We start from the raw sequence: 57,671 nt of genomic DNA, 5'->3' as shown, positions 1-57,671 counted from the left end.
TGAAGTCAGTAACAGACCGCCCACTTACGTTTCTATCAGTAGCTACCCCGTTCACCAAAATGGTAAAAAGGCGCTTGTCCTCGATGATGTAATAAACAACGACCTCAACACAGTGTGGCGTGAGTTTACAGAAGGGAAAGGGGTATTCATCAATCAGCAATTAGCGTTTGCCCTTAACGCAAAGTTAGGACACACGCTAGATATAGAAAATATTCGCCTTCGTAAAACTGCAAATTCAAGTTCTTCGGCGGTTAATCCATCTAGCGAGGCTTATAGCTCGCCGCAAGAGAAAACTACTGACCCAACACAAGGCTCACAAAGTAGTTCGTCGAACTCAAACGTATTTGCAGCGACGCCACAATGGAAAGTTCTGGGGATTTATCCTGACTACGGTAACCTGAACGGGCAAATATTAGTGCCTCTTCCCTCTTTTAATCGGAACAACCCCCTAATCAGAGACCAACTTTTTTCCGGTGTAATGGCTATTTACCCAGAGCCGTCTATTGAGGCTAACGTGATAGGCGACAACAAACAAAACGCCTATAGAAAGAACATCCTCGAACAGCAGCTAAAATCACAGTTAGGGGAACACCGCGATATTGCCCTTTATACCCGACAAGCGCTGTTAAATACCTCTATGCAGACCTTTGATCGTACCTTTATATTAACCGACGGCCTTAACATTACCACCCTATTGGTGGCGGGCGTTGCCTTCGCTGTTTCGCTGACGGTACTAACAATTGGCAGCGCTGCACAGTTATCTGTATTACGTGCCCTTGGCGTTAGTCAGCTTAAAGTAAAAGCTTCTCTGTTTGCGCAATATCTGCTGCTTTGTTTTATTTCAGCCTTGCTCGCCATTCCTTTTGGCGTGTACTTGGCCTATGTTTTTATTCAACAAGTAAACCGGCATGCGTTTAACTGGGTGTATCCACTTTCTCTTAATGCTCAGGTTATTCTTTCAAGCGTGGGGTTATCGCTGCTTATTGTTTCACTGGTGCTGTTGTTACCCCTAGGAAAACTTAAGCCGAAAATTGATTTAAGGCAGGAAGTTCAGCTATGACAGACCAATTACGGCGCGTCAACACCACATTTTCGAGATTTAATGCCAACCTATTTTTAGTACTTGTAGCTATCTGTTTCACGTTGAGTGCATGTACTGAAAACCCAAAAGATGAAAACGAAGCTTTGGGAACCTCCACGCCAAACGGCTTTTTTGGAAACATGCAGTCGAGTGATTCCTTCACGCCAGTACAGCGGGACTATATTGTGGAGTTACCGCACGACCACAAGAGTCATCCCGATTTTCAATTAGAGTGGTGGTATCTTACGTTTGTGTTAAGTACTGAAGACGGGCAAGAGTTCGGCCTTCAATATACACTTTTTCGTTTCAATACTGAGCTAAATGCCCCTGTAAGCGCTAAGGCTAATGCTAATGCTGAAAATAGTGCTGAAGTTAACGCCAAAAGTAAATCCGAAAGTAGCGCTAAAAGTAGTGCTAGTCATAGCTCTGAAAATAACCTCCATACTAACGCCAACAACCATATCGCAAGAAACTGGAGCAATGGCCAGCAATGGATGGGACATGCTTCGCTGCACACCGCTGAACAGCATTATTTCGAAGAACGATTTGCAAGCGGCGGCGTAGGTAATGCCTACGTGAATCAACAACCCTTTGCGATAGTTATTGACGATTGGGTTTGGAAAGCGGCACAGGCGAAGGTCCAATCAGGTGCAGAAAGCAAAGCCATGTTCCCGTCCATGTTAAAAGTCGCTTTCGGGCAAAGCAGCACGCATCATCCGGTCAAAATAAATGGAAAAATCCCCGCTACCGCTGCAGACAGCTTATCAGAATTAAATGATGCACCGGGCGTTATCGCCGTCAAAGTCTCGCTTAACCTAGATACCTATGGGCCTTTCATCAAACAGGGTGATAACGGCTACAGCAAAAAAACACAAGACGAACGCCTTCGCTCTTACTATTACAGCCAACCGTTTATTAACGCGAAAGGTACGTTAAACATAGAGGGCAATAGCGTAAAAGTTACGGGTAAAGGCTGGTTTGATCACGAATGGACGAGCCACTTAGCCAACAGTGAAGCCATGGGATGGGATTGGTTCTCGCTGCATTTAGGCGATGGAAGTAAATTGATGGCGTTTCGCATGCACGCCATGAATAAAAGCATGAAAAATAGCAAAAGCAAACACAGCGAAATATTCACAACGGCTAGCTATATAGCGGAAAATGGCACGAAAGAAACCATCGAGCAAGTCAACGTATCAATTACGCCAATGTCCTATGAAACAATCAACGAGGGAGAGTCACCTCGCTCTGTTCCCACCGCTTGGCGTATTCAAATACCAGAAAAAGATATTGACCTATCCATTCGCCCATTCAAGGAAAACCAATGGAATAACAGCTTATTTCCCTATTATGAAGGGCGAGTAGAAATAAAAGGCTCCCACTCAGGGAGCGGCTTTATGGAATTGACAGGCTACTAAGTTTTTTGACCTCTGATCTAACAGCAGTACCGTTAACGCTAATAGATAGACCAATTGATGCGTTCACTTAGTGATGTCAAAGCCGCCACGCCTAGCTGAGAATTACCCACGCTATTAAGCGCTGGCGAAAACACGCATATTGAAAAGCGGCCCGGTACAACAGCCACTATGCCTCCGCCCACGCCACTTTTACCCGGCAAGCCTACTTTAAAAGCAAAGCTCCCAGCTTCGTCATACATACCGCTGGTCGCAAGAAGTGCGTTGACTTGTTTGGTCTGGTAGGGAGTAAGCACTTGTTCATTTGCGCAAGTAGAAAAGCCTGCGTTAGCAAGAAAGCTGGTTGAACGGGCTAAGTCCTCACAACTCATTTCTAACGCACAATTGTGAAAGTAATTGCGAAGCACATCTTCTACTTCATTTTCAAAATTTCCGTAAGCCTTCATCAAATATGCCATCGCTGCATTGCGAGAACGATGCTCATATTCAGACTCTGCCACTACTTTGTTAACCATAATGTCGCCATTACAGCTTAAACGTCTTACGAAGTCTCGCATAGCGATATAAGGGGAAGCGAACCGAGATTGCACCATGTCACTAACGACCAGTGCGCCGGCATTAATAAAAGGGTTACGTGGAATGCCATTTTCATACTCCAGCTGTACAAGAGAGTTAAATGGCAATCCAGAAGGCTCGCACCCTACTCGCTCCCACATGGTTTCACCGTAATGATTGATGGCTAACACAAGATTAAAGACTTTTGAGATACTTTGGATAGAAAAAGGAACGCTCGCATCGCCTATTGACGTTATTTGACCGTTTGTGTCGCAAATTGAAATGCCAAATTGCCGTGGGTTCACCGTAGACAATGCGGGAATATAGTCAGCAACTTTTCCCATGCCCAACATAGGTTCAACTTCATCATAGATATCTTGAAGTAATGCCAGCATTTCGTTTTTCATGGTTTCCATTTCCTATTTACTGCAAATAAAAATAAAGCGCCTATGTTAAAAACACTGGCGCTTCAATTTCTGTACTTACAATGTAGCGATTAGTTACAGCGCCAATCTTCTTTAAAGTCACATAGGCCATCATCATCTTCGTCTGACGTAAGCTCGATGTTGGTCGATACCTTTTTTGAAACTTTATTCGAATTTGAGTCGATGGCTAGTGACTGCTTTTTATCAATAAAACCGAAAATTGTCTTTGCAATATCTGTGTTATCAATTTGCCCCATCAACGATTTATAACCAGTTCCAAACGCAAATACTTCGACGTCTACCCCGGTGTGACCGCCTGTTGTCCACCCCGTATTTGTTTTGGTATCTAAGAAGGTTTTTACTGCCATATAGCGGGTTTCATCATCTTGGTTCGATACGCTGTCTAGAGTAGCGAGTTCTTCTTCGCTCAACGACAAGCCTAGCTTCTGAGCCACAAACTCGCCTGGGTTTTCTTGGTTTGCCATATCTAAAGCAATTGTCATTACCGAGGCTGACATTGACTTAAGATGCTCTGGGCTCCAGCGGTAATCACCGTTTGCGCCAATAGTTAAACCGCCTGTACTGTGATCAGCGGTCAATATCACAAGAGTATCAGGGTGTGTGTTTACATACTCGCGCAGATATTCCATGGTTAGCGCCAAGTCATGCATCTCGGCCATGGCGGAAGCAATGTCATTTGCGTGACCAGCCCAGTCTACTTGGCTAGCTTCCACTAAAAGAAAGAAACCATTGTCGTTTTCTAGGTGTTTAATCGCATGTTGAGTTAGGTATTCAAGACGATTTTTGCGCTTATCATCGAGTACTGCAGGCAGCGCTACTGGCGCAAACAGGCCGAGAACGTTACTTCCCACTGGCACCGAAGCCAGACGGTTATATGAATCAGCATATTCATAGCCAGCATCAATAAACTGCGCCAAAATATCTCTATCATCGCGCTCAAAGTAAGAAGTTCCGCCGCCTAACATCACGTCAGCAACAAACTTACCATCTACCCGAACATCAAAGAAATCTTCAGCAATTTCATTGTAGTTTTTACGACTTTCGTTATGTGCAATATATGAAGCGGGAGTCGCATGAACAATTTGAGACGTTACTGCCAAACCAGTACGCATGCCTTTACTTTTAGCATGGTACATAACAGAGTTTACCGGTTGTTTATTTACATCGACACCTATTGCACCGTTGTATGACTTAACACCGGTAGCTAGAGCCGTTGCGGCGGCTGCTGAATCGGTAACGTAACCAGAGACTTGAGCAGGATAAGTAGATGCATTGCCCACTAAAATATCATCAAACACCACCGATTCTACGTATGGTGTTGATGGGTCATCTACGTAATTGCGATAGGCCGTGGTAAAGGCAGGCCCCATACCGTCGGCTACAACCATTATAATATTTTTCGGTACACCTTTGGTTTGAGTACCAGTTGCACTTGCTGATTCGGTCATAGATTCAGTGATACCACAACCCGCAAGAACAGCAACAGACGCACAACTTAATAATGATGTGCGAACAAATTGTTTAATCATTTAAACTTCCCTGAGTAAGTAAAGGTGTCTACGAGTCTGGTTACCCGTAGATACAACAATATGGACACTATCGCGAAATTCATTGATGTTAGTGAAGCGATAAGACGTAATAGTGTAAAGCAGGCTGACAAGATGCTCAAAGCTTTTGGATAAAATAACGCAAGCGCGAGATGACCAGATGGTCATCTCATCCAATTAGCAACTTTTAAGAAGGTAGCGATTACCTATTTTGTGATGAGAGATATTCGCGCATGCGCTGTTGCGCCACGTCTACGAGCATATCGGGCTGGAATTTAGAGATAAACCTGTCGCATCCCACTTTTTCGACCATGGCGTCGTTGAAACTTCCACTTAATGATGTGTTGAGTGCTATGAATAAATTGCTCATACGCGGATCGTTACGCACTTCTGAGGTGAGACGATAACCATCCATTTCTGGCATTTCTGCATCAGTAAACATGAGCAGAATCTCGTCGGTAGGATTTTTACCTTGGTCGGCCCACTGTTTAAGCAGCGCTAATGCTTCAGCACCATTTTTGCGTTCAATGATGCTTATGCCTAACTGCTCTAACGTGTCTTTAATTTGTTTTCTTGCTGTGCTTGAGTCGTCCACTATCAAGACTTTTTTACCTAAAAAGTGATTCACTATCTCTTTATCTAGTACTTCTTCAGAGATAGACGTGTCGTAATCGATGATTTCCGCGAGCACTTTTTCGACGTCGATAATTTCTACTAGCTCTTGCTTACCCTCGACATTCACCTGAGTTATGGCGGTTAAATAATTAGATTTACCAATGCCGCTAGGCGGCGGTTGGATAGTTCCCCACGATGTATTAACTATGTTTTTAACTTCACCGATAATAAAACCCTGAACACTTCTATTATATTCAGTGATAATGACATTCTTCGCTGTTGCCTGTGTGGCTGCGCCCCGCATTTTGATTGCCTGACGCAAGTCGATAATCGGAATGGAGCTTCCGCGATAATTCATTACGCCTTTCAAGTTGTGATGCGAACCAGGCATTATATTGAGCTTGGGTACGTTTATAACTTCTTTAATTTTAAAGACGTTCATGGCAAAAATGTGTCGCGTTCCTAATTGAAACATCAAAAGCTCAAGCCTGTTTTCACCAACAAGCTTGGTTCTTTGGTCGACCGACGACAATACACTGCTACTCATAACACCCACTTTTACATTTTATAATCAACAACCTACCGCAAATCTAGTATATACAACCTTTGAAACTGCGCAGTTGTGACACTCTAAGGCTAAAGTTACCCTGCCCACCTATACAAAGCTATTACCCATTTAGCTAATAGACAGTTGAAAAAACCAGCACTATTAGGGGGTTATCAGCACAAAACCACGTAGCCATCAGATAAAAAACCGTTTAACACCCTAACCGAAATCTTAGTCAATACTTGGCATTTCAACATTAAGCTAAATCTTACACAGCAATGCTTCTACGCGAGTACTTCCTAAATATAGGCGAACATTTTAGAACTCGCCTAGAACAGTAAGCTGCCCCAAGCTCAACTAACTCACCCACCAAAACATTCACAAAATAAATATCCGCAATGAAAAATATATATTTCTATTATCCCAAAACCAGCACTAGGATGAAATGGAATCAACGGGAACGCCCCACAGCGTAAACATAAACAACGTTAAGTATTTTAATTATAGTCGGGAGAGACGCTCATGTCGCAATATCAACAAGACATTGATAACTTCGCCACATTAAAGGCAGCACAGAATGGAACTTGGGAAGGTATCAACCCTGAATTCGCTGCACGTATGAAGGTTCAAAACCGTTTTAAAACAGGTTTAGACATTGCTCGCTACACCGCTAGCATCATGCGCAAAGACATGGCTGAATACGACGCAGATTCGTCTCAGTACACACAGTCTCTAGGCTGTTGGCATGGCTTCGTAGGCCAACAAAAGATGCTTTCAGTTAAAAAGCACCAAGGGACAACAAATAAAAGCTATCTATACCTTTCTGGTTGGATGGTAGCGGCACTTCGCTCTGAATTCGGTCCTCTTCCAGACCAATCAATGCACGAGAAAACATCAGTATCTGCACTTATCGAAGAGCTTTACACTTTCCTTCGCCAAGCTGACGCACGTGAACTGGGTGACCTTTTCCATAAACTAGACGACGCGAAGAAAAATGGTGGTGACGTCGCTGCAATTCAAGCAGAAATTGACAACTACGAGACTCACGTAGTTCCAATTATCGCTGACATCGACGCTGGCTTCGGTAACGAAGAAGCAACGTACCTACTTGCGAAGCAAATGATTGAAGCGGGTGCATGCTGTATACAAATCGAAAACCAAGTATCAGATGCGAAGCAATGTGGTCACCAAGACGGTAAAGTAACCGTGCCACACGAAGACTTCCTAGCGAAGATCAATGCAGTACGCTATGCATTCCTTGAGCTAGGTGTAGATGAAGGTGTAATCGTTGCACGTACTGACTCACTAGGTGCTGGTCTGACTCAGAAGATCCCGGTATCTACATCAGAAGGCGATTTAGCTGCTCAATACAATGCTTTCCTTAAAACCACCGAAGTTGCGGGTGTTGAAGACCTAACTGAAGGTGACCTAGTGCTTAAACAAGGTGGCAAGCTGGTTAAGCCTGAGCGCCTACCAAACGGCTTATTCCGCTTTAAAGACAACACAGGTTTTGACCGTGTAGTACTTGACTGTGTAACGTCGCTTAAGCACGGTGCTGACTTGCTATGGATTGAGACTGAAAAGCCTCACGTAGGTCAAATTGCTGAAATGGTTAACGCGATTCGCGAACAAGTACCAAATGCCAAGCTGGTTTACAACAACTCTCCATCGTTCAACTGGACGCTTAATTTCCGTCAGCAAGTGTTTGATGCTTGGACAGAAGAAGGGAAGGACGTTTCTGGTTATGACCGTGCGAAACTTATGTCTGCTGATTATGACGACAGCGAACTTGCAGCAGCTGCGGACGAGAAGATTAAGAGCTTCCAGGCTGATGCAGCACGTGAAGCAGGTATCTTCCATCACCTTATCACGCTACCGACTTACCACACTGCGGCACTGTCTACTGACAACCTTGCAAAAGGTTACTTCGGTGAAGAAGGCATGCTTGCTTATGTACGCGGCGTTCAGCGTCAAGAAATTCGCCAAGGTCTAGCGTGCGTTAAACACCAAGCGATGGCTGGTTCTGACCTAGGTGACACGCACAAAGAATACTTCTCTGGTGAAGGCGCACTAAAAGCGTCAGGTGAAGATAACACCATGAACCAGTTCGACGTATAACGCGAACAAAAAATGAGTTAAATGGAAAGCATCCCAACCTTTCCTACAGGGCACCTCCGGGTGCCCTTTTTTGTAAACGCCATTCACTAAATTTATGCTTCATACATAAAATAAAAAAAAACATATTTTCTTACATTTTATAAAAAAACTGTATAACACTTATTATTCAGCAATTTACAAGAATAATTGCGGCCAACTTTAGACTAAACGCTTATCTGACAATCAAATAAAAAAGCTTTATAATAGCTACGTTTAATTAGGTTTAAGAAGAGCATTAGAATAATGAATATAGCGAAGGTCGACCTGAATTTATTGGTTTATTTAGATGTGCTGTTGCGCGAAGGAAGTGTAACCAAAGCTGCAAACCAGCTAAGCATTACTCAGCCAGCAATGAGTAACGGATTAAAACGACTTCGCGATCTGTTTAAAGATCCACTTTTAGTGCGTACCAGCGATGGCATGACTCCCACAAAGCGTGCACTTGAACTGCAGCCGATTATTCGCGATGTGCTAAGTCGATTGGAAAGCTCGATTCAGCCTGAAACTGATTTCGATCCGTTAACCAGCGACAGAACTTTTCGCATTATGACCAGTGACTATGCAGAAAGTACCTTGTTACTTGAACTCGTTGGAAGACTGGCCGAATTAGCGCCTAATATTACCCTTGACCTTATTACACCGAGTGACGTGACGTTTCACGATGTAGAGCAAGGTAAAGTGGATATGGCAATTAACCGATTCGACGAACTGCCGTTGTCGTTTCACCAAAAAGTTATTTGGTACGACACTTTTAGCTGCGTAATGAGCGCAGACCACCCGCTAGTGGAAAAATGCAACCTTGAAGGCTACTTAAATGCTCAGCATATATGGGTAAGTAAAACAGGCTTTGGTGTTGGCGTTGGTATTGACCCTAATGAAGTTCAAAAGCTGGGATGGGTGGATGCTGAACTAACCAAGATAGGAAAACAGCGTGCTATCCGTGTTTTTACTCGCCATTACCACGCGGCCTTGCAAATTGCGAAAAAGCAGAAGCTTATCGCCACCTTGCCGAGCAAAGCTGCCCGCTTATTTAAACACGACCCTGATGTGGTGATTAAAGAACCGCCTTTCGATATACCGCCTATTGCATTAAAAATGGCGTGGAGTGCCCTACTTCACCATGACGCAGGTCATATTTGGTTGCGCCGCTTGATCAGTGATGTCGCTAGCGAAATGAACGCGGGCTAAACATTCACAAAATATATGGCAGAAATACAAACCATAAATTAAAAAACTATCTCTATACGCACTACACTGGGTTAACAGACAAATGTATAGAGGTAGTTATGCAAGGATATATTACTAGAGGCCGACTACAGGTTGCCGAACAACTCGATAACTTTATTAATGAACAGGCACTTCCTGGCACAGGCGTAGATAAAGACACCTTTTGGCAAGGTGCAGAAACCCTCTTCGAAAAATTCATCCCTCAAAATCGCGCGTTACTAGAAAAGCGCGAACAGCTTCAGCGCGCTATCGACGACTACCACAAAGCTGGTAATCCGGTAAATGGAAATGAATATACCGACTTTCTAAAAAGCATTGGTTACCTTGTGGAGCAACCATCGCAAGTAAGCGCACAAACACAAAATGTAGACGCTGAAATTGCAACTATGGCTGGCCCACAGTTAGTAGTGCCAATCAATAACGCTCGCTATGCGCTTAACGCGGTAAATGCGCGTTGGGGAAGCCTGTACGACGCACTATACGGTACCGACGTAATTAATAATGACGGAGGCGCGGAGCCAGGAAAAAGTTATAACCCCGTGCGCGGAGCCAAAGTGGTTGCAAAAGCGAAAGACTACTTAGATAGCATGATTCCGCTCGCGAAAGGCAGCCACGCAGAAGCCACTAAATACAAAATCGAATCGGGCAAACTAGCAATTACCCTTGCCGACGGCGATGAGACTACACTTGCGAATACCGAACAGTGGCAAGGATACCAAGGTGACATAAGCGCTCCGTCAAGCTTGCTTTTTGCCCACAACGGCCTGCATTTTGAAATTCAACTAGACCCGACTCACCCTATTGGCGAGAGCGATGCTGCAAACGTTAAAGACGTATTGGTTGAAGCTGCTCTGACTACTATTATGGATTGCGAAGATTCCGTTGCCGCCGTTGATGCAGAAGACAAAACTTTAGTGTACAGCAACTGGCTAGGCTTGATGAAAGGCACCCTAAGTATTGAAATGACAAAGGGCGGCAAGCAGCTTGTTCGCGCTATGCATGACGATAGATACTATCAGCCGTCTAAACACGCATCACAAGACGGGCTAAAAGACGGCGAACTAGTGCTTTCTGGTAGAAGTCTTATGTTTGTTAGAAACGTGGGCCACCTTATGACCAACAATGCGATGCTCTTTGATGGCGAAGAAGTGCCAGAGGGCATCATGGATGGGTTAGTAACTTCACTCATCGCAAAGCATGACCTTTTAGGAAACAGTAAATTTAAAAACAGCCGTGAAGGCAGTATCTATATTGTTAAACCTAAAATGCATGGGCCTGAGGAGGTCGCATTCTCTAACGCATTATTTGGTGCTATTGAAACAATTATCGATGTTCCAGCCAATACCCTTAAGATGGGTATAATGGATGAAGAGCGCCGCACGAGTATTAACCTTCAGGCTTGTATTGCTGAAGCCACTTCACGTGTTGTATTTATCAACACAGGTTTCTTAGACAGAACTGGTGATGAAATTCATACCTCAATGCTTGCAGGGCCTTTTGCAGAAAAAGCTGCCCTTAAGTCGATGGCATGGATCAAGGCTTATGAAACTGCGAATGTGGCTGTAGGTCTTCGTTGCGGCCTTTCTGGCAAAGCGCAAATCGGTAAAGGCATGTGGCCGATACCTGATGAAATGCAAAATATGATGACTGCTAAAATTGGCCATCCTAAAGCAGGTGCTAATACCGCTTGGGTACCCTCACCCACTGCAGCAACACTGCACGCACTTCATTACCACGATGTAAATGTGTTTGACGTTCAGAAGTCACTAGATGAAAACTTTGATGGCCTTGCTGACATACTTACCATTCCATTACTAGAAGATGCCTCTGTGCTGACTCGCGAGAGCATTAAGCGTGAAATCGACAACAACGTTCAGGGTATCTTGGGCTACGTAGTGCGCTGGGTTCATCAAGGTGTAGGCTGTTCGAAAGTTCCTGACATCAATAACGTAGGCTTGATGGAAGACCGCGCGACCTTGCGTATTTCATCGCAGCACATCGCGAACTGGCTAGAGCACGGCATTGTGAGTGTTGACCAGGTTAAAGAATCGCTTGCACGAATGGCAGTGCTAGTAGATGAGCAAAATGCGGGCGACCCTGAATATATTCCAATGGCACCTGATTTAGATAGCTCAATTGGCTTCTTAGCGGCAAGTGACCTTATCTTCAAAGGTAAAGAGCAGCCTAGCGGTTACACTGAACCTTTATTGCACGCTCGTCGACGGGAGATGAAGGCCAAGCTTGCGGCGAACTAATTTCTAACAGAACTCTAGTGTTTAGAAACTAAGGCTAATACCTAATATAGTAAAGTACTTAAGAAACTTAATCGCATATCCAAAAGGCTCACTCTGTTAATTCAGAAGTGAGCCTTTTTTATGTGTTGTGCGCATGTTGCCCAATTATTTGCACACTGTGAACTGCCGGTAGGCGTTACCGCTCAAAGTACCGGATATCAAATTGTGTAGCAAAATTACCACACCTTATACTAAAGATATCGCTTATCTTCGCTCGTATTTTTTGCTGATGAAGCGTGAGTAAACTACGCTGTTACTATGAGGTAACGCGTTATGTTGTTCCACTGAAACTAAAAACCATGCGCAAAGCCTCCTTAGTTTGGAGTAAGCACATGCATATAACTTCGGCAGGAATACCGAATAACCTTTTACAGACAAACACGACACAGATTGTGCCCATCTTTTCAGGTGGAGGAACAAGGTTAAGCGCACATATCGGCATCCTAAAAGCGCTGCAGGATATGAATGTAGGCTTCGACACCTTAGTAGGTGTGTCAGGCGGTTCAATTATCGCTTCACTTTATGCTAAAGGTTACACTGTCGAGCAAATGCGAGAACTCGCACTCGTTACTGATTTTAAACAGTTTACTGAGTTTTCTCTTGTGAGATTGCTTCGGGAAGGCGGGCTCTCATCTGGCGATGTGTTTCAACGGTGGATTGACGAGCAACTAGAAGGCGCATTGTTTGCCGATCTCCCTCTTGACCTCCATATACTGGCCACCGATGTAAACGGCGGCGGGCCAGTTCTGTTCAATAAACAGACTTCTCCAGATATGAAGGTATCAGAAGCGGTACGCTACTCTATGTCGATCCCGCTCATTTTTTCATTTAAACCTTTTAAAGAGCACTTGCTGGTAGACGGCGCTATATTGTCTGAAGATGCACTGTTTGAAGATTGGCGAGGCGATGGCACGCCATCAGTGTGCTTCAGACTGCAAAGCACCGAGCAAAAACGAAAAGCCATTAAAAAGAACTTACTTCAACTGCCTCAGTACGTCAGTATGCTCATCCGTACGTTTATGACGGCAATATCCAGGGAATACGTTAATGCAAAGTATTGGCACAATACGGTAGTGGTGAATACCGGAGAGATTTCCGCGGTAGATTTTTCGCTTACGCCTGAAATTAAAAACACACTTTTTGAGATTGGTTATTCAACCACAAAAGAGTTTTTGCCCAAAAAGTGTGCAGGGTTTATGAGAAGAGGTGCACTTTAACTGCCTTGTAAATCACGCTTAACGCGCTAGGCCTTACACCTTGTAAAACTCTCGATACCAATCAACAAACGCTTTTACGCCCGTTTCAACATCAGTAGAAGGTTGGTAGCCAGTATCTGCTACTAGCGATGAAACATCAGCATAGGTGTCTGGCACATCGCCTGGCTGCATAGGAAGCAACTCTTTTTTCGCTTCAATACCCAAAGCACTTTCCAACGTTTCAATGAACTTCAGAAGGTGAACTGGTGTTTGCGCACCAATGTTGTATACCTTATACGGTGCCCTACTGGTACTAGGATCTGGATTGCCGCCGTCCCAACTTTCGTTAGGTTTCGCCACATTATCTAGTGAGCGAATTACGCCTTCAACGATATCATCAATATAAGTAAAATCTCGACGGTGATTACCGTAGTTGTATACCTGTATTGTTTTTCCTTCCAAAATAGCTTTTGTAAACTTAAACAGCGCCATGTCTGGGCGCCCCCAAGGGCCATAAACAGTAAAGAAGCGCAGCCCTGTTGTGGGCAAGTTATACAGGTGGCTATAAGTATGAGCCATTAGCTCATTCGCTTTTTTAGAAGCGGCATACAAACTGACTTGGTGATCAACATTATGCTGCTCTGAAAACGGCATAGTTTCGTTCGCACCGTAAACTGAGCTAGATGACGCATACACTAAGTGCTCAACGTTATTATGGCGACACCCTTCTAGAATATTCACAAACCCTACAATATTAGAATCGACATAGGCGTTAGGATTTTCAAGGGAATAACGTACACCAGCTTGGGCAGCTAAATGCACCACCCTATCAAACTTATGTTCTTCAAAAAGCGCTGCCATTCTATCGCGCTCTTCAACGCCCATTTCCGTGAATGAGAATAAATCAGCAGCAGATGATGACTTAATCTCGTCTAATCGAGCGTGCTTTAAGTTTACATCGTAATAATCGTTAATGTTGTCAATCCCGACAACTTGGTCACCACGATTGATAAGATATTGCGACACAGCTGCGCCAATAAAGCCGGCTGCTCCGGTGACTAAGATTTTCATGAGCCCTTCTCTTGTTTTTTAAACAAACCAATAATCCTTTTATACGATTTCATTCCCGCATGTTTGATAAGCAGCTTAACAGGCATTTTAATCAAGTGACTTTTGACGAATAAATAAAGCGATGCAACATGGTGCTTGACTCTCCATTCTGACTTCACTGGTTGATGGAGCATAATGATGTAACACTTTTTCTCCAAGGCCCATAATCGCTTTCGTCTTAACGACTGCTTCACAAAATCAGACTCTTCGTCAGTAAGAGGAAGATTCAGCACTTCGCTCATCAGCGAAAAAGATTTAGCAAGATCAGTGCCTAACGCCAGTTTTATAGCTCTGTCGATTAATTGCTCACTCGTTATATTCTGTTCAATATAGTCAGTTAGCAACCAGTATTGGTCACACAAGTCGCGTAGTGAACGGTCAAAAACGCTGTCCTGTATCAAGTGCACAGCAGAATGAATAATTAAATCTTCATCACTTGGCACTATAAAGTTATCCTCTAACTCTATACCACTGTCTACTATCAGAGAGGCATTTATATGACGTTTAGAGCTTATTGGTAGTAAATTATGATGCAAGTCTACGATTAAACCACTTTTTGAATTAACAAAGGGTGGCAACTCATGCATCCATTGCCGATAGTAATAATCGTCATATTCGTCAGAAACTGAAACAGCAAAACCATTTATAAATAGCCAAAACTCAGCGTCATTAAGGAACTTCCTTTCCACAAGCAAATCAATGTCTGATAACAGTCTGTAAGCGGCGTTTCTTTTGCCAGCAGCAATATAAGCGGCGCCTTTTAGCAGGGTAATTTTTAAACTTGAAGGGTTATTTTTGCGTAATTGTGCCAGATGCCAATTAATCGAGTCATGCTGTTTAAGTAACTCGTAATATGCACTTTTGAGCTGACTAGCTACACTCTTAGGCATTAAAGAAAAGGTATTTTCTTCACGTGAAATATGGTAAAGAAACGGAAGGAAACCTAGCTGTCTAGATAACGCAACGACATCACACCACTCACTTCTGTCCAACTGAAGCGTGCTCTTTTTTTTTGTAACGAGAGCAATGAGGAGATTGCTAGTTGTCACTTTCATATAGCTCATTCACAAAATCAATTGCTTGCTGCGTGTCGGAATAAGTAATTTCGTATGCTGGTGTCCGCTCACATATTTGCTGAAGCATGTGGATTGCTTTTGAACCCAAGATATGGATATTAAAAGCTTGCTCAAGTAACTTCGTGAACGAATCTAAGCTCGAAATTCTAGAGACTTCAATGTCAGTAGTTGACGCACTGTATTTAGGAAAGACAATACCACGGATTTCGGCCGGTTCCATCATTGTTGACCAACTCAGGTCAGAGGGACGGCAGTGACTTACTGTACCTTTATGAGTGTTATGAGCGACAAGCCCCATCTCGGCGAAAGGGTATCTTCTTTGAATTACATCTATCGCTTTGTCTTTAAGGCTAATTGGCCTTACAAAGGGCGTTACGGATGAGTCTTCTAGGTTTACAAGAGTTAGTTCATCGGTTAATAGTCTATAGGATTCATTCATTAATGCACAAGATAATGTGCTTTTGCCACTTCCTGAATCACCAGATAACAAAATGGCTTTGTGTTTCTTCGCAACGCAAGCGGCATGAATAATTAGTCTATCTGCACCATACTTAGATACACACCAATTCATCCCCCACTCGAGCAATGCATGACTATGATTACTAGGGCCTCGAGTAAAGGGAGCAAAACCGTCCAGAGTAAATAGTGCACGTCTAAAAAGCGGGATAGTCGAGACGTAGGGCATATCGATTGAAACATTGAAATCTGCAGTACCACAAGACGACAACAGCGAATCTGGATATAGTGTGGACAGATTTTTGATTACAGAAGGGAAACGTGAAGAAACTTTAAAAGAAAATGGGGAAGTTCTGACTACACAACTATTACTACTCACCAATAAACTCCATTTTTCTGATTAGTTGTCTAGCATATCAAATTTTCTCAATGTGTTTATCGTTTCTTGATATCCGGCAACTTGGGGATCGTCTGGTGGAAAAGACGACCCCAAACATGCTATGAGAGGTTTTATGTCGTGCCCAAAAACTAATGTCTGCCCAGTACCACTATGATAGAAAACAACAATAGAATCTGTTTCAGTTATTTGAATAAAATCGTTAAACAAAATCGTTAGCTTATTGAAGGGTAATCTGAAGAGTCACCTATAATTTTAGACGTATTTATCGTATCTTCGGAACTACTCTGATCTGTGTAACTACTATATGAAGAACTGCTACGTTTCTTTCGTCCACTTAAGGGACTATAACACTCTTCAAGATCCGAAGTAGAAAACGTTTGAATCTCTGGAGCATCAATATTTCCACGTTCATTCAAAGACACTAGAGAATCTATGAATCGATGAAGCGTTTGTTTACTGTTCGATTCCTCTGCTTTTTTACAAAAAGTGAGCAGCTGAACCATATCATAACCATAATCTATTCCATCATGCGCTGCGTTTAACAAAGCAGCTGCCATATGGTACTCCGCCTCTTTTTCCCCACCCTCGAAACCTTCATTCAAAGATTGCCACAGTGTTTCTTTGGTTATGAAGCTTGGACACATGGTTTCCAATAGCCCAACCCATGTTTGAGAATAGCTACCATGATTGTCCATATTTGCATATTTTTGTAGTGAGTCACTGCTCCAGCCATAATACTTTTCATCATTGCTTAAATGAGCATGCGAGCCCATCGTCCAATCCCACGCAACTTTAAACTTATCGCTTGAAAATAGAAATATTCCTGGAAACAAGAATTTCGGCCATGCTTGAACATGGTTTTTCCAAAAACCTGGAGTACACCCAGCCGAGCCGTTACATTCGTATGTAACTTTGTTTGAGAAATTGTTTGACAGAGAACCCGACATAGACATACAGCCAGACGCCCAAACCGACTTACTACTTGCCAAAGCAAGTAAAGGGGCGGATTTTGCTGTCCCTTTTAACAATTTACGTCTTGATAACTTTTGCATATATCTAATCCGAACCCATCAATTGAATACGTTTGTCCAATAACACTAATGTGAAAGCCTAATGCAAAAAGCCAGCCAAAATATTTTATGCACGCTAAACAAAAGGTTAACTATTACATTGATATAAAGTGTAAAGGAATTTGACGCTTTCTTTTACTCATAGTTTTATATTATTCCTACTCGCCAAATTTCGCAAATGCTTTACAGGTATTGCGTAGGTAATCCCGCTTGGCGATGAAAGCGCGTATTCTTTCCCCCCCTGAACCATTACTTTGTTTATAATACCAATAACTTCACCTGAATTAGCCACATATAAAGCGCTTCCGCTATTCCCAGGGAAAGCCGTAGCATCTAATTGATAAACATCGAATTTTCGCTGCAGCCTGGCAATAAGTTGGGAATTAAGTTGAGATGATGAGTTTGCTTGATTGGAATCAGGTGTTACTGCAGCAATAATTCCTTTGTGAGTAGCCGGATACAATCCAAGAACACTACCAATCGGAAACCCCGTGAAAGCTATTTCTACCCCAGGTTCAATCAGACCTTCAGTCTCGCGAAACGTGAACTTAGAGGGAAGTACAACTTTATCTTTCACAATTTCGAGAATCGCCAAGTCGAATACTGGGTCAAAGTCTACTATTTCGACTTCATGCAGTTCAAATTTACGTCCAGTACCGACGAAAACAACACGCTTTTGAATTTTTTCTTGGGAAAGTGTTTCTGATACAACGTGATAGTTTGTTGCAATATAGCGCCCTCCCCCAATAACAAATCCTGTCCCTTTTAATTGTGCTAAATTTCCTTCTATAGGAGTAAGCGTCCCAACACCTACAACTGATGGTTGTACTTTTTTTATAATAAGAGGGAGTGAAAGAGAATCACTAGCATAAACAGTATTAAGAATATGAAATATAGACAAAACAATTAAAAAAAACGTTGATTTCATAATATTATCTCTGGCGTTGCTACACAAATAGGTGGTAAAACAATAGCAAAGGTTAATTTAATCAAAAATAGAATGTTGAGCTCTTTTGCAAATATATTGACCAGTCCTTTAATACATTTTTCTATTCTAGTAATAATATCAGGACTGTTGTTACTAGTTAAAAAGAAAAATTACTCTTTTTATACTATCTTATTTGCTCTTATTTTACTGTTCTCTTGTAGTCAATCTTTTCTTTCTTCAGCTTTATTGCATCCATTGGAGCACCACTCAGTTAACAGTAAACACGCTAAAAATAAGAAAAACACTAACGACGGGCAGCAAGTTATTTTAGTAATGGCATGTAACTATTACGATGATATGAGTGTTCCATACGCAAACAGGTGGCCGCCATGCTCTTATCTACGATTATCACACGCTGCTGATATCTATCAAACTCGTGAAGCCAAAATAATTGTTGCCGGCGGAAAATTTGGAAATTGGCCAAGCGCTTATAGCCGCTACGCCCGCGAATTTCTCGAACGCCACAACGTTAAAAGTGAAGATATTATCGAAGTTCCAATAGGTTATGACACTGAATCCGAAATTCAAGGTATTGTTAAAAATATAACCCTCTCATCTTTAACTTTGGTCACTTCGGCAAGCCATATGCTGAGAGCTAGTAGCTACCTCAAATATTGTGGAGTAAGTATTAACGCTGCTCCCACCGATTTTTTAGTAAAACCCAAAATTGTACTTAAGCTTAATTTACCAGACCCCAAGAACTTAACTATAATAAAAAGGGCTTTACATGAATATTTTGGCCTAGTCGAATTCAAACTCAAAAGAAGGTTTGGTTTACTTAGTAAGTATTGCTGAGTGCGTATTAAAATATATAACGAAAAATGTAGAGAATATCAAAATGAGAAACAGACAAGACGCCGAATCGATTGCTTCGCATTTCGCCACCTATTTTGAGCCCGATGTTTCTAACAGAACGGAAAGTATCAAAGCTTCATTTGGTATACGCCATAACGTGTATGCAGAAGAACTTAAACTTGAACCGATAAGAGCAAATAAACTAGAAACCGACGACTTCGACTCACATTCGATCCACTGTCTCATTAAACATAGGTTATCTTCTACATTTGCAGGGACAGTTCGTATAATAACCTCTCAATCAGAGGAAGAAAGACTTCCAATTGAAGTCTTTTGCAAAGATAGTATAGAAGATGAAGAATTCTTACCGTCAAACTTCGAACGCAAAGATATTGTAGAAATTTCCAGATTAGCAGTTCCGGAACATTTTCGTAGAAGACGAATGGATGAGTTCGACGGCGCAGCCATCGGTGCAATAAACGAGCATACATATTCAGAGACTGAGTTACGCTGCTTTCCATTTATTGCAGTAGGATTATACCTTTCAGCGACTGCTGTTTTAATCGAGAAAAATATCCATCATTGTTACGTTATGGTTGAACCTAGACTGGCTAGAAGTATGAGATTGGTTGGACTTCCATTTAAACAAATTGGCTCGGTAGTTGACTATCATGGTCAAAGAGCACCATTTATTATTAATCCTATGGAAGTGCCTGCGAACCTTAGAAAAGGTTTTGGGGAACTTCTTACTGAAATTAGAAGGGAAATTTTCGAGGCTAACCAGACCTGTATCGCTCCCTCTACAAAGCACGCTGGACTGCGCCCATAACTGTCAGCTTATTTTACAACCCCGCTATCAAATCGCGGGCAATGCGCAAAAAGGTTTGCTTTCACAACATGTTGCAAAATTGGCGCGCCGTTTGCTTTAAACAGCAATGATATGATTTTTTTGTTGATGTATTGAGGTAAATCATGCGTTTATTAAAATTGGTAGCAATACTCGCTCTGCCCGTAGTTTCACTGTCGTCACTAGCCGATGAATTCTACATTAATAACGGAGCTGATTTCGATGCATCGAAAAACAGTGACGTTGCCGTTGACCAAAACACCACTGGTTGGCTTACTGAACTCCTTCATAAATACGAATCGAACACTACGGCCTTTTGTTCTGCTGCAGAACTTGCTGGTGGTTGTGACATCAATACATCGGGAGGCGCGGACCTAACGTCGTTTGGTGCGTTTTTGAGCTCGCTCGGTACAAATGGGGTTACAGACCTTAGTCCGTTTGATATTCTTGACGCATCCGGCCCAAGCGATAACGGTTATTCTGAAAGCTGGGGCATCACATTCAATTTCAATGTCGAGGGTACTATCGGTGGATCAGATTTAGCCACAGACTACTCTGAGGGTGCTGTAGTCTTTTACTATTACGACTCTGCAACACTCGCGACCGGTGATATTTCAACAGCAGTTGTTGAACTGTTTACCGTTGACGTATATGGAACATCTAATTCTCCAGGCGGACAAATTCTGAGAGGCTTTATCTCTTCATTTGGTTCAGGCTCTATAAACGGCGTAGCGATTACCGACTTTTTTAATGTGAGTTCTGGTACGTTTGCTTCAGTATTAGAAAATCAGCAGGACCTCGCTGTGAATATTGATTACAACACTGACGCAAACCTCGTGACAATTAACGATAATGGTGACGGAACGACTTCTTTGAGTGGTACTCATGACGGTTCAGTTAGTTTTGCGGTCGTGCCAGAACCATTTTCGGTGGCTTTGTTTGGTTTATCATTGTTTGCCATCGGCACTTTGTCTCGCAAAAAAGCTATTAAGTAAGCGTTCGTAAGATTCGATAGAAAACAAAAAGCTCGCTTAGGCGAGCTTTTTGTTTTATAAGACATAACTGTTAGTATCTACCTGTTAGCAGCGTTGACGCTTATCGAAGGAATGAAAATGAACAAATTACTGATATTCTTTGTGTGCTTAGCAATCAATGCAGGTTGCTCTAAGCAAACACCGCAAAACTTGTTGGATGATGCTGAAAAGTCACTAGAATCAGACGACTTTAGAACAGCCGAAATAAAGCTGAAAAATCTAGTAAAAGACAATCCAGATTCTCTTGAAGGAAGAAAATTACTTGCAAATGTTTATTTGCAAAGCGGACAGTATGCTAACGCAAGAAAAGAGTTAGAGTTCATCCTTTCAAAAGAAAAAAATAATAATAAAGTAATAGAGTTGCTCTATCGCGTTCTATATTTTCAGGAAGATTACGAAGGGATAATAGAAAAGTCGGAAACCCTCCCAGATGCCTCCAACGCCTTAATTACCCAAATTTATGTATATCGCTCTATCGCATTCTCAGCTCTAGAAAATCCTATCAAAGCTAAACGAGCTTTAGAACAAGCAGAAATTTTTGCAGATGCAGCAGACTATACATCATTTGGAAAAGCTTATCTTTTAAGTGAGCAAGGGGCTTATGCTAATGCTCAAATTTTGCTTGAGGATTTACTTAGCACTAATGCGAATTTTTATGAAGCAAGACTTCTTCAAGGGCAACTGTACGCCAAGGAAGGTGACTATGAAAATGCAGTAAAGAGCTTTGAACAATTTAATAAAGATCAGCCATCAAACAACAAGGGGAAGCTTCTATTAGCTGACAGCTATACTAAAATAGCCCAATTTGAGCAGGCAAATCCTCTCATTAATCAAATTCTATCCTCGTTTCCAAATCATCATTATACGAATATATTGAAAGGTATTGTTTTGTTTAATGAAGATAAATTTGAATCGACGATACGGCACATGGATATCGCACTTATCAGTGAGCCCGATGACGTCATCGCGAAATTATATGCTGGAGTGGCTGCCTATAATTTAGGAAAAAACGAACAAGCATTTGAATACTTACTTCCAGTCAGCAAAAGCGTAGCTGCCACTCACCCAGTGAACAAAATTTTATCTGATATTAAGATAAACTTAGGTTATACCTCAGATGCTTTAAAGGATATGGGTAATTATTCCTTCATAGACGATAAAGACAAACAACTTTTATTTAAGTTAAGCGCTGACCTGGTCAATAAGGGAATGACCGACGAAGCAAAAGGTTTGCTAAAAAAGATAAAAGTTAATAATTTAAATGACGCAGGGTCTCTAGCGAAAATTGGTATTCTCAAATTAAGTTTAGATGACGCAAGCGGTATCTCAGATTTAGAAAAGTCACTATCGATAGACGATGAAACTATCACAAGGTTTGCATTAATCGAAGGCTACATTAACACTGACCAATTATCATTAGCAAAAGGACAAGTAGATGATTGGTTACTAAAATCTCCCGACAATCTTCAAGCACTCAATACTGCGGCAACTGTGTACTTGAAACTAGGTGACCTTAAAAAAGTAGAAGAAATACATGCCAAGGCGCTTTCACTCGATAGTTTGAACTTATACTCGATCAATTTTTACACGAAGAAGGCAATTGAAAAGAAAAACTTCGATAGAGCTATCGAACTGCAAAAAAAGTTAGCAAAATCTACAAAAGCTACAGGCACTACTTTGTTTAATTATTTTTTGTTAGAAAAAGAACAAGGAGAAATAGAATCGGCTCTTTCCCTTTACCGAAAAAAAATTAAAGAGTCGCCTGAAAATTTTGAATACATTACGAGCTATGCGCAAGCATTGCTGTCTGAGGGTAAGTCACAAGAGCTTATTGATACCTTTGAATTAGTAAAATCGAGGAGGCACGCCCCAGACAAGTTCTGGCAATTATGGGCCGAAGCTTTTTTAATCAACGGGGATGAATTGCAGGCGTTAGGTGTTTATCAAGATTGGAGAAACACAACGCCTACAAACATTAAGCCATGGCTATTCCCTGTCATGTTGTTTGATAAAACTGGCAAATTTGATAAAGCGTTACGAGAAACAGAAAAAGCGCTGATAAGATTTCCTACTTCTACGCAATTTCAACTATTGCGGGCGCACTATCTGATATTAAATAAGCAAATTAAAGAATCGCAAAGAGCTGTAGAACTACTTAGCGAAGAGTCGAAAAACACTCCTGAATATAAAAGTATTATAGGACATATAGCTTATGCAAAAGGAGACTTCCCTTCGGCAATCAAAGCTCTAACTGATTATTATAACACCTCTTATTCTTCTAGGACGGCTTCAATTATATATAGTGCTAACGTCAACAATAACACACCGGGTCAAGGGGTTAAATTTCTAGAAGAACACCTCGAAATCCGACCTGATGACGCAACGATTAGGTTAACTTTGGCAAGCATTTTTTCAAAGTTCGATGTAACAAAGTCTATTATGCATTATCGAGTATTAGCGAATTCAGAACCTAACAACTTCATTATCCTTAATAACTTATCTTGGCAGTTGATTAAGCAAGAGAGATTTAAAGAAGCTCTGGAGTATGGGGAGAGGGCTTTTGCAATAGCCCCGGAGAGTGCTACAGTTTTAGACACTTATGGTTACGCACTTTTGAAAAGTGGCAATGTTGAACAAGCAGCCGTTATTTTGAATAAAGCTTTTGAGATTGCCCCAGACAATGAGCAAATATTAAAGCATTTAAATGAAGCCAACACGGCAAAAAGCGCAGGCTAATTGTTTTTCGAATAATTCGATTTGTCAGACAATTTTACATTTACGAACAACCTGTTTTATAAAACTATGATAATTAAAGAATAATTACTTGGCGCGCTTTTCGCATTAAGTACTACCGAACGGTTGCAGAAAGGATTTGAAGTGTTTGATGTCGCAGCCTTACTAGAATATTTAGTTTTGTTACAAGGATTCAAAAATGAAATTAAAACACATTGCAATAGGCGCTGCGCTAACGCTCGCGACTACAGCTTTATCTGCTGAAGAGTTTTATATAGATGTAGGTGTAGATTTCGATAGCAGCCTAAACCCGAATACCGCCGCTGGACCAACTACAACTGGCTGGCTAAACGAATTACTATACAATTATCAATCAACCACTGTTGCCGACTGTGGTGCATTATCACTTTCCTCTGGGTGCAACATTAACACGTTTGGTGGAGTAAATTTATCAGGTTCAGTGGCGGATGCATTTAATTCATTAGGCCTAAACGGTATCAGCGATTTATCCCCCCAAGATTCCCTAAATCAGATTGGCCCTAGTGATAATAATTATTCGCAAGATTGGGGGCTAACTTTTCAGTTCAATCTATCGGGTATAATATCTGGTACTGAACTGATTACTGATTATGATAGTGGAGCTATAACGTTTTACTATTATGACTCGATTGAAGCTACGATTTCTGACTCATTTACCGAGCTATTTACAATAGATGTATATGATACTATTAACACACCTGCTGGCGGTCAAAACCTAGCTGGGATCTTGAGCTCAGTAGGAACAGGAACCGTGAACGGCGTTATGGTAGGTGATATGTTTAATTTCGCTACGGGTTCGTTTAATGACCTCATTACTTCTTTTGTTAATATTGTTGCTAGCGTAGACTACAATACTGATGCATCTCAGGTGGTTATAACAGACAACGGAGATGGCACAACAACATTAAGGGGAAATCACGACGGCTCGATATCTTTTGCTGCGGTGCCCGAACCTTCAACAATAGCCCTTATGAGCTTGGGCCTTCTCGGTTTGGTAAGTACCACCCGCCGTCGCCGCAAGTAATTAAATAAACGATATAGCTGTTCTTTAAATCTAAAAAAGCCCCAACGTATAATCACTGGGGCTTCTTTATTTTGCCTTTCTCAACTCCAGACACTTCTCAGTGAAGACACTCCAAGCGTACTAATCATCACCTTTTGCAAGAAGCCTTTTCAAATACCAACACATAAAACGTTGTTTCCAGTGCTTATTCCCGCCTGGTCGGTTAGTTTTGACAAGTTTATTTAGGTAAGCATCAAAATGAAGCCCTTGCGGTGCATGAATTACATCCCCCCTTCCTAAAAGAATTTTTAACGCATTAGTACATAAGACTCCTGCGGCAAGAGATATTCCCATACAAGTAGAAGGTACTTTAGAATCTTTCTCTGTAAAATTAACACTCGCTTTTTTTACAAGATAATGCCTTTGCAGCATACTCGGTGACATACCTACCACAAACCTGAGTATTTGCTCTTCGAAGTCGACACCGTCTAAACAAAAATACTCTTCAAAGCTCATTTTGTTTGGTAAAAAACACATCATTGCTGTGCCCATACCCATTGGCGCCGCAGAGATAGCAGGAATACCTTTGTCGTAACAAGCTTGAAAAACTTTTCGCCGTATATCGACTTTGAATATATCTAAACTATCAACATACAAATCAACGCCATCCAAGAATTCATCTAAATTATCTTCAGAGATACCGCTAGGAAAGTTCTTTAAACTTCCTGATGGGTTTATAGACGTTAGCGTTTCTTCCATGACTAACGATTTGTCTTTACCCACCGTATTTACATTAGCACCGGCTTGTCTATTGAAATTCACATAGTCATAAGCATCCATATCAGAAATGTGAAAATGGCCGATACCTAAACGAGCTAATACAATCGCATGGTCACCACCAACACCACCTAATCCACCAATCGCTACTTTGGCATTTTTCAGCTTTATCTGCTCTTCTTCGGTTACCCACCCGATATTTCTAGAAAAGGCTTCATTGTAGTCAAACCCCACTTCGTACTCCCTCATCAAAGATAAATAGTGTTATTTAGTTATAGCACTCTTTAACAGATAATCGTACTGGTTAAAATGAGCACCTAATCTAAAACTTATATATTTCTAAATCATTAATGGCTATGTCAATGCGTTTTGTTATAGCTTCAAGGTCACTATTCTTTGTTCCCTCAAAATATCTTTCAAAGTTATTGCTTTGTAATTGGTTATTAGGAAAGTCTAATTTAGGTAGAAGAATAATTTCACGGGAAGTAAACCTTCTCTGTATATGAACTGCATGCTTGTTGTCCAAAGTAGCGATATGCGCTAGCTTTGTTCCTGCTCTATCGGCTACCAAATCATCAAAACTAAACCCACTGCCTCCTTCACTGTCGAGCAACTCTTTATACAACCCTACTTTATTACTAAACGAAACATTTGTTGTAAGTTCGATTATCATAGAATAAACATAATGTAGGCTATGGTCGAAACGGCCATTAATTTGAGTGCTTCTTGTGTTATAGGGCAAATTGTCTAATCCGATTAAATCTGCAAACTGGTTCGAACCTACTAAGATCGCTACTGCCCATAGGGCGGCTTCATTCTCTTTTTTCGGTGACAGAGCATTTGGCGAATTTTTAGCAGCTTTGAAAGCGTGCGCAATATAGATGCTTAAACGTGTTTCAGAATGTGGGATAGTATCTAATACATTAATATAAACTGTGACAGCATCTTTATGTACAGTAGCATTTTGAAATATTCTTTTAGATACATTAAAAAATTGTCTCTTTCTTTGGCGAATGTTCTCTCCCAGTGATTGAGACTTTGTCATTTTCCCAACCAAGTGCCCATGGTCTACGTGTACCGAACGGAGTGAACCTTTAACTAATTCAGCCAGTTCTTTCCCTCCGAAAAATTGAACGCTGTTAGTGATAAGAAACTCCGTCACTTTTCCACTTATCGGAATTAATCCTATTTTGCACTCATCTATTAGTGTCTCCGCAGAACCTCCTAATAAACAAAATCCATTTATGTACAAAGGCTGGTTGATTATAGTAAAGCCCAATTGAAATACGAAGATTCCATTATTTACATTAAGATTTATCCTCGTATTAACATTGGCTAGGTCATTGGCTAACAGAAGCATGCTGTTAAGGTCTTCTTCAGAGAGACTGACTGCAAAGTCTTGGTTGTCATTAAGTAACTCTTCCCTCAGCTCTGTAAGAGAGCTATACGCTTTTTTAACAACATCTCCAGAGACATTTTCACTCTTGCTCAAGATAGGCTTCGTGGAAGTGACCATCACAGTAAACACTGTTGACATAATCAAAAAACATACAAATAGCTGAAATGAAAATTTCATCGAAGCTCCAAGGTGTGATTAAAGCTAAACTAAGTGCGTCCGCGATTGCTTAAAATCTCTAATGGTTCTATTCTAGAAGCCTAAAAAATGGATTGGATAAGCAAAAGACTGCACTTCTTATGAACTCTCTGGCCGTAACAACTGAAAAATTAGAAAAAGAGCAGTTGACCTATATTGCAGATGAATGGCTCAAATTGGAAAAACTTTCGAGTAAAAGCTTTTTTACTAGCTGGAAGTGGATCGGTTGTTGGCTAAAAATGGTCAATTATAATACTAATTTAATTACTGTTTATGAGCACAACCAAGTTGTTGGTATGGCATTCTTTTCTATCCATAAAGAAAACAAACCCTTTTACTCTACGAATCAACTTTGGATAAACAGAACTGGGAAACAGAGTTTTGACCAAATCTGGAGTGAATACAACGACGTTCTATGCCCAAGAGGAAGAGAATGGTCTATTCGAACTGTTGTGTTAGACCATCTAACCGCAGAATATCCATTTGTAGATGAATTCATATTGGGGGTTAGCAGACAAGAAATTTCTGAAACCCCCTGCTCTACACACCTTTTTCCAAGAACAATCTGGGAAACTAAAAGTTATTCAACAACTTTGAAACCTGAGTTTGCGTGTTTAGATAACTATCTTGCTACCTTATCAAAGAACACCAGACATCAAATCAGACGTTCAATAAAACTTCTAAAGGAGAAAGGTGACGTCAAATTAAAACGTGCAGACTCTCTTGAAGAAGCGCTAGAAATGCTCTCGGACGCGGGAAAACTTCATCGTATGAGATGGACAGGAAGTAAAAGTGGGTTCAATAATCCACGGTTTAAAGATTTTCACCAAGAGCTGATAAAGCGTAACTTTAGTAGCGGATGCATAGATATATTATCTTTAAGTGTAGATGGTGTGTCCGCTTGCTTTCTCTACAATTTTATACACCATGGTTACGTATACTTCTACTTATCAGGCATAAAATATGAAGATGACAACAAATTAAAACCGGGTTTGGTAGCTCATGCGCTTGCGATATCTCTTTATGCTGAAGAAGGCAAGACTACATACGATTTTATGGGTGGAAGAGGTCAGTACAAAGCTTCATTATGTAGTGATGAAGAGACGTTAATAATAACTAGCTTCCAAAGAAAACGCCCCCTATTACTTTTAAAACGCTGGATTGACGAGTCAAAATCTCGTTTTAGGCTCTCGGACAGTCTTTCAAATGAGAGGGGATAATTTACTTTTAAAGAGCTCAACTTGGGTGTTAGGTGCGGCTTGGTTTAACCGAGCCTTAGGCTTTCTTTCCGTTTTTCTTTTGGCTAGGCTGCTTACCCCAACGGACTTTGGTGCATTCGCTGTATTACTGCTAGTAATTCAAGCTACTAGTGTATTCACTGATATCGGTGTTGATCAATACTACATTCAAAAATTAAAGGTATCAAAAGAAGAACTTTGTGCCTGCTGGACTTTAAATTTTGGAATTAAAACAAGTCTTACCATTCTGCTTGTATGTCTCGCACCTTTTGTTGTAACGCTGCTAGAACGAGAAGACTTATTGTTACCTCTCATTACGCTAAGTTTTTTGCCACTAGTTAATGCAGCTAACAATGGCTTTATCATTCATTTAAAACGCGAAATGTCGTTTCACTACTTTGCAAAGTTTGCGGTTTTTGGACAAATTGCAGGTAGCGTTATATCAATTACCATTGCTTACTTTTATGCGAATTATTGGGCACTCGTAATGGGAATGTTAACCAATGCTGTAACTCAGTGTTGCGTGAGTTATATATTTTTAAAAGAGCGTACGACTTTCACTTTCATACATTTCAGAAAACCTCTTCACTTTGGGAAGTGGTTACTGTTGAGAAATGGCGTTGCACATATACGCGCGAAATTCGACGTATGGTTTGCTGCTTCAATATTCAGTCTATCTAATGTCGGCGGTTACAACACGTTAAAAGATATTGCTATGCTTCCGTCAAGAGAACTTGTAGGCCCTTTGTTCCAAGTATTTTTTTCATTTATGTCCATGGGTAACAGACAAGAAAAGGGTTTTGATCGCATCTATGCAACGTGTTTCGTGGTGCTACTTCTATGTATTCCCATGACTATCGGACTTTTCCTACTCTCAAAAGACATAACGTTACTGCTACTTGGTGAACAATGGGTAGTGTATGCACCTATCTTAGCGACACTAGCAATATTGACACTGAGCGCTACAACAGGAGACTTTGTCAGCGATGCTTTATTGTCCCGCGGTCTAGTGAAACATGTGTTCTTCTACGACTTAATTACACTTTGTGTAGCACTTATATCTCTTTATTTCACTTATCAGTTTCTTACAGACCCTGATTCGTTGGCAATATTTAGGGCGTTATTTAGTGTATTTATGTTTTTAAGCAGCCTAGCCTGGCTTTCAGTAGTAGTTAAAATGAGTGCAAAGCGTTTGATTAGAATGTTCTGTATTATCTTTATTTGTGGGATAGTAATGTCGTTCTTTATCTTTTTGGCCTACAGCACTTTTAACAACCTAATCGTAAGAATTCTGTTCACCTCAATTGTTGGCGCGACGACCTACTTCATATCAATATTCTTAGCCACATTTTTTCCTCTTTTTTCCCCTGAAGATAGAAAATTGTTGAACCAAGTGGCATTTTCTATAAAAAATAAAATGAATAGTAAGGCTTTGTAATGAGTACTGAGCGAAAAGCCATTTTCCTTGACCGTGACGGAGTAATAAACCAAGAAATTAATTACCTTCACAAAATCGAGGACTTTAAATTCACTGACAATTGTATTAGTGCCCTTAAACTGTTGCAGAGCGCTGGATACAGCTTATTCATTGTGACAAACCAAGCCGGTATAGGGCGAGGATATTACTCTGAATCGGATTTTCACAACTTAATGAACTGGCTTGATACAGAACTCGCAAAACATGGTGTTAATATCACTGATATCGAATTCTGCCCCCATCATCCTACTGGTGCAACTGGCATCTATAAAAGATACTGTACATGCCGTAAACCTAAGCCAGGGATGCTTCTCAATCTCATCGGTAAACATGATGTAGATGTAAGTAAAAGTTTTATGGTTGGCGACAAGTTCAGCGATTTGGAAGCCGCTGAAGCGGCTGGAATAGAGAAATGCATACTAGTAAAAACGGGGCATGCTTTCCGAACAGAAAATACTCCTTCAAGGTGGCAAATTTTTGATTCACTTTTTTCTTTCGCCCAGAAACTCAATCAGGACTCTTAAGTGTGACTCAGTTACTTATACAAAAACGCGTGTTAGTTTTAGGTGAAGATACTAGGAGTTTCCTCTCTGTAATCCGGTCATTAGGGGCAGCCGGTATGGAAGTAGATATAGTTACGCTTATAAATACTACCCCTGCTTTAAGATCAAAGTATATTAAAAAAGTTTACAAGCTAAACTATCAGGCATTTACTCAAATTGAATATTCGGCGAAAGTTACTGCGATTATAGAAGATGGGGATTATGATTTAATTGTTCCTTGTGATGAAAGATCATTGTATCCACTGCTGGACATTCAAGAATCTAAAAAAACAAAGGCGACCTTTGCTATCCCGGATCGGAATATTCTCGGCCCACTATTTGACAAAGAAGAAACGAGAAAATTAGCCGTAGAATTGGGAATTAATGTCGCTTCAGGAGAACACTGTGAGTTTAATGATACTTCTTCAGAAGCATTAATTTCTAAATACTCGCTCCCTCTCGTATTAAAACCAACCAAATCATACGAAAGTGAACAGCTAAATCAAAGAAATACCGTTCTTATAGCCCGCTCAATCTCTGATATTGAACTATTTAAACAACAAAATGATCAATGCTTAGTTGAACTTTTTTTTGAAGGGACAGGCATGGGAGTATCTGTCTTTTCTTGGAAAGGTAAGGTAAGGGCAGCGTTTGCTCACAAACGAGTGTCTGAGCCTGAGCACGGTGGAGGAAGTTCATATAGAAAAGCATGCCCATTACCGCCAGATATGCTTGATGCATGCCAGAAAATTTGTATCCACTTGAACTATAGCGGTGTAGCCATGTTTGAGTTTAAATATAACAGTAGCTCGAACGAATGGATTCTCATCGAAATTAATGCACGCTTCTGGGGGAGCCTTCCACTTGCTATTTTCGCAGGCGTTGATTTCCCCAAAATTCTTGCTACTTATCTACTAACTAATGAAAAAAGCTATAAGCTTACGTACAATTTAAAAGCGCACGCAAGAAGTCTAACATCCGATCTTTACGATATAAAAGCCAGTTTTGAACGCAATAGGACACAAAACGGAACGGCTAAAGCTTTATCTAATGCTTTTCCTCGCTTATTTGGCTTCATTAGGCTGCTAACAGGAAACGATACTATCGATACCTTCCAATGGGGAGATACTCGACCGTTTTTCAGTGAGATTAATGAACTTATAGGAGAAAAAATAAAGCGAAGATTCAGGATGTCAAAACATTCTAACAATGCAAAGCAATACGCCAACTTACTAGCTGAACCAATTAATGAAATTTTGGTTGTCTGTTATGGGAATATAATGCGTTCTCCGTTTGCGGCAAACCTGTTAGAGAAAAAGTTCCACCGACAAGGAATAAACGTAGTTGTAAAAGGAGCAGGGTTTCATCAACTAGAGAGCCGCCCTTCTCCCGAACGGTGTATACTGGAAGCTAATAAGTGGGGAGTAGATTTAAGAAGCCATCGTTCTAGTTGGTTGTCACAATCTATGATAAAAAGTCATGGACAATTGGTCATCTACTTTGACTTGAAACATGAGTATTTATTAAACAGTTATTATCACAGTTATAGAGCTTTAAATTTGGCTCATTTCGTACCGCCTCCGGCCGGGCCGTTAGAGGAAATCGCTGATCCGTATGACGGTTCTCCCGACGCGCTTGAGCAATGTTATTTGAATATAAGTAGTGCACTCGATGAGCTTTTAATTACTCTAACGGCTTCGAATTCTATAACAAAATAATATATAAATTTTGACGCAACTTGGGCTAACCTAAACTGAACAAAAAACAACCAACAGTTTGGATTTAGTTCATGGACGACTGGCAAATAAATGTTGTATTTGGTTCCTCGCAAGGATTAAAAAATGATGCTCTGATCGTGAGTAAAGTTATAAAGGAGCATTTCCCTGATATTACAATTAGAGAGTTTGATGGGACTAAACATACTTCTGTAAACTGTTGGAATCTTCTCAAAAAACTTTTCTCCTCCATTTTTTTAGGGAAAAAGCAACTTACCATTCATTTTGAAGAAATTTATAGCGAGGTAATGGTTAACACTCATGTCAATATTTTTTTTCCCAATCAAGAATGGTTACGTAGCAAAACTCAGCAAAAAATAGACGACAATGTACATGTATTTTGTAAAACAAAGTACGCATTGAAACAACTCAGCGCTAGATGGTTACATTGTGAGTTTGCAGGCTTTACCTCTAATGATATTCAAGATAAAACTATCGAAAAAGACTACGGTAAATATCTTCACGTAGCAGGAAAAAGCGAACAAAAGGGCACCATCCCACTATTACAAGCCTGGCAAAAGCACCCTGAATGGCCCACTCTCACCGTGGTAAGCAGACTGAATGAGCACCAGAAATTTAGGGCAGAAAACTTGAAAATTCTTAGCTCATTTTTGCCTCAAGATGAACTGGAATTTTTGATGAACAAATGTGGCATACACCTATGCCCATCTGAAGCTGAAGGCTTCGGTCACAGCATAAACGAGGCTATGTCAACCAGCGCAGTGGTAGCTGTAACTGATGCTGCTCCTATGAATGAGTTTGGTGAGGACCTGTTTCTCTTTAATGTTTCACGCAAGAGTACTCGATATTTCAGCAGTATTAACGAATGTTCAATCGAAGATATAGAGAACACAATTGAACTCATACTATCAACAGGCTTAGACAAGCTAAAAGACATTGGCAGAAAAAATAGAATTCGATACGAAGAGCAAAAGTTAGCATTCGATAGAAATTTCATAAAACTTTTAAGAGAATGCGTAAATACGAGCTCAGCAAACCTAGTAAAGCTAAAATAAACGCTCAGTTGATATAGCTTACGCTTTACTCCTATTTGAAGAATAGATACGATTACTTTTTACTTTAAAACACGGAATAAAGTTATAGTGACTGATGGCGATGTATGCCCTCCTAAATTAGCAATAGTCATTCACACGGAAGAAGAGTTTGACTGGGGAGGCGGCTTTAACGTTGACGCTACTTCTGTATCTCATGGCGAAGAATTATTTGCCCTAGTGCAGTCTCTTTCTTTGATGGGCGCTAAAACAACGCTTGCAATGGACTATCCATTTGTAAGTAGTGCGCAAGGCCAGAATTGCATTGCTAATATTAAGATAAGTAAAGAAATATCGAAGAATGTAGAGTTTGGAGCTCACCTGCATCCATGGGTCAACCCTCCTTTTGAACAAACGGTAGGGTTCGTTCCGGAGCATCTATCTTATCCAGGTAATTTAGGTTACGAACAAGAACGCGCAAAACTTGCAGAACTAACCGGCAAAATTTCCGAACAAACTGGCACTCGTCCAGTAACTTATCTCGCAGGAAGATACGGTATCGGGGATAACACGCACCAAGTTTTAAATGAATTAGGATACAAGATTGACGTAAGTATTAGTCCTTTCGCTGATTACCGACATCAACATGGGCCTGATTTTAGAAACTTCAATAACGATATAAAATTAGAAAATAAAATCCTAAGCTGGCCACATTCAAGTGCTGTTGTTTCGCCCTTCTCTTTTGTTCGCAACTATTTCAACTCTTCGCCAACTTCATACTCAAGTGAAAACTTGTTTATAAAAGTATTGAAGAAGGTTTTCCGAGCTAAGCTACATAGACTCTCCCCAGAGGGCTTTTCGCTTACTGATATGAAGAATGTCGTTAAATGTCAAAATGCTCTCGGACAAACTTATTTTATTTTATCTTTTCACTCGCCTAGTGTGAAAGCTGGTCTTACTCCCTATGTCAAAAATGATAGGGAGCGTGGCGAGTTTATAGAAAAAATACTGTCTTTCGTTAATTGGTTTGAAAAATCCTTAGATGGTGAATTTATTACTATCAACGAACACCCATTGGTACGCAAACTATGACGAACACTGATGTAAAAAACACCCCATTTTTTAGTGTCGTGATCCCCACTCGAAATAGAGTCGACCTGTTCAAAAAGGCACTAAGTTCGGTTTTATCTCAGACATTCACTAACTTTGAAGTAATTGTTGTGAACGATGGTTCTGATGAAGAGTCTCTTGAAGCATACAAGCAGTTTGAAAAAGAAGCGCCGCCTAACGTTTACTTCAGATATCAAAGAAAACGCCCTAATGGACACGGTCAAAGTTACTCCATGAATACCGGCGCTCTTGTTGGTACTGGGAAATACCTTTGCTTCCTCGATGATGACGATGAATGGGTTGATACTGAACACTTAGCTCGAGCATATGAGAGCATATCAGATAGTGAAGGGACGGTAGATGCTTATTACACGAATCAAACAGCAGTATTTGTAGACGGTGTTGTAAAGCAAGGCCCTATATGGCTAGAAGATTTAGCTGTAAGACTACAACATAAGCAGTCTGACGTTCAAGGAACGATGGTCGTGAGCGTGCCTGAATTGCTCGAAAGCCATGGCTTTGCGCATTTGAATTGCTCTATTATAAGACGAGAGCTTTATTTAAGCATAAACGGAATGGACGAAAATATTCGTTGGGAATGCGACCGAGACCTATATCTTCGAACGCTAGACCGAGCAGATACAATACTGTACAACCCCTGCGTAGTGTCTCGACACCTCATTCCTGATACAAGTAAAAAAGAAAATATGACAACCATGGTTAATATGCTGGAAAAACGCTTGTATCAGGTAACAGTATTCCAAAAAGGAGCCCTACTGCTAAAACGTTCTTCGCTGCGTACCTATTGCTTAGCGTATCTAGGCTTTATTTATCAACACATTACTCACGAATTACTCTCTACCAATCGTGTTAAAGAAGCTTCATTATACGCTTCAAAAGCACTTGCCTGTCGATTTAGCATCAAATGGCTTGTATTTACATATTGGTTGAAAACAAAAGCACTGCTTAGTTAAGTGGATACTATGAAACTAATTATTCAAATACCTTGCTACAACGAAGAGCACACATTACCCCAAACGGTAAATGATTTACCTACCCAAATAGAGGGGATCGATGAAATCGAGTATATGATTATTGATGATGGCTCCTCTGACAAAACGATTGAGGTAGCTAAATCTTTGGGTGTTCATCATATCGTTGTAAATAAGAATAACAAAGGGTTAGCAAGAACATTTAGAAAAGGCTTGGATGAATGCTTAAAACGTGGTGCTGACATAATTGTTAACACCGATGGTGATAACCAGTATGCAGGGTGGGATGTTGCAAAACTAGTCGTTCCAATTCTTGAAGGGAAAGCTGATGTTGTAGTCGGGGATAGAAAAACAAACGATATTGAGCATTTTTCGCCATTGAAAAAACTACTACAACGAGTAGGTAGTTATGTCGTTAAAAAAGTATCTGGAGTAAAAGTTCCGGATGCTGTGAGTGGATTCCGCGCCTACAGCAGAGAAGCTGCGTTACAGCTGAACATAATAAGCCCGTTTAGCTATACCATTGAAGCTTTGATTCAATCAGGTAAAAAGCATATGGCTGTTACTCATGTTCCGGTTGAAACTAACGCTAAAACGCGAGAGTCTCGCCTTTTCACTAGCATTCCTAAATTTATCGAACGCCAGGTAACTACGATTTTACGAATGTACACCATGTATCAACCACTCAGGGTATTTGTGTTACTAGGTGCATTGATCACTTTAATTGGACTTATCCCTATAGTTCGTTTCCTCATCTTCTATATGATGGGAGATGGAGATGGTCACATACAGTCGTTAATATTAGGTGGAGTGCTTACTTTACTAGGTATAATCACATTTTTAATTGCGATCATAGCCGACCTCATTAACTTTAATCGTCAACTCATTGAACAAACACTAGAAAAAGTAAGGCGAATGGAGTTACAAATGCTTGATGAAAAGAAAGCACGTGACGATAGCTTAAAGAATCGTTCTTAATGAAAATTCTTATTGTTACCTCCAATTACCCCCGGTGGGAAGGTGATAGCACAACTCCATTTGTGCATAATTTCGCAAGAGAGCTGGTCAATCAAGGAGTTGAAGTAAGAGTTTTGGCACCGCACTACGCGGGCGCGAAGACTAAAGAAGAAATGGATGGTGTTGAAATACGCCGGTTTCGATATTGGCTACCTGAATCAGGTCAAACGGTATGCTACCAAGGTGGCGCGTTGGGTAACTTGCAAAAAAGCTGGCTTAACAAAATTAAATTACCGATTTTAGTGGCCAGCGAATTTTTCTTTACCCTACTCCAAACATTAGTTTGGAAACCCACTTGCATAAATTCTCATTGGCTTATACCACAAGGTTTTGTATGTGCGCTTGTTGCTTTTCTGACAAAAACAAAGCACGTAGCTACGATTCACGGTGGCGACGTATTAGCCCTAGATAGCAATATTCTTAGAAAATTCAAATCATTCACTCTCAAGCACTCAGATATAGTGACAGTGAATAGTTCAGTAACTTGGGCCAAAGCTGAAGAACTATCGCCTTCAACAGTAAGCAACTTAATGCTTTTGCCAACCGGCATTTTACCGAAACCCAAACTAAATCTAGAAGATGTTTCGGTAGTAAGAGCGCAATTACTCCCTGGGTCAAAGAGATATTTGCTACTTTTTGTAGGCAGGGTTAATGAGGAAAAGGGCGTTAAAGAGCTGATTGAGGCGACAAAGATACTGTTAGATAACGGTTACTCGGTACATTTAGCTATCGTGGGTAGAGGGCATCAAGAGCAGCAATTTAAAGCTTTGGCTGCAACGCTAAACGTTGAGAACGCGGTAACGTTTGTGGGCTGGATAAATAGTTCAGAGATATATCATTACTACGCAGCTGCCGACATTTTTATTGGCCCATCAAAACGAGCTGACGACGGCTGGATAGAGGCACAAGGCTTAACGTTTGTTGAAGCGATGCTGGCAGGTTGCAAAGTAGTAGGTACAAATAGCGGTGGCATACCCGACGCTGTCATTGATGGCAAGACAGGCTGGTTAGCTGAACCAGGTAACGCTATTTCGCTAAGCGAAAATATTAAGAAAGCACTAGATAACGACAGTACAGAAATAATCGATACCGCCAGCGCTTTTGCAAAGGACAACTATTTAGTACAGAACACTGTTACGCGTTTCTTGAAGTCTTTGAAGGATGTAGCGTGAATCAAAATCCTAAAGTCTCAGTAGTTATCCCTGTATTTAACGATTTTATTAGGCTAGATCAATGCCTAGATTCACTAGCAAACCAGACTTACAAGGGCGAAGTTGAAATAATTGTTGCCGATAACAATTCAACTCACTGCGCTAGGGCCGTTTCTAAGAAGTATCCTTTTGCAACATTTATAACCGTTGAAAAGCCAGGCTCATACTCTGCACGCAATGCCGCGCTTCCTCTTTGCTCAGGCAATGTAATTGCGTTCACTGATTCAGACTGTATTCCTGATGCAAACTGGATAAAAGCAGGCGTCGAGTGCCTGCATTACGAAAACGCAGATCTCGTTGGAGGGAATGTTGATGTGTTTATCGAAGGTGACAACATAACCCCTTCTTGGGCAGAAGCATTTGAATTATTGTTAGCGTTCCCTCAAAAAGAAAATGCAGAACTAAACCGCTCTGTCACGGCAAATTTTTTTATCACTGCAGAGGCAAGAGTGAAAACCGGCTTTTTCGACGAAGATACCTATTCAGGGGCTGACTATGACTTCTCAAAACGCGCAACCTCTCTTGGCTTTAAGCTTGTATTTGGTAAAGACGTAATAGTAAAGCACCCTGCTAGGCCTAGTCTTAAATTGCTCAGAAAAAAAGCAAGACGCGTAGTAGGCGGTTTTTATGCTTTACGCAACGCAAACGAAGCGATGTCTAAACAATTCTCTTTTTTAACACTAATCAAAGATGCGGTGCCGCCGTTTCAAGCTATCACTACAGTGTCAAAAACAAGGAAAGCAAAAGGCATATCGTTCATTGATGGTTTGAAGGCCATTCTTGTTGCATGGCATAACAAGCTTTATCGACTGATTATTAAACTCGGGTTTCTTTTAGGGTTTTTATCACAGACAGACAGATGACCATGGATGCCACCAGACTAGAAGACGACAAACATAACCATAGTTGCCTTAAGCCACCGCTCGTCAGTGTTTACATAACAACAAAAAACAGAGTAACAATGCTTAAGCGTGCGGTTCATTCTGTACTTGAACAGACTTATCCAAATGTTGAAATAATTATTAGTGATGATGGCTCAACCGATGAAACACAGCATCAAGTAAATCAGTGGAGTGAACAATATACGAATATAGTTTATATTCGTTCTTCGTCATCCAAAGGCGCTTGTCACGCTAGAAACAGCGCAATTCGAGTAGCAAAAGGCAGATTTATTACTGGATTAGACGATGACGATCGCTTCACACCCGAGCGCCTTCAAATATTTGTAGATGCCTATGAACCACAGTATTCATTCATTTGCTCACAAGCATACAATTACACCGGCACCAAGTATGTACCCAGCCGATACTATGGTAAGACAATTACCCAAGCACAGATTTTTAGAAGAAACTGCGTTGGTAATCAGGTTTTTTTTGAACGACAAAAAGCGCTAGAAGCTGATGTGTTGTTTGATGAGTCATTCCCAGCATGGCAAGATTTTGAGTTTTTTACGCATCTTATTGTCAAATTCGGCGCTGCTAAAAGGATACATAGTAGAACCTACATCATGCATACCGATCATGAAAAAGAGCGAATAACGAACCCTAAAAGAATTAAGCAGGGATATCGAAAGTATTTAGCAAAATATAAAACGCTCATGTCTACATCGCACCGCTTGTCCCTTTTGGTCAACTTTATAGTGTTATCAAATAGACCATTGCCTAAAAGGGTAATCACAATGTGCGTTTTGAATGGACATTTTTACGACTTATTCAAAATTTTCAAGCGCAGGATGGCACGATGAAAGTGGTCTTTCCATATACTTATGCGGGTTCAGGCAGTGACGTTTGGACAATCAGTATGGTAGAGCAATTAAGAAAAATGGGGGTAGATGCTAGTGCCACCGTTTATCCCAAGCATTATCAGTTCTATCCATACTTGCTTAAACCGCAAGTGAAAAATAATGTCGCAGACATCGTACATACTAACAGTTGGACTGGGGGCGCGTTTTGTCATCAGGGGCGTTTTCACGTAACAACAGAACATTTAGTAGTACACGATCCACTGGTAAAACCTTATAAAAGTTTTGCGCAACGAACGTTCCACAAAATGGTCTATCAGTACGAACGCAACTCCTTCAACCATGCTGATGTTATTACCGCAGTAAGTAACTACAGCGCTGAACAGGTTGAGTTGCAGTTTAAGGTACCCGCTAAAGCAATACAAAACGGGATAGACACCACAAAGTTCTATCCCAAAACTACCAGTAACTTTAGTGAGCCCTACGGCAAAGGAAAATTTAAATTACTTTTTGTAGGTAATTTCAGCGTTCGAAAAGGCGCTGATTTATTGCCGAAGATTATGTCGAAGCTGGGTGATAATTTTATCTTGTTCACCACAACAGGATTACAAGAAAAGGCAATAACCGAAGCTGAAAATATAGTATCGATTGGCAAATGCAACCATCAGCAGTTGCTAGAATATTACAATTACTGCGATGCATTACTATTCCCCACCAGACTTGAAGGGCTTAGCTTAACGACTTTAGAGGCTATGGCATGTGGCATGCCCGTAGTGACTAGCGATTGCTTCTCTATGCCCGAACTCATTGTTGATAAAAAAGGGGGGAGTTTGTGCCCGGTTGATGATGTCTCTGCGTTTGTTGATGCAGTTATATCTCTAGCAGACTCACCACTCCATGCAAAGAGTATGGGCGAATTTAATAGAGAGCGTACGTTAAAGCATTTCTCGTTAGAAAAAATGGCGCAACAATACATAAACTCGTATCTAAAGCTTATTTAGTGCACAATAAACGAAACGCACTAAACCAATAAATCCATTGTCTGGAATAGAGAACTTGAACGAAGTTATTGTGTAGTAACTATTTTTACATGTAGCACAGCTTAACAGTAAACTCTTTAAGTTTATCATCAAAGCCTTAATCAAAATGAAGGTAAAGGAAATGCCTCGATTAAAAAATAAAATTATTTACTCAGTGTTTATACCGCTTTTTCTAGTTACCTACGTTTTACTTGCAGGAATAGGCAAACTGACGCTTAATAGTGGGGAAATTTTTCCCTTTTTCTCATGGTCTTTATTTTCAGGCTTTCACGAGAAAGCACCACATTACATGGTACAAATTCATTCCGTTGACGGACAAAAAAATTTTGATATTCCCGACTATGTCTCTTCTAACAATCATCCTGACAAAATTAGGGTTGAGAAGGCAATCATGGTGGCGCTTCGGCAATGTAAGGCTTCACCGAACTCCCTCGACTGTGAGATGGAAATAAGGAAGAAGGTAGTCCCAATGTTGAAACGGATTTATCCCCAGTTGAATATCACATTCAGTGCAGTGCTTTGCACATATGACTTTGAATTTGTAAAACAACACTTTCAAAAAGCCAACAATACCGTTCCCATGTTTAATCGTGACAATTGTAAAACAGAAGTGATTTCTGGACCTTGGAGCACGTTGTAATGTTGAATAACTATTTTCTTCTCGCTCGAAAAGTACGAAGATTTTTGGGTGAAAATACTAAACCTGTTCTTTCTGTTACAGACTTTACACATGCTTCTGCACAGATAATTACTATCACGCGTTTTTTCTACCTATTTGTTACTTTTTATATCTACAGCAGTTCAAGCAGTATTCTAAAGTTTGGCCAAAAAATACCGCAAGACCCACTGTGGCCAATAGCGATTTTGGGTGAAGAAGTTTTTGTAGGGCATGGCGCATCCTTGTTTATTTTTTCTTTCGTAACAGCTTTGGCAGCATCTATCCTTCCAGCCAGCCTTTTATTCAGAGCCGCCACCTTCCTATCATTGTTCTTTATAACCGCATTCAACAACTCGTTCGGCTCTATCTCACATAGCATGCACTTCGTTGTTTTTGTAAGCTTTTTATTTATTTTTCTGCCCAATCAAATTAAAAATAACAATTACCCAACTCGGATTGACAGATTAAGTGCTATCGCTGTGTTCTGGTGGATTCAAAGCATACTGTTATTGTCATATACTCTCGCCGGTACATTAAAAGTACTTTCCACAGGGACAGGATTATTCGTAACAGACGGGCTAATGCGAACGGTATTAACGCGAGCTATTCCTAACGGAGGCTCGCCGCTTGCCTTCGAGCAAATCGTAAGTAATAACAGCTTAGTAACGCAATTTTTTTACTTAGGTAATATTTATATTCAGTTAATTTCAATCTTTGTTCTTTTTAGGCCCAATTTGCATAAGTTTTATGGCTGCGTTCTAATTATGTTTCATTTCGGCACATTTATTCTGCTGCAGATTAAATTTACACCCCATATCATAATTTGGGGGCTATTTTTTGTTATGTCCCCTCTCGCTCCTAAATCTTTTTCCTTATTGGGTACGCTTAAAGCCTTGCCAATTGTAGGGCTGACATTTAAACCTTTTGGTAGTAATACAAAGGAACCTTTAATGAACGAACATACCGCTTATTTAGTTTATGATGGTGAATGTCCATTTTGCACAAACTATACGCATATGCTCAACGTAAAAGATAAAATTAAAGACTTTAGGCTTATAAATGCGAGAGACGGTGGCGAAATAGTAGAAAAAATTAAAGCGATTCCATTCGATATTAATGAAGGAATGGTTCTGGTTTACGGGGATGATTATTATTTTGGTAGTGATGCCTTACATATGATGAGTTTGTTATCAACTGGCTCAGGTTTCTGGGGAACGCTAAATAAATACATGTTCAAGTCGCCCACTGTCGCCAAAGTAGTTTACCCATTCATGCGTTTTGGAAGAAACATGACGCTGAAGCTTATTGGTGTAAAAAAATTAGATTATGACAGCTAGAAGAATTAACGATGATGTCAATGCAGGTTAATAGTTGGCTTAGTTAAGAGTGTTTGAAGTTTTTTGCCGTTAGTCGTTGATGGTTTGCTAATTTCGCTCTGCTTCTTTGACCAATTTTAAGTGACAACGTATTTTCTGGATTGATGCATAGCTGTTTATATACCAGTAGTAGAAGATAGCCCTGCACCTTTCCGTTGTGCTAATCATACTGAAGCGCTTCCAAATTAGTTGCGCTTTCCTGATAGGCGGCATCAACCCCATAACTATTCCATGAAGACCTACGTATTTTGCAGAAATGGCATCGCCTTTGCGCCGCGTATATGCTCCGTGCGCCAACCTACGCATCTTTGTTTTATGTTCACTTAGCGAAGCTCGCGCAGGGTGCCACACAAGGGCAGCGCCTTCAAATACTAAGTTTCCCCCTGCTGTGTGGAGGCGAAGGCACCAGTCTTTATCTCCCCCAGACTTCAAATTTGCGTTAAATTTACCTACTTTCACTAGCGCTTCATGACTAAATGTTAAATTAGCAGTAACTGCAAAATGATGCTGCTCTACATAGCTTTTTTGTGGGAATGCTTTTATAAGATCAATAACTTCTATAGCAGTTGGTGTATCGGGGTTTTCACAAAATACATTTATCCCACCGCCTACAGCATCGGCTTTTGAGTAGGACATTTTATCTACAACATTTTTTAGCCAATCTTCTGAAGGTATACAGTCTGCGTCAGTAAACGCATAAATTTTAGCAGTGACAAAATCTAAAGCTTTATTTCTTGCACTATAAGAGCCGGGCCTTGTTTCTATTAGTAACGTTAAGTTCGAATATATATCTGCTAACTGTGCAGGATGATAATCGGACCCATTGTCAACCGCTATTATATGAAATGTTTTTTCTATAGATTGCTTTTGTAATGCTTCTATACATATTTGAAGGCGCTCAGCATCGTTATAAAAAGGGATAATCACGGCAATATCCACTTCCAATTTTTGTGCTACTTCCATTATCTGCGGCCTATTTTCTTAAATAATTAATGAGCTGGAAATTAATTTAATTCGAATATACCTTTTACAACAAAGTTATCGAATTCGGCAAAAACCCTCTTAGAAGGTGACCAGGTGGAGTTGCTACCACCGTGGAACGTACTAAACATAAATGTATCGATAAGAACATCTTTTGCCCCTGTAAGTTGCAAGTTTCCTAGTCGGGACAATTCATTTCCATCTACACTAAGCACTACAGTAGCGTCATTTACTAGAGGATTACTATTTAACTTAACGTCCAACAAAACATGGTGCCAAACGTTACGTTGGAAAGCAAAACCAGTGTGAATAGGATATGCCGTGCCACACCTCTTAGTTCTGTTCTGGTCATAGACATATAATGCGGGCACACCACCTTCAAGCCAAACAACTCTAACAGACCAACCCTTCTTGGACTGCGCTTTACAACCAGAGGTTAATTCACCACCACCTAAACCGTGAAGTTTTCCACCTCTAACAAATTCAAAATCTTCCCCAAATTTGACCTTGTAAGAGAGTTGGGCGCGATATACCGGTTGCTCAAGAAGAACTTCAGCTGTTACACGTTTTGTACCACGTGAAGTTGGTATGTAAGTCACTTTTAGGTGAGCATTGCCGTTGCCTGGGCTTACGTAATTAATGTCATCTTGTACTAACGTAAGACCGCTGGTTCCCCATTTTTTTATATTAAAAGATTCAAACGATTCATCGTACAACGGGGTTGTATGAATAATTTTGAAGTTAGTGCCCTCTATTCCCACACTCGCAAAAACGTCAAAGCAAAGTACAGCGAGAATCGAAAAATATGGTGCTATTCGTCTGAATATCATAATACAATAAAAATTCTGAAGTGATGATAAGAAACTAGCATATTTTCAATACGTCAGACAGGTAGTTTACCCTGGCGCTGAGGAATGGTTTCAAAGTTGCTGCTAAAGTTAAAAAACAGGTAGCTAAAAAGTAAGCGGAACGGGAAATAGTATTGAGTAAAATCGTAAAAGCAACTTCATGGACGACAGTCTCGACGGTATTTACTTCTGCAATTACCATTCTGCAGATTTCTATACTAACTCGATATATTGCCCCTGAAGTTTACGGCCAATTTGCCATTATAAACTTGGCTATTGAAATATTCACAGCTATGGCGCTCGGCGGTATTTCGAGTTTTATAATCTACAAAAAAGACATTACTCAAAAAGCAAGGAACACTGTATTCATATTAGTGATGCTAAGTGGCTGCATTGCTTTCACGTTTTTTTATTTTATAGGCCCAATGATCGTAAAGTTATTAGGCTACCATAACTTGGGTGGCCCAATTCAGATCGCAGCTATTTTGCTAATAGTCACATCGCTTTCATCCCAGTATCAAGCCTTCGCCTTAAAGAACTTTGCCCACGACAAAATAGCAAAAGTAGAGATTATTTCAAAAATATTGTCTTTTACAATTGCCTTGACCACTGTTGAGTGGGGAATTTTTTGCTTATTGCTGTCATTTATCAGTTATCACTTATTCCGGCTATTGGGTTTAATATTATATTTGAGTAAAAGTATAAACTTTTCATTTAACTTTGAGTTTTCCATTATAAAAGAGGCGATAAACTACGGCGCATATGAACTGGGCTCTCAGACACTCAACATCGTAAGAAAACAACTCGACATAATTATCTTGGCATCTACGCTTTCAACACATGATTTAGGGATATATCACGTTATTAAACAACTCGCTAGCCGACCAGCAATGGCCATACAGCCTATAGTTAATAAGGTCGCGCTACCTACATTTTCCTTGTTGCAAGATCAAAAATTGGCATTCAAAAAAACATACATAGACTTTATGAGAGCACAATCTTTTGCATTAGCTTTCTTTTATGTTCCGGTTATCATTTTTTCCGATCTCGTAGCATCATTACTACTAGGAAACGCTTTTTCAAGTCATTACATAATACTTGGTTTACTTGGCGTATTTTGGTTTATTCGCGTGGCAGCTAGCAATTTGATGGGGCCTACAGCTCTTGCTGCTGGGCAAACGAAGCTCAGTTTTTATTGGAATTTAGGTGTACTTATTCCTAACGTAAGTATTATTTATTTATCTTCAAGCGTTGGCGTAACAGCTTTAGCAATAGCTTTGATTGTTTTCCAGCTCGCCATTATACCGATAGCCAATAAACTAATTATTCGAAAGATAATTCCTGTTACACTTCTAGAAATTATAGCGAGTATAGGTATGCCAGTGCTTATACTTGCTATACCGTTATTGGCTCTGAAGTTTGGACTCTATTACATTCAGGTCAATGTTTTATTGTTTAACGAAAGTGCAGTTGCCACGTTGTCTCTGCTTGTTAGTTTACTAACTATAAAGCATGTTCCTTCAATACGAGGGAGCCTGTTAAGATTAAAAAATAATCATTAAGTTTTTTTCAAAAGACTAACTTGCTGAAGTGACACGGTCATAAAGAGCATATATTTTGTTAATGTAATTGTCCTCACTGTACATTGCTGTAACTTCATTACACAATTTTTTTAGATAGTCTGTGTCTAATTTTTCAAGAAGCGGTATTATTTCCAGTATCGCTTTCACTAAGTCTGTATGATTTTTCTCTTCTACGCCTATGTAGTACTTGGATTCTAACCTGCCAAAAACTTCGGAAATCCCACCCACGTCAAAGTATATTGCAGGTTTTCCCATTGCAATCGCTTCTAATATAGCGATGCCAAATGTTTCCGTCTGCCCACTCTTCATTGTTACAGCAGTATGCACATACAGATGGCAGCGTCCTACGATATCCGATACTTTGTCCGGACTTAATGCACCATGGAATGTGCAATGTTTGAAAACTCCGAGTTCCTCAGCTAGTCTCATGCATTTGAATCTCTCAACGCCCTCACCTACAAAGTCAACGTGGACGCGGCGATATTTGTTTAATATAGCTAATGCTCTAATTAGAAATTTTTGCCCCTTCCAATCTACAAATCTACTAACGTTAGCTATTCTCAATTCTTGCTGGGCGTCTAACATCATAAATTTGTGAGTAAATAGTTTTTCATTAAAGCTATTTGGAACAATTTCAATATTTTTTTCTGCAATACCTAATTGCTCAACAGCCTTATTTTTTAAAAAATCACTAGGTACAGTAAAAATTACATCTTTTCTATTTGAGAGTGCCTGCATCTGCCTCAAATAACCTCGTTCAAATTTATAATGCATAAATACGTCATAACCATGTAAGGAGACAACTTGTGGGTAGGTGTGATTAGCATATTTTTCTATGCTCGACATTAATTGTGCGGAATTACCGAAATGACAATGAATCACGTGGGGGGAAAAGTCCTCTAGAATCAATTTTGCTCTCGCATAATTGACTCTTGAAACTAAACCTCTTATCGCATTTACTTTTCTTTGAACGTGTTTTTTTATATATGAAAGCGAATTGATAGAGATGTCATGGACATCTTTTCTACCGCCAATGAGTACATCTTTAGTAAGAACAGTGTTGTCATTAGCATCTCGCTTTAAACGCTCGATAAGATTTAAAATGAAAGTATAACTAGGAGAGTAAAACCTAGGCATAATGTGTATTATTTTATAGTGTTTTTTCTGCTTCATGTTTTTTGGTACCGAATGTCTAGCATTTGATAATAGCGTAATTAAATTTAAAACACTCCAAGCAAGAAATATTTTCCGCGCAACAGTATTATTTTTATGATTGAACAATGATGCGCGCTTATCTACTGAACACTTGAAGAATGGCACTATCGAACCACCTAAAACTTTGCAAAAGTAACGATTTAGATGCTAACTTACTGACCTCTGAGTGTTGAAAGTTTTTCTTCAACTGGACTGACTCATGACACTAAGAACACGAGCAAGTCTGCAAATGAACATTATAGGAAACATAACATTGCTCTTCGAAAGTAAACTCAGAAATCTCGCGATTAAACATTTAAACTTATATCCTTATCGACGATATATGACAAAAAATAATTGTATTTTCATACATATACCAAAAGCAGCTGGCACAAGTGTCTTACAAGCACTAAATGGTACTCTTGGCCACATTCAGAGAGATCACTTTACAATAACTGAGTGTATTACAGCATCTAGAAAACACTATGAGGAGTTCTTCAGTTTCGCATTTACGCGCGAACCTTTGGATAGAGCATTATCAACATATAATTACCTAGTTAATGGCGGTAACAAAACCACCGATTTGGCTCTTGCCAATACAATCAATAATAACTTTTCAAATTTCGACGAGTATGTCGCTGGCTTTCTTGACCACGATACTATTCATGTAAGCAAATTAACTAAACCACAATTTTGTTATGTTTGTGACGAACGGTTCTCAATAAAGGTTGACTTCGTCGGCTCGTTCGAAAACATAAATGATGACTTTAAATATGTTGCAAGAAGGCTTGGATTAGATGGCCATTTACCACAAACAAATTATTCTAAAAAAAGTTTTTACGAGCCTAGTGACACAACAAAAGCAAAACTTCATGAGCTTTACAAGAGAGATTATGAGCTTTTTTATCCGGACCAGTTGGATTCAAATTGAAGTGAAGGGCTTTACGGTGAGTCCCTCAGCAATTAGTTTAGCAACGCTGTTGTAAACACTTACAGTAAAAAACATTTTACCCTTGAGAACTTGAAATTATGAAAGGAACGCTAAGACTCGACATTCAGGGGCTTCGCGCGATTGCCGTATTGAGCGTTGTAATATTTCACATCCAACCAAATGCATTACCGGGTGGCTATTTAGGCGTTGACGTTTTCTTTGTAATATCGGGTTACCTGATAATAGGTCAGCTATGGCGCGCACTTTGTAATAACAGTCTATCGTTAACTTCTTTCTATAGCAGTCGTTTCAAGCGCTTACTACCTGCCTATATAGTTGTAGCTGCAGCTACAACTATATTTGCTTACTTTTATCTGTTGCCCGGCGAATACGCTAACTACTCGTACAGTCTTATTGCATCTTTGCTCTACGCTTCAAATCTATGGTTTTACACGCAATCAGGTTATTTCAGCGCTGCACTGGAATTCGCTCCGCTACTGCATACATGGTCACTCTCTGTCGAAGAACAGTTTTACTTTATATTCCCTGTTCTTCTTTTGATATTGGCTAAAGTGAAACTTCAAACTAAAGGCATGTTGGTATTATTAACGCTGTTGGGTTTGAGTTCTTTTTTACTAGGTGAGTGGCTTCTTCCAATAGATAGTTCACTGAGTTTTTTTGCATCGCCTACTCGCTTTTGGCAATTTATTGCCGGTGGCTTATTAGCCATATCGGGGGTTAAGTGCAATTCAACGTGGAAGGCAAATGTGTTAACTGGCCTTTCATTAGGCTGCATGACTATATGTTTTTTTTACTACGACAAATATACGCCTTTCCCAGGGATAAACGCACTTCCCATTACATTAGCCACTGTAGCCGTACTTTACGCCAACGTTCAAAAAGGTATTTTCCATTGGGTTTTAGCGAATAAAGTTTGCCAATTTTTTGGCAATATCTCGTACTCACTGTATTTGTGGCACTGGCCTGTTATTGTATTTTTTAAACTTCAATTTTTAGACCATTACACAAGCATAGATATGGCGGTAGTGTTCACACTATCACTTATATTAGCAACCTGGACGTACTATTTTATTGAAGTGCCATTTCGAAAGATGGATATTTCACGGTACAAATTGCGGTATATTACCGGCTCTGTAGCGGCTTCAGCAGCACTTGCTTTACTGGCCCTTTTGTCAATTCCTGTTCAAAATGCGCCTTTCTCGAAACAAACGGCTTACCTAGAAAGTGTACTAACAACAAGAGAGAATGACATTAGAGCAGGAACTTGCTTTCTATCAAAATCATTTAACGATGTAACATATTTTGATAAAAAACAGTGTTTAGCTAATAAAGAAAATGCCTACAACATTTTACTTATTGGCGATAGCCATGCGGCACATTGGTACTCGGCCCTTGCTTCACAATTACCTAGTAACTATACGCTTTCACAAATTACTTCCAGTGGATGCAAAACCGTCTTACCACTGCAAGGTGAAGACCGCTGTACAAAGTTGATTCACTGGGCATTGAACGAGGCAATTCCTACTGGACAGTTCAATGAAATCCTAATGGCAAGCAGGTGGAAGCTAAACGACATTCCAAACGTTAAGCCTTTTATTGATAAGATTGAACCATTTACCGATAGAATTACGGTTATGGGCCCCGTAGTTGAGTACAAGTACTCATTACCTTGGCTTATGGCCAAACTTCCTGAGAAAGACATCAAGTACTTTTCAAACTTTAATAGGCAAGCCGAAATAAACAAAAAACTACAAAAAGTAGTAAGTTCCACAAACGCAAGGTTTTATCCGGTTATCGATAAAATGTGTAGTGCTAGAGATAACTGCACGCATTATGTTGAAGGTACACCAATTCAGTTCGACTACGGCCATTTAACGCAAAAGGGCGCAGAGTTTTTGTTGCAGGATATATGGGATTAGTCTACGGTCACCCCATTAGCAAGTCATATTATTTAAACAAAAACTTGAACACGATTTGATTCGAACACTTGGCTAACCCAATAAGTCGGATATATTCACTGTCCCTATTTGCAATAATGGCTTATCGCGCTGGGATAACCCAAAATTAAATATTCTAAATACTAAAGTATACTGCGACACTGTGACTAACTAGATTTTTCGCACTGCTGTAAAGTTGTTTAAAATAGTCAAACAATAATGTAACTTAAGTCTTATTAGTTTTTTAAAAGAAAACATTACTTTATGGCCTCCCTTAAAGTACATCTTAACATTTTTCTTCCAGTGGCTTCGAAAGGGCTATTAAACGACGCAGAGATACTTTCCTCTGCATGGTGTTCATGCCTACCCAACACCACTGTTCATATAGTATCTAAAAACAAAGGTATTGCCTTCGCTTTCTTTCAACTTATTGGAATCGTCTTTCGAAAGTTTACCTTTAGAAAACAAATCGCATTTCATCTTGAAGAGGTGCAAAGCGGCTTGAAACGATTTAATGATTTAAACATTTTTATACCAAATCAAGAGTGGCTAAGAAGTTTAAGTGCTGCGGAAATGGCCAAAAGTGATGTAATAACGTTGGTAAAAAGTAAGTACGCACTAGCTAAAGTAAAAAGTATAGCTTCTGAAATCTATTATCTAGGCTTTTCTTCCAGAGATATAAATCTACCAAATGTAAAACCAGACTACGGCAAGTTTCTACATGTAGGAGGTAAAAGCCCTCAAAAAGGTACTTTAGCAGTTTTAGAATGTTGGGCTAAGCACCCTGAGTGGCCACAATTAACCGTAATATCTTCTTTACCTGAAGCTACAGAATTCTCTGAACACAACAATATAAGGCTAATAACTAATTTTATAACAGATAAAGAACTGGTACATATAGCTAACACACACGGTATTCATTTGTGTCCATCTAAAGCAGAGGGTTTTGGGCATACAATCGTAGAAGGGTTATCTACAAGCGCGATTGTTTTAACGACTAACAACGGTGTGATGGCCGAATTGGTAACAGATGAAGGCTGCCTTATTAAGGCTAGCGCCAAGGAGCAAAGATATTTCAGCGATCTTTACGAAATTAGTGAATCCGATTTAGAAGAAAAGATTGAAGACATACTGCAAACAGATATTAGGCAACTGAAAATCAGAGGCGAAGAGTCGCGAGAAAGGTATATAGAAATAAACGCTAGGTTTCGTGATTCTGTTTCGAAGATTGTCTCGAACGTGGCGTTACAAAAAGTAATAAAGGATTAGTATCAAAGCGTATAAAGGCTAAAACTTGAACGTCCCCAACGAATACTCATCTCAATAACTTTTACTATATCTGCAATTACCAATTTAAAGTAAGCCTTTTTGTTTGTATGCTATTGCATTGAATAGAATAAACGGACTTTCAAAATAATGAGTCTCTCTTTGTACTTTGTGCGTGCTTTGGAAACTATTTTTAGTTTTTTGTTGTTTTTAATAACGATTAACTGTCTTATTCTGTGGCCGGCGCAAAGCTTGGAAATGTCATTTGCAGATTTGAATGCTCTCTTTCCGTTTGTTGTCTTTTTTTCCGCTGTATTAGCGGTGTCAATCAAATTGCATACTTTCAGCGCCATCATTGTTCCAACGGTAATCTCTCCCTCCGATACAGTTAATTCACGCTCAAAGAGCCAATTAATTTTCAGCGCCATTACGTTTGCAATCACGCTTTTAATTACGGCTTTAGGTATTGATGATGAATTTAGCTACACATGGTTTATTGCTGCAACTGGTAGTGCAACACTATTATTATCTCAGGTAACTACGAGCTACCACAAAGCTATCGTCTCTTCAGAACAAGCACCAAAAAGTCACGTATTATGTTTAAGCTTGTGCTCTATATTTTTGGTCTTACTATATTTACTGAGCAATGTTAATAATGCCGACGACACACATTTCATTTCTTATATCGTAGGACTTTTTCAACATCCCCAAGCCCCGGTGTTTTCTGTTGATACCATTTACAATGAAAACTTACCGAACCACATTTTTGCACTAAACCTTGGCCAAAGTTGGGAGTTTATTATTGCTGCGTTATCTTATTCTAGCGGCATTAATCACCTCACTTGGTACTATACAATTGCGCCATGCATTATGGTTATTTTTGTACCTTGGGTAACTTATACTTTTGTCAGACATTTGGTACCGCAACAAGCACTGATGGGAACTCTTTTCTCCCTAGCTTTCTTGCTTCTTTGGTCTACCCATAATCACATGCACGGTTTTTTCTTTATACCTCGATTTTTCCAAGGTAAAGCTCTACTTCTCATGCTCTATGCGCCATTGACTTGCCTAATGGTTTTATTATGGTGTCGCACTAACTCGCGTCGTTACTTGATCGCAACAGGTTTAGCGATGATTGCTTGCGGTGGTGTTTCAAGCACTGGCTTCTACATTGGAGGGCTTATAGCCGGTATCTCACTTCTTGCATTTTCCGAATGGAATATAAAAGCATTATTAAAGAACTTTGTTCTCTTAGCTTTGGTTAGTTTACCTAATTTGGTGATGCTAGTAGTCGTCAAAACGGCAATCGCCGACGTAAACTCATTCTCTCCTGTTTCTACGCTAGCTAACATCAATGAAACGTTAGCGTTAACTTCTACGTTATCTACAGCACCATCGATGCAACCTGCTGAACGTCCAATATCGTCAATGTATTGGTTGTTTGGCGATAATTATTCGCTCTTTATCATATTGAGTATCGTTTTCGTTGCCCTTATGGCCTCTTACGCTTCGCAAACTGAAGAGCGACAACTTTCACTTCGCTGGCTCAGCCTAATATTAATACTCTGCTTTAGTCATCCATTAGCGACCTTTCTCGGTAATACCATAGGCCCTGGCAACCTCATCTGGCGTTTTCATTGGGCAGCTCCGCTATCATTGCTCATCGCGCTTAGCAGTGCGTTGATAATTCAAAATTCAACCGCAATAATGCAGTTGTTCGTTCCGAATAGCCCTTTGTTAACCAAGAATGCGAAAACACTGTCATATTCAGTTTTATTTTCAATCTTTGCGGTCTTTATAGCACTTAATGGCGGCTATGCTTTACAAAGATATTCATCATCCTTCATTCTTCACAAAGTTCCTTTCGAAGCCATGCGTGCTGCGAAAGAAACGGCTCGAGTTACATCAAAATCCGATACTATTATTGCGCAAGATATTGTCGCACAAATGCTCCCCATGATAGTTAGAGATGCAAAGCTAATAGCTTCACGACCTCTATATTGGAGCCAGCCATATTTTTCATCAAAAGAAACGAAATTAAGGGAGCGCCTACAAACGCTAACAGATAATCTAGATCGTTTAACGGCCGAGCAGTTAGTGTTATACCAATCGTCTCTCAAGCTTGCAGGTATAACTGTTATTGTGGCCGAATCTTTACCTCCGAAAATCATAGAGTCTCTTTCCTTAAAGCCTTTAGCACAACTAGATGCTTGGGGTATCTATAGAGTTACAGGATAAACAAAGCTAATGTCGTACTCCCAAGCTTTACGCTCGATAATAACTACTCCCTCTTTACTATCTAGTAAGAAGCACCTTTTTTTACTTAGCCATATGAGAGCTAATACAAGTTTAATGGGGCATTTACTCGGTAGCCATAAGCACATTAATGGCTATTACGAAATGCACATAGGCTATTACAGTGTAAAAAGCTTAATGCGCCAAAAGATACTTTATTCTCAAGAACATAGTTTAAAGAAAAACAGTGTATATATGTTTGATAAAGTTCTGCACAACGAACACCACATAAGCGAGCGCATACAAAAGCATCCTAAAAGCCACTTTCTCATAAGTATCAGAGCGCCAGAATTCACCATTCCAAGCATTGTATCTTTGTACCAAAAATTAAATCCCGGCCATGAACTTACAAACCCTGAATTTGCTGCTGCCTATTACTGTGAAAGGCTTGACCTACTTGCTGAAATTGCGTCGGTTAAAAATTTCAACTACTTGTACTTTGATGCGGATGCAATCAAATCGAAACCAACTTTAACGCTGCAGAAAATTTCTCAATTCCTTGAGCTTACCCCCCCGTTATCAACAAAATATGAAAAAATGCATAACACGGGTAGAGAAAAAGCAGGAGACTCTTCAAGTTCGCTTTTAAAAGGGGAAATAATTCAGTCGGGACTTATACCCATTCAGGTTCCTTACGCAGAGAGTCAATATTTCAAAGATTGCCAAAGTACTTATAACAAAGTAAGAATATTATTAGATTCCAAAGCTCAACAAAGCGTACTTTTGTAACAAAAACTGTGGTTAAAGCTTGTAAATTTTGAAGAAGACGATGACAAAATAATGACAAAAGAAATTGTTTTAATAGATATGGTTAGCCATAGTGAAATGCACTTACCTTTTAATGAAGGGTACTTAAAAGCTGTGTCTTTAGCATACCCTGAAAAACGCATCACATTTGCAGCATGCGATGGTCATGTAGAAAATTTAAAAACACAAGTTGGTACGCTTTGTAACGTAAACTATAAAGTCATACCACAATTTGATGAATTGCTTTCTAGTCATTCTTATCATCACCCATTCTATGGCAGAAGAGCTGCTCGTTACTACACAAAGTGGCTTTCCGAAAATTTCGATTTAGAAAATATTGACCTACTTACCGTACTTGGAGCCAGAGCGCCAGTAATTAGCGTTGTGCAGAAGTTTTGGAAAAACATGCCCGGCGAATGCCACTTTTTACAGCATAATCAACTAGGAATAAGCAAAAGCTGGCGTTCTCGAAACCCTATAGAGCGCTATTTCGATTATATCTCAGTCTTAAGGCGCGGATTGCCAAAAAATCAAAAGTTATTAGTACTGGAACTGGGGTTGGATGACGTTATTTTAGACATAGCTCCTGCTATGAAAGGCTCAGTAGAAGTTGTTGAACATCCTGTACTCGAATCTGAATGGTTACCCCCAAAGACTTTGATTGCTGGAGAACCTATTAAAATTGCTTTCTTGGGTCATTGCGGAAAAGGTAAAGGATTTGATGTCTTTTGCAAAATCGCTAAAGAGTTTAATAGCGATAATTTAAAATTTTACGCAATAGGAAAAGAAAATACTGGTCAAGCCTCAGAGTTTGACACCTCTGGACTAGCACTGCCCCCTCACAAAACCCACTTAGCAAGAGAAAAGTTTGTCGAGTTGCTCGGAACAATGGATCTTGTGTGCCTTCCACTTCCAAATTCAGTATCTTATGTTTCAAGTGGAAGTATAATTGACGCTTTCGCTGCAGCTAAACCGCTGATAACAACTTCAAATCAATCACATATAGCTATTGGGGAAAAGTATGGCGAGTTTGGCATACTGAAAGCTGAGCAGTCAGGCTTGTTTAATTTTTTTAAAGATTTAGCAGACAAGCCAGAGCAGTCTCTCGCCAATTATGAAGATTGGAAGAGAAACACTATAAAAATTCGCAAGGCGCGTGGTGAACAAGAAATCGCAAAGCGTATCAAGTCAATATGCAATACTTAAGTCCTTTTTATCCAGTCTCTTAAAGTCTCAACAGGCTTGTGGATACTCATTACAGTCAGTTGACCAAACAACAGCATGAAAGGTATCGAAACTATTGCAAACATTTCAGTGCGCTTGGTAAGCTCAAACCCTAACTGTGCAGAAACATAAAACACGAGCACACCGACAGTCCAATGTATTAGGTATATAGGATAGCTAAGGTCACCCATTTTTTTATCAAAACTTAGCAATCTTCTGTCTTTTACTTTTACGTGAGTTAAGACAGCAAGAAGAAGGCAGTTAATCAAAAAGTTGATGTAAAAGCCAATGGATAAACCTGACCCGTTTTTATACTGCCAATACCAATTTAATAGAACAAAGCCGTATAAAAGAATAGCCACATCAAGTCGCGCAAACCTTCCTATGGTCCTCCCTATCTCATCTTTATAATGGTACATTAATGCTCCTGTAGCGAAGGGAAGAGAGGCAGCAGCTGGATGAAAATAGCCATAGTCCCACCAAGGAAGGTTTGTTGCGAATATAGCAACTGTATACATCACGCCTGCGCCAAACCATAACCAGGTTCTAGTCTTCGTCTTTGAGAGCCCCAGCCCGATTAAAGCGTAATAAATAATTTCTACAGTTAATGCCCACGAGGGGGGGACAAGCGCAGGTGATTTATGATCGAAGTTCATTAGTGTAAGGTTGGAGAGCGTATTAATTATTCCTTCGGGCCAACGCAAATTAAAGATGACTGCACTAGTAGCTTCTTCCCCAATAATAATTAAAGTTACAACACTCAGTAAACAAGCAGCGATATACAATGGATAGATGCGAAGCATTCTAGCAAACGCGTACTTTTTCACCCCCTGCCTTCCATAACCATAGTTTTGCTGCATTATAAAAGTCATTAAATAGCCGCTTAAACAAAAAAAAGTAAAAACTGCATACTCTCCAAAACCTGGCCAACCTGCCAAATGTAAAAAAACCACCATGAACGCTAATATTAGTCGGTATGTGCCAAACACGAATTTAGCCTCTACATTGTTCTAGTTCAGTTGATATAAATTGCAGTGTTTGCGCCCGTATCTCTTTAAAAAGTGCGGAATAGCCTGCATTATTTAAATGTAATCCATCACGGCTGTATTGAGGCAGAAGCTTCCCCCCGTTACTAAGCTCATGATTTACTTTTATAAACTTAGTATTATTTGATTCAGTGATGCTTTGCAACTGCTCATTTAAATTTTTGACGTACGCAGTATCATGCGAGTTTTCAGTGTACATAACCTCTAAAATAACGGGACTTTTTTTTCGTTTTTGAGCAAGGCGGATTAGTTTATCGATTGCATGTGCAGCATCATCTGACCTGTCTTTATCTGTCCGGTTAATGCCAACCATGACCATCACTATACAATGGTCGTCACCCGATACTTGGTCCCGGTATAATGAATAAACTTGACGGGCTTGATAACCATCAACGGCTAGGTTACGACTTTGCCATGGATTCAAAGACCAAATATCTAACCAAGCATCAGATCTAGCAAAGTGTGAATCTCCAAGAATTAGCACAACCGGGCTAGTAGTGTGAAGAGATAAGTAATTTAAAACTGCTCGTCTTGCTTTATCAATAGATAGAAACGCTACGCCAGTTATAACTGCACCCAACAAAAACAAACTCAAATGCCTAATGATTGTCTTAAGCACGATTTTTGCTCAATTCTGTGTAAAGCTTTACCGGTAAAGTCTTAAGTTTTATCCACCAAAACTCCCAAGTAGGGTCGAACTTAGCGAATATTTTGAGGAGTATTGATAGAGCCATTGAGTAAGCAACCGCTCCAATTGTTATATTTCCTATAAGCGCTAAAAGTGACAGTTCAGTAAAATGATAGCCATACTCTAGACAACTCCACATTACCGAAGCGGCTAAAGATGGTAATAATAAAACGCTCGACATTTTCTTGATAGACAAACCAATCGTGAGCCGTGTAAAAATTAGTATACATAGGAAGGCAATAAGCGCAACGACACCTCTAGCCCAAGCAAAATCAGACAGTTCACTAAATGTAAAAAAGCAGAAAGCACCGACTAGAAGTGCTATCCCCATCGAATCACTGAACAGGCTATACTGGGTTTTATTGAGATAATCAAATAAGTTGTTAGTAATTGCCGTTAGTGGATAAGGTAACATCATCACACTCAAGGCTGCCATTACTGGGGCTGTATCTGCCCATTTCGGCCCTAAAATAACGTCGCAAAATTGAGGGGCAACAAACCAAATTCCAACGACACAAGGCATTACAAAGCCATAGACCAGACCAAAGTATTTGTAGGTTTTATCGAATAGTTCCTGTTTATTGTTCTTATAACCCGCCAAGGCAGGGAACATTGCTGTAGACGCAGGGGTAATCACTTCGGCAAGGGGCAGTACTGCGAATTCAAGACCAATACTATATTTGCCTACAGCGCTATTATCGAATAAACGCCCAACAAGAAATGTATCGAGTTTATTTCG

General features: G+C 40.1%; 48 protein-coding genes (2 of these 48 cut by a window edge). 32 read left to right on the top strand and 16 right to left on the bottom strand.

Annotated features, from left to right (window positions below):
* Nucleotides 1-1,060, top strand: the 3' portion of a protein-coding gene (locus E5672_RS10905; protein WP_136782226.1) for an FtsX-like permease family protein. Its footprint begins 1,856 nt before the window's first position; the window shows 1,060 of its 2,916 coding nt (coding positions 1,857-2,916); its start codon lies off the left edge, out of view; its stop codon occupies nt 1,058-1,060.
* The gene (locus E5672_RS10900; RefSeq protein WP_136782225.1) at nt 1,057-2,499 is read left to right on the top strand and encodes a lipocalin-like domain-containing protein; all 1,443 of its coding nucleotides are present in this window, start codon (nt 1,057-1,059) and stop codon (nt 2,497-2,499) included. Before E5672_RS10905 ends, E5672_RS10900 begins: the two co-directional genes overlap by 4 nt.
* 38 nt (nt 2,500-2,537) lie before the next feature.
* Here the strand turns inward: E5672_RS10900 and glsB are convergent, their stop codons facing one another.
* From glsB to E5672_RS10885, 3 genes are all read right to left on the bottom strand, one after another.
* Nucleotides 2,538-3,446 (bottom strand): glutaminase B, encoded by a 909-nt coding sequence (gene glsB / locus E5672_RS10895; protein ID WP_136782284.1) that lies wholly within the window; start codon nt 3,444-3,446, stop codon nt 2,538-2,540.
* Nucleotides 3,447-3,547: 101 nt separating this feature from the next.
* A complete protein-coding gene (locus E5672_RS10890; protein WP_136782224.1) occupies nt 3,548-5,026 on the bottom strand; it encodes an alkaline phosphatase in 1,479 nt (492 codons plus the stop codon).
* Between the two features lie 220 nt (nt 5,027-5,246).
* The gene (locus E5672_RS10885) at nt 5,247-6,206 is read right to left on the bottom strand and encodes a chemotaxis protein CheV (RefSeq protein WP_136782223.1); all 960 of its coding nucleotides are present in this window, start codon (nt 6,204-6,206) and stop codon (nt 5,247-5,249) included.
* 522 nt (nt 6,207-6,728) lie between these two features.
* Between E5672_RS10885 and E5672_RS10880 the strand changes: the two genes are divergently transcribed.
* From E5672_RS10880 to E5672_RS10865, 4 genes are all read left to right on the top strand, one after another.
* On the top strand, nt 6,729-8,324 hold the full coding sequence (locus E5672_RS10880; protein ID WP_110289249.1) for an isocitrate lyase: 1,596 nt from the start codon (nt 6,729-6,731) through the stop codon (nt 8,322-8,324).
* A 282-nt stretch (nt 8,325-8,606) separates the two neighbouring features.
* Nucleotides 8,607-9,551, top strand: coding sequence for a LysR family transcriptional regulator (locus E5672_RS10875; protein ID WP_136782222.1), 945 nt, complete (start codon nt 8,607-8,609; stop codon nt 9,549-9,551).
* 98 nt (nt 9,552-9,649) lie between these two features.
* Complete coding sequence (locus E5672_RS10870; protein ID WP_136782221.1) at nt 9,650-11,845, top strand: malate synthase G; 2,196 nt, start codon at nt 9,650-9,652, stop codon at nt 11,843-11,845.
* A gap of 371 nt (nt 11,846-12,216) precedes the next feature.
* Nucleotides 12,217-13,101 (top strand): patatin-like phospholipase family protein, encoded by an 885-nt coding sequence (locus E5672_RS10865; RefSeq protein ID WP_136782220.1) that lies wholly within the window; start codon nt 12,217-12,219, stop codon nt 13,099-13,101.
* A 33-nt stretch (nt 13,102-13,134) separates the two neighbouring features.
* On the opposite strand, the gene E5672_RS10860 is transcribed toward E5672_RS10865, so the two are convergent.
* The 5 genes from E5672_RS10860 to E5672_RS10840 form a co-directional block, all read right to left on the bottom strand.
* A complete protein-coding gene (locus tag E5672_RS10860; RefSeq protein ID WP_136782219.1) occupies nt 13,135-14,151 on the bottom strand; it encodes an NAD-dependent epimerase in 1,017 nt (338 codons plus the stop codon).
* A complete protein-coding gene (locus tag E5672_RS10855) occupies nt 14,148-15,245 on the bottom strand; it encodes a nucleotidyltransferase family protein (protein WP_161569399.1) in 1,098 nt (365 codons plus the stop codon). Before E5672_RS10855 ends, E5672_RS10860 begins: the two co-directional genes overlap by 4 nt.
* Nucleotides 15,229-16,101 carry an HprK-related kinase A gene (locus E5672_RS10850; protein WP_161569398.1) on the bottom strand — a complete coding sequence of 291 codons (873 nt, stop codon included), beginning with the start codon at nt 16,099-16,101 and terminating at the stop codon, nt 15,229-15,231. Before E5672_RS10850 ends, E5672_RS10855 begins: the two co-directional genes overlap by 17 nt.
* A 233-nt stretch (nt 16,102-16,334) precedes the next feature.
* Complete coding sequence (locus E5672_RS10845; protein WP_136782216.1) at nt 16,335-17,174, bottom strand: hypothetical protein; 840 nt, start codon at nt 17,172-17,174, stop codon at nt 16,335-16,337.
* A gap of 157 nt (nt 17,175-17,331) precedes the next feature.
* Complete coding sequence (locus tag E5672_RS10840) at nt 17,332-18,120, bottom strand: S1 family peptidase (RefSeq protein WP_240692212.1); 789 nt, start codon at nt 18,118-18,120, stop codon at nt 17,332-17,334.
* A 72-nt stretch (nt 18,121-18,192) separates the two neighbouring features.
* Between E5672_RS10840 and E5672_RS10835 the strand changes: the two genes are divergently transcribed.
* From E5672_RS10835 to E5672_RS10815, 5 genes are all read left to right on the top strand, one after another.
* Nucleotides 18,193-18,975, top strand: a complete 783-nt coding sequence (locus tag E5672_RS10835; protein ID WP_136782215.1) for a YdcF family protein — start codon at nt 18,193-18,195, stop codon at nt 18,973-18,975.
* Nucleotides 18,976-19,018: 43 nt separating this feature from the next.
* Nucleotides 19,019-19,804, top strand: coding sequence for a PEP-CTERM/exosortase system-associated acyltransferase (locus E5672_RS10830; RefSeq protein ID WP_136782214.1), 786 nt, complete (start codon nt 19,019-19,021; stop codon nt 19,802-19,804).
* 143 nt (nt 19,805-19,947) lie between these two features.
* Complete coding sequence (locus tag E5672_RS10825; RefSeq protein ID WP_136782213.1) at nt 19,948-20,817, top strand: hypothetical protein; 870 nt, start codon at nt 19,948-19,950, stop codon at nt 20,815-20,817.
* A 117-nt stretch (nt 20,818-20,934) separates the two neighbouring features.
* Complete coding sequence (gene prsT / locus E5672_RS10820) at nt 20,935-23,592, top strand: XrtA/PEP-CTERM system TPR-repeat protein PrsT (RefSeq protein WP_161569397.1); 2,658 nt, start codon at nt 20,935-20,937, stop codon at nt 23,590-23,592.
* A gap of 196 nt (nt 23,593-23,788) precedes the next feature.
* Entirely contained in the window at nt 23,789-24,652 is an 864-nt protein-coding gene (locus tag E5672_RS10815; RefSeq protein ID WP_136782211.1) for a PEP-CTERM sorting domain-containing protein, read from the top strand.
* A 120-nt stretch (nt 24,653-24,772) separates the two neighbouring features.
* Here the strand turns inward: E5672_RS10815 and E5672_RS10810 are convergent, their stop codons facing one another.
* Nucleotides 24,773-25,642: a ThiF family adenylyltransferase gene (locus E5672_RS10810; protein WP_240692211.1), complete on the bottom strand. Its 870-nt coding sequence runs from the start codon at nt 25,640-25,642 to the stop codon at nt 24,773-24,775.
* Between the two features lie 88 nt (nt 25,643-25,730).
* Nucleotides 25,731-26,984 (bottom strand): YfiM family lipoprotein, encoded by a 1,254-nt coding sequence (locus E5672_RS10805; protein WP_136782210.1) that lies wholly within the window; start codon nt 26,982-26,984, stop codon nt 25,731-25,733.
* A 92-nt stretch (nt 26,985-27,076) separates the two neighbouring features.
* Here E5672_RS10805 and E5672_RS10800 point away from each other — a divergent pair, with 92 nt between their 5' ends.
* From E5672_RS10800 to E5672_RS10735, 14 genes are all read left to right on the top strand, one after another.
* A complete protein-coding gene (locus E5672_RS10800) occupies nt 27,077-28,222 on the top strand; it encodes a GNAT family N-acetyltransferase (RefSeq protein WP_136782209.1) in 1,146 nt (381 codons plus the stop codon).
* The gene (locus tag E5672_RS10795; RefSeq protein WP_161569396.1) at nt 28,164-29,678 is read left to right on the top strand and encodes an oligosaccharide flippase family protein; all 1,515 of its coding nucleotides are present in this window, start codon (nt 28,164-28,166) and stop codon (nt 29,676-29,678) included. The genes E5672_RS10800 and E5672_RS10795 overlap by 59 nt, the downstream gene beginning before the upstream one ends.
* On the top strand, nt 29,678-30,241 hold the full coding sequence (gmhB, locus tag E5672_RS10790; protein ID WP_136782207.1) for a D-glycero-beta-D-manno-heptose 1,7-bisphosphate 7-phosphatase: 564 nt from the start codon (nt 29,678-29,680) through the stop codon (nt 30,239-30,241). Before E5672_RS10795 ends, gmhB begins: the two co-directional genes overlap by 1 nt.
* A gap of 2 nt (nt 30,242-30,243) precedes the next feature.
* Nucleotides 30,244-31,977 (top strand): arsenate reductase/protein-tyrosine-phosphatase family protein, encoded by a 1,734-nt coding sequence (locus E5672_RS10785; protein WP_136782206.1) that lies wholly within the window; start codon nt 30,244-30,246, stop codon nt 31,975-31,977.
* Nucleotides 31,978-32,048: 71 nt separating this feature from the next.
* Nucleotides 32,049-33,050 carry a glycosyltransferase gene (locus E5672_RS10780; protein ID WP_136782205.1) on the top strand — a complete coding sequence of 334 codons (1,002 nt, stop codon included), beginning with the start codon at nt 32,049-32,051 and terminating at the stop codon, nt 33,048-33,050.
* 87 nt (nt 33,051-33,137) lie between these two features.
* A complete protein-coding gene (locus tag E5672_RS10775; protein ID WP_136782204.1) occupies nt 33,138-34,118 on the top strand; it encodes a polysaccharide deacetylase family protein in 981 nt (326 codons plus the stop codon).
* Nucleotides 34,115-35,110 carry a glycosyltransferase family 2 protein gene (locus E5672_RS10770; RefSeq protein WP_136782203.1) on the top strand — a complete coding sequence of 332 codons (996 nt, stop codon included), beginning with the start codon at nt 34,115-34,117 and terminating at the stop codon, nt 35,108-35,110. The genes E5672_RS10775 and E5672_RS10770 overlap by 4 nt, the downstream gene beginning before the upstream one ends.
* A gap of 9 nt (nt 35,111-35,119) precedes the next feature.
* A complete protein-coding gene (locus E5672_RS10765; protein ID WP_136782202.1) occupies nt 35,120-36,106 on the top strand; it encodes a glycosyltransferase family 2 protein in 987 nt (328 codons plus the stop codon).
* On the top strand, nt 36,106-37,317 hold the full coding sequence (locus E5672_RS10760) for a glycosyltransferase (RefSeq protein WP_136782201.1): 1,212 nt from the start codon (nt 36,106-36,108) through the stop codon (nt 37,315-37,317). The genes E5672_RS10765 and E5672_RS10760 overlap by 1 nt, the downstream gene beginning before the upstream one ends.
* Complete coding sequence (locus E5672_RS10755; protein ID WP_136782200.1) at nt 37,314-38,219, top strand: glycosyltransferase family 2 protein; 906 nt, start codon at nt 37,314-37,316, stop codon at nt 38,217-38,219. Before E5672_RS10760 ends, E5672_RS10755 begins: the two co-directional genes overlap by 4 nt.
* A complete protein-coding gene (locus tag E5672_RS10750) occupies nt 38,216-39,100 on the top strand; it encodes a glycosyltransferase (protein WP_136782199.1) in 885 nt (294 codons plus the stop codon). Before E5672_RS10755 ends, E5672_RS10750 begins: the two co-directional genes overlap by 4 nt.
* A complete protein-coding gene (locus E5672_RS10745; protein WP_136782198.1) occupies nt 39,097-40,098 on the top strand; it encodes a glycosyltransferase family 4 protein in 1,002 nt (333 codons plus the stop codon). The genes E5672_RS10750 and E5672_RS10745 overlap by 4 nt, the downstream gene beginning before the upstream one ends.
* Nucleotides 40,099-40,258: 160 nt before the next feature.
* Entirely contained in the window at nt 40,259-40,777 is a 519-nt protein-coding gene (locus E5672_RS10740; RefSeq protein WP_136782197.1) for a hypothetical protein, read from the top strand.
* The gene (locus E5672_RS10735; protein ID WP_136782196.1) at nt 40,777-42,132 is read left to right on the top strand and encodes a DCC1-like thiol-disulfide oxidoreductase family protein; all 1,356 of its coding nucleotides are present in this window, start codon (nt 40,777-40,779) and stop codon (nt 42,130-42,132) included. The genes E5672_RS10740 and E5672_RS10735 overlap by 1 nt, the downstream gene beginning before the upstream one ends.
* Before the next feature lie 87 nt (nt 42,133-42,219).
* Here the strand turns inward: E5672_RS10735 and E5672_RS10730 are convergent, their stop codons facing one another.
* Entirely contained in the window at nt 42,220-43,134 is a 915-nt protein-coding gene (locus tag E5672_RS10730) for a glycosyltransferase family 2 protein (protein WP_136782195.1), read from the bottom strand.
* Nucleotides 43,135-43,175: 41 nt separating this feature from the next.
* Nucleotides 43,176-43,982: a polysaccharide lyase gene (locus E5672_RS10725; RefSeq protein WP_136782194.1), complete on the bottom strand. Its 807-nt coding sequence runs from the start codon at nt 43,980-43,982 to the stop codon at nt 43,176-43,178.
* A gap of 152 nt (nt 43,983-44,134) precedes the next feature.
* On the opposite strand from E5672_RS10725, the gene E5672_RS10720 reads away from it, so the two are divergent.
* Entirely contained in the window at nt 44,135-45,562 is a 1,428-nt protein-coding gene (locus tag E5672_RS10720; protein ID WP_161569395.1) for an oligosaccharide flippase family protein, read from the top strand.
* A 15-nt stretch (nt 45,563-45,577) separates the two neighbouring features.
* Here the strand turns inward: E5672_RS10720 and E5672_RS10715 are convergent, their stop codons facing one another.
* Nucleotides 45,578-46,756: a glycosyltransferase family 4 protein gene (locus E5672_RS10715; protein ID WP_136782192.1), complete on the bottom strand. Its 1,179-nt coding sequence runs from the start codon at nt 46,754-46,756 to the stop codon at nt 45,578-45,580.
* A gap of 364 nt (nt 46,757-47,120) precedes the next feature.
* On the opposite strand from E5672_RS10715, the gene E5672_RS10710 reads away from it, so the two are divergent.
* From E5672_RS10710 to E5672_RS10685, 6 genes are all read left to right on the top strand, one after another.
* Nucleotides 47,121-47,708, top strand: a complete 588-nt coding sequence (locus tag E5672_RS10710) for a sulfotransferase family 2 domain-containing protein (RefSeq protein ID WP_161569394.1) — start codon at nt 47,121-47,123, stop codon at nt 47,706-47,708.
* A 98-nt stretch (nt 47,709-47,806) separates the two neighbouring features.
* Nucleotides 47,807-49,648, top strand: coding sequence for an acyltransferase family protein (locus E5672_RS10705; RefSeq protein ID WP_136782190.1), 1,842 nt, complete (start codon nt 47,807-47,809; stop codon nt 49,646-49,648).
* 282 nt (nt 49,649-49,930) lie between these two features.
* A complete protein-coding gene (locus E5672_RS10700; protein ID WP_136782189.1) occupies nt 49,931-50,935 on the top strand; it encodes a glycosyltransferase in 1,005 nt (334 codons plus the stop codon).
* Nucleotides 50,936-51,082: 147 nt separating this feature from the next.
* Nucleotides 51,083-53,170, top strand: coding sequence for a DUF6077 domain-containing protein (locus E5672_RS10695; protein ID WP_136782188.1), 2,088 nt, complete (start codon nt 51,083-51,085; stop codon nt 53,168-53,170).
* 9 nt (nt 53,171-53,179) lie between these two features.
* Nucleotides 53,180-53,956, top strand: coding sequence for a sulfotransferase family protein (locus tag E5672_RS10690; RefSeq protein WP_136782187.1), 777 nt, complete (start codon nt 53,180-53,182; stop codon nt 53,954-53,956).
* 51 nt (nt 53,957-54,007) lie between these two features.
* Nucleotides 54,008-55,180 (top strand): glycosyltransferase family protein, encoded by a 1,173-nt coding sequence (locus E5672_RS10685; protein ID WP_136782186.1) that lies wholly within the window; start codon nt 54,008-54,010, stop codon nt 55,178-55,180.
* Here E5672_RS10685 and E5672_RS10680 read toward each other — a convergent pair.
* The 3 genes in view from E5672_RS10680 to E5672_RS10670 are tightly spaced (at most 4 nt apart) and all read right to left on the bottom strand, a layout consistent with a single transcriptional unit that may run on beyond the window.
* Nucleotides 55,177-56,187 carry an acyltransferase family protein gene (locus E5672_RS10680; protein WP_136782185.1) on the bottom strand — a complete coding sequence of 337 codons (1,011 nt, stop codon included), beginning with the start codon at nt 56,185-56,187 and terminating at the stop codon, nt 55,177-55,179. The genes E5672_RS10685 and E5672_RS10680 overlap by 4 nt on opposite strands.
* 4 nt (nt 56,188-56,191) lie before the next feature.
* Nucleotides 56,192-56,863 carry an SGNH/GDSL hydrolase family protein gene (locus tag E5672_RS10675; RefSeq protein WP_161569392.1) on the bottom strand — a complete coding sequence of 224 codons (672 nt, stop codon included), beginning with the start codon at nt 56,861-56,863 and terminating at the stop codon, nt 56,192-56,194.
* Nucleotides 56,856-57,671 carry the 3' portion of an oligosaccharide flippase family protein gene (locus tag E5672_RS10670; RefSeq protein WP_136782183.1) on the bottom strand. 663 nt of this gene lie beyond the right edge of the window, so the window shows 816 of its 1,479 coding nt (coding positions 664-1,479); its start codon lies beyond the right edge, outside the window; it ends in the stop codon at nt 56,856-56,858. Before E5672_RS10670 ends, E5672_RS10675 begins: the two co-directional genes overlap by 8 nt.

The organism is Alteromonas portus (assembly GCF_005117025.1).
Lineage (GTDB): Bacteria > Pseudomonadota > Gammaproteobacteria > Enterobacterales > Alteromonadaceae > Alteromonas > Alteromonas portus.
This window is presented reverse-complemented; position numbering and strand designations above follow the sequence as displayed.

Coding starts and splice junctions, on each gene's coding strand:
- E5672_RS10840 (WP_240692212.1), bottom strand. CDS start 18,120: ATGAAATCAACGTTTTTTTTAATTGTTTTGTCTATATTTCATATTCTT.
- E5672_RS10885 (WP_136782223.1), bottom strand. CDS start 6,206: ATGAGTAGCAGTGTATTGTCGTCGGTCGACCAAAGAACCAAGCTTGTT.
- E5672_RS10805 (WP_136782210.1), bottom strand. CDS start 26,984: ATGAAATTTTCATTTCAGCTATTTGTATGTTTTTTGATTATGTCAACA.
- E5672_RS10855 (WP_161569399.1), bottom strand. CDS start 15,245: ATGAAAGTGACAACTAGCAATCTCCTCATTGCTCTCGTTACAAAAAAA.
- E5672_RS10730 (WP_136782195.1), bottom strand. CDS start 43,134: ATGGAAGTAGCACAAAAATTGGAAGTGGATATTGCCGTGATTATCCCT.
- E5672_RS10780 (WP_136782205.1), top strand. CDS start 32,049: ATGGACGACTGGCAAATAAATGTTGTATTTGGTTCCTCGCAAGGATTA.
- E5672_RS10825 (WP_136782213.1), top strand. CDS start 19,948: ATGCGTTTATTAAAATTGGTAGCAATACTCGCTCTGCCCGTAGTTTCA.
- E5672_RS10900 (WP_136782225.1), top strand. CDS start 1,057: ATGACAGACCAATTACGGCGCGTCAACACCACATTTTCGAGATTTAAT.
- E5672_RS10835 (WP_136782215.1), top strand. CDS start 18,193: ATGTTGAGCTCTTTTGCAAATATATTGACCAGTCCTTTAATACATTTT.
- gmhB (WP_136782207.1), top strand. CDS start 29,678: ATGAGTACTGAGCGAAAAGCCATTTTCCTTGACCGTGACGGAGTAATA.
- E5672_RS10865 (WP_136782220.1), top strand. CDS start 12,217: ATGCATATAACTTCGGCAGGAATACCGAATAACCTTTTACAGACAAAC.
- E5672_RS10725 (WP_136782194.1), bottom strand. CDS start 43,982: ATGATATTCAGACGAATAGCACCATATTTTTCGATTCTCGCTGTACTT.
- E5672_RS10890 (WP_136782224.1), bottom strand. CDS start 5,026: ATGATTAAACAATTTGTTCGCACATCATTATTAAGTTGTGCGTCTGTT.
- E5672_RS10745 (WP_136782198.1), top strand. CDS start 39,097: ATGAAAGTGGTCTTTCCATATACTTATGCGGGTTCAGGCAGTGACGTT.
- E5672_RS10880 (WP_110289249.1), top strand. CDS start 6,729: ATGTCGCAATATCAACAAGACATTGATAACTTCGCCACATTAAAGGCA.
- E5672_RS10690 (WP_136782187.1), top strand. CDS start 53,180: ATGTCGTACTCCCAAGCTTTACGCTCGATAATAACTACTCCCTCTTTA.
- E5672_RS10765 (WP_136782202.1), top strand. CDS start 35,120: ATGAAACTAATTATTCAAATACCTTGCTACAACGAAGAGCACACATTA.
- E5672_RS10875 (WP_136782222.1), top strand. CDS start 8,607: ATGAATATAGCGAAGGTCGACCTGAATTTATTGGTTTATTTAGATGTG.
- E5672_RS10735 (WP_136782196.1), top strand. CDS start 40,777: ATGTTGAATAACTATTTTCTTCTCGCTCGAAAAGTACGAAGATTTTTG.
- E5672_RS10870 (WP_136782221.1), top strand. CDS start 9,650: ATGCAAGGATATATTACTAGAGGCCGACTACAGGTTGCCGAACAACTC.
- E5672_RS10740 (WP_136782197.1), top strand. CDS start 40,259: ATGCCTCGATTAAAAAATAAAATTATTTACTCAGTGTTTATACCGCTT.
- E5672_RS10710 (WP_161569394.1), top strand. CDS start 47,121: ATGACAAAAAATAATTGTATTTTCATACATATACCAAAAGCAGCTGGC.
- E5672_RS10815 (WP_136782211.1), top strand. CDS start 23,789: ATGAAATTAAAACACATTGCAATAGGCGCTGCGCTAACGCTCGCGACT.
- glsB (WP_136782284.1), bottom strand. CDS start 3,446: ATGCTGGCATTACTTCAAGATATCTATGATGAAGTTGAACCTATGTTG.
- prsT (WP_161569397.1), top strand. CDS start 20,935: ATGAACAAATTACTGATATTCTTTGTGTGCTTAGCAATCAATGCAGGT.
- E5672_RS10700 (WP_136782189.1), top strand. CDS start 49,931: ATGGCCTCCCTTAAAGTACATCTTAACATTTTTCTTCCAGTGGCTTCG.
- E5672_RS10705 (WP_136782190.1), top strand. CDS start 47,807: ATGAAAGGAACGCTAAGACTCGACATTCAGGGGCTTCGCGCGATTGCC.
- E5672_RS10760 (WP_136782201.1), top strand. CDS start 36,106: ATGAAAATTCTTATTGTTACCTCCAATTACCCCCGGTGGGAAGGTGAT.
- E5672_RS10750 (WP_136782199.1), top strand. CDS start 38,216: ATGACCATGGATGCCACCAGACTAGAAGACGACAAACATAACCATAGT.
- E5672_RS10860 (WP_136782219.1), bottom strand. CDS start 14,151: ATGAAAATCTTAGTCACCGGAGCAGCCGGCTTTATTGGCGCAGCTGTG.
- E5672_RS10845 (WP_136782216.1), bottom strand. CDS start 17,174: ATGCAAAAGTTATCAAGACGTAAATTGTTAAAAGGGACAGCAAAATCC.
- E5672_RS10685 (WP_136782186.1), top strand. CDS start 54,008: ATGACAAAAGAAATTGTTTTAATAGATATGGTTAGCCATAGTGAAATG.
- E5672_RS10770 (WP_136782203.1), top strand. CDS start 34,115: ATGACGAACACTGATGTAAAAAACACCCCATTTTTTAGTGTCGTGATC.
- E5672_RS10715 (WP_136782192.1), bottom strand. CDS start 46,756: ATGAAGCAGAAAAAACACTATAAAATAATACACATTATGCCTAGGTTT.
- E5672_RS10695 (WP_136782188.1), top strand. CDS start 51,083: ATGAGTCTCTCTTTGTACTTTGTGCGTGCTTTGGAAACTATTTTTAGT.
- E5672_RS10830 (WP_136782214.1), top strand. CDS start 19,019: ATGAGAAACAGACAAGACGCCGAATCGATTGCTTCGCATTTCGCCACC.